A 57,671-nucleotide genomic window follows, 5' to 3' on the forward strand; every position below is an offset into this window, starting at 1 on the left:
TCCGGCGAGTTCGGATCCATCCCCCAGGACGCGGCGGAGCGCTTGACGGGCCAGGGCACGCACCGGCTCTGACATCTCGGGGAGTGGTCTCTCTGGCCCGCCCTCGGAGTTCGTGGGCAGATCGCTGTCCTGGGCATGGCCGAGAACATAGGCAGCGGCAGCCACTACCTCCGCTCCGTCCTCGCCACCGACAACCGAGCCGGAATCGACCACTCGCTGGAGCGCTTCCTTGATGGCAGCGGCGGCCTCCTGCGACGGCAGACCATCGAGCCAGTCCCTGAAGTCGTCGGCGAGATCGCTTTGGAACGGCCCTGTTCCTCGCGTTCCCATTTGTGTCTCCTGGTATTCGCTGACCGAGCCGCGTCAGCATCTCAGCAACCACTGACACCGTTCACGGCGCGAAGAGCACACACTTGCGGAGCAGAGGAAAGCCGGCATGGCCAGACATCTGGCGAGTTCGCTGAGGGCAAAGTACGGAGCCAAAGAACTGCGGCCCACGCATTCAAGGGCTCTCGCGCTGGCGGCTTCGGCCGGCGTGTAGCCACTGGCGAGCCTGGAATGCGAACAGTCCCCTCGACCAGCAGGTCGAGAGGACTGTCGCGTTGGTAGCGGGGACAGGATTTGAACCTGCGACCTCTGGGTTATGAGCCCAGCGAGCTACCGAGCTGCTCCACCCCGCGTCGGTAGGACCAGCCTACGCCACGTGCCGGGCGCTTCCGACCACGTTCGCGCTGAGGGACGTCCCTTCTGTCTCTCCAGCCCTCAGTTTCGGCATTCAGCCCACTGTTCTGTCTCGGGGCTCCTATAGGAGTGAGGCGTCACGTCGGCCCCCAGGGTGAAAGAGGTCATGGCGAACGAGACGACAAAGCTCGACGGATACCACGGCGATCGTGGTGAGCCGGGCGCAGCGGCCGGGAACGGAGGCCCCGGGCGCGGACGGGGTGGACTGCAGCGGCGCCGGGCGGCGGTGTGTGCGGCCGTGGTGGACGGGCCGGCCGCCATCCGGAGGTGGTGTGGTACGCGGGGCTAGCCCCGGCCGTGATCACCCGTCTCGGTGTGGGCTGGGCGGGCTGCCTGGGCTGATGGCGACCGCACAGGTGGGGGCCGCGTACGACCTGCCACCACACGCGTCCGCGGTGGTCGCGTTTATGGAGCCGGGGCGATGACCAGCGTGCACTCCATCGCGTTCAAAGCGCTGGCACACGAAAGGTCGCCATGACCAAGGACAACAAGCCCCGCCCCGCAGTCGACCTCCGCTTCGGAGGGCTGCGCTCAACCGCGCAGCGCATCCCCGCGTGGCTCATCGCGGCAGCTGCGACCGCTGATACCACCGGGGCCTGGTGGTGGCAGAGGTGGCTGTGGATCACGTGCCTCGCCTGCGACCGGCCCCTGTGCCCCGCCGCCCACAGCACGTCGGTGAGCTGCTCGGACAGGAAGCCTTAGCCGAGAGCAACGGCGGTAACCCTGGCCCCGGACCTTTGTGGAGCGGCCCGGGGGCAGGCTTGCCTCGGCGAGCACCCGGGCAACGGACCACGCCCCTGACGATGGGGCTGAGGTTGGGCTGGCCGCCCCTCGGGCTCAGAATGGGAGCATGGCTCGCCCTTCCATCGCCCCGCGCCCGTTGAACTCCGACGAACGCACGGTGCTTGAACACATCCTGTCGGCGGACTTCGCCGGCGCATCACAGCTTCGGAGCCAGTTGGACCGTACGGAGGTGATCGCCACCTGGGGAACCGGCTCCGTGAGCGTCGACCTCCAGGTCCGGGAACCTTGCGAGCACGCCGCACTGTCGCAAGCGCTCGTGCCCGTAGATGCTCACGTCCTCGGCCCTTCCGGCGCCTATGTCGGTGAGATCCTCGTGTGGACGGAGCGAGGCGCCACCCTCGCAGCCCTCGAGTTCGCCTGGGTCACCGACGAGCCGCCCACCTCACTCCCGGCCGTCACCGACGGCCGACTCGCATGGCAATCGTGACAACCCCTTCGGTCAGCAGGGCCAACCAGAACACCGCGCTCAAACCCTGCTCCGCCTCGCGAGACGACGTGCTGTTCGCGATGCTCCGCGCCGACACCTTCTTTGAAGCCCGGTCGACCACGGCAAGATCAGGTACCTGCGGGTCCTCGCCCATCACTCACCACTGGGTGAGACCAACCGCGACGTTCACGATCGAAACGGTGGCCAGAACACCACAGGTGAACCTGACCATCGACGGTGTCAGGAGCCGGTTGATCCCCACTGTGGTCGCCATGAAGCCATGGATCCGCCACGCAACATCGCGGAAGTTGAACGCCACCAGCAATCCGGCGGCCCCAACGGTCAGACTCCATGCAAGCCCTGGCCACGCACTCATCGATTCTCCCCAGAGACAGTCGATGCCCAGTATGGATCCTGGCGCTGGACCAAACCCATGGGGGCACCTCCGAGTGTGAAGAGCCGGATGGTCCCCGCTGGGGACCCAGGGTCCCGCCGGAATCCCGAGTGTGGCGGTGGCCAACGTGATCAGCATTCCTTGATCACCAGCGGCTGGGAGAAGCCGGGGGCAGAGCACTGTCCATACGGCGAGTAGGGCGCGAGAGGTCGGCGTACACGTGAACGTGCCCAGTCGAATGCGGCCGAAGGCTAGGCAGGGTCCTTTGCAGGGGGTGCGGGGTGAGGTCCGCCGTGTTCCTCGTCGACGGGACCTTCTCCGCCGTGCCCGTGGGGCGGTTCGGAGTCCGTCGAATGTCCGTCATCTACTGGGCCCCAGCAGTGGCTCCGTCACAGTGACGTGCTCGGCATAAACGGACGTATCTCCTGTCCCGTGGGGCGGCCGGGGGGATCGTCCTGGCGACTCTGGCTACGCCAGCGGGTCGGTGAGGCTTCCCGCGCGGATCGCGTCGAGCAGTGCGTCCTTGACCTGGGGCGGCATCAGATTCGACGACTCGATGGCTTCAGCAGTGAGTGGGACCTCCTGGAGCAGGTACTCGCCGCGGTCGTCGCGCGTGAGCTCCGAGCCGGTGCGGTCGTCGAAGTTCCAGACGGCGATCCGAGCGAGGTAGAAGTGCTCGGTCTCACCCTTGTCGTTCTCCAGCCGGCAGAACGGGTGCAGATCGAAGGCCTCGCCGGCGATCTCCTCGCGAACCTCCCGCAGCAGCGCGGCCTCCAGACTGGTGTCCTCAGGCTCGACGCCGCCGCCGACGAGGACCTGGTAGGGAGGGACGCCGGGGCGGATGCGGCTGATGACGAGCATGGTGCGGAGGTGGTGCGCAGGATGGCGCGGACGCGCTCCTTCATGGGCTTCTCCCTGGTGGTCATGGTGGGTCAGTGGAGCATCCAGCCGCCGTCTATGGGCAAGGTCATTCTCGGCCCCGGGAGGACAGTGTTCACTGTGATGCCGTACAGGCCAAGCTCTCTGGCCAGCGACGGGGTGAGGCCGAGGATTCCCGCCTTGGCCGGAGTGCAAGCGGTAGGTCTTGGGCGGCCGAGGTGTGCGTTGACGGAGGAGACGTTGTCAAGGGCAGCCCCTCCGGCATCAAGGCCGGTACCAAGGTGCGCGACGTTCGGCTCGTCGACGGCGTCGACGGGCACGACATCGACTGCAAGGTCGACTGCTTCGGTCCGATGCAGCTCAAGTCCGGTGTGGTCAAGAAGGCCTGGCCGGCGCCGAGGGCGCCACGTACAAGCATCTCTATGAATTGCAAACTTTGGCAATTCAATACATGATGGGTTTGCTGTGCCCGCAGGTAGCCGCGGGCACAGCACCCCGACGCCCCCACGCTCACGTGGGGTGATGAGGAGAGGGCGCGACCGTGTCGGTTCCGCTGTACCAGGCGAAGGCCGAGTTCTTCCGGATGCTGGGGCACCCGGTGCGCATCCGTGTCCTCGAGCTCCTCCAGGACGGGCCTCAGGCGGTGCGGGATCTGCTCGCGGCGATCGAGGTGGAGCCGTCGGCTCTTTCGCAGCAGCTGGCGGTGCTCCGGCGGTCGGGGATCGTGACCTCGACCCGGGAGGGCTCCACGGTGGTCTACCGGCTCGCCGGGGGTGACGTCGCCGATCTCATGCAGGCGGCGCGGCGCATCCTCACCGAGATGCTGGTGGGGCAGAACGAACTTCTGGAGGAGCTGCGCGAGGCCGAGGTCGCGGCGCGGTGAACAAGGTGGTGAACCGGGTGCGCTCCCTCCTGCCCGTGCGTGCCGACTTCGCCTCCATGACCCGCAGCCCTCGGCGTGATCTGCTGGCGGGGCTGACGGTCGCGATCGTGGCGCTGCCGCTCGCGCTCGGTTTCGGTGTCTCCTCCGGCCTGGGGGCCGAGGCCGGGCTCGCGACGGCCGTGGTGGCCGGGGCGCTCGCCGCGCTGTTCGGCGGTTCGAACCTGCAGGTCTCCGGGCCGACCGGGGCGATGACCGTGGTCCTCGTTCCGATCGTGGCGCAGTACGGCCCCAAGGGCGTTCTCACCGTCGGACTGATCGCCGGCGTGATCGTGATCGGGCTGGCCCTCGCCCGGGCCGGCCGGTACATGGCTTATATCCCCGCCTCGGTGGTGGAGGGTTTCACCCTGGGGATCGCGCTCGTCATCGGACTCCAGCAGGTTCCCGGTGCCCTCGGTGTCCCCAAGCCCGAGGGTGACCGGGTCCTGGAGGTGACGTGGCGCGCCGTCGAGGAGTTCGTCCAGGCCCCGAACTGGACGGCCCTCGGGCTCGCGCTGGGCGTCGCCGCCGTCATGCTCGGCGGCGCTCGGTGGCGGCCCGCCATCCCGTTCTCCATCGTCGCGGTGATCGCCGCCACGGGCGTCGCGCAAGTCTTCCGCCTGGACGCGGCGGCGCCGATCGGCGACCTGCCCGCCGGGCTGCCCGCCCCTTCGCTCGGCTTCGTCGACGTCTCCGCGCTTGGCTCCCTGCTCGCCCCGGCCGTGGCTGTCGCGGCGCTCGCCGCTCTGGAGTCGCTGCTGTCCGCGCGGGTCGCCGACGCGATGACGGTGGGCCAGAAGCACGATCCGGACCGGGAGCTGTTCGGCCAGGGCCTGGCGAACCTGGCGGCGCCACTGTTCGGGGGCGTTCCCGCGACCGGCGCCATCGCCCGTACCGCGGTGAACGTCCGGACCGGCGCCTCGTCACGGCTCGCGGCCCTGACCCACGCCGCCGTCCTCGCGGTCATCGTCTTCGCTGCCTCCCCTCTGGTGTCGAAGATCCCGCTCGCGGCGCTCGCCGGTGTCCTGCTCGCCACCGCGGTCCGCATGGTCGAGGTCGGCTCGCTGCGCGCGATGGCGAAGGCCACCCGCTCCGATGCCCTCGTCCTGGTCCTGACCGCCGTCGCCACGCTCGCGCTCGACCTCGTGTACGCGGTGATCATCGGATTCGTCGTGGCCGGCGCTCTCGCACTGCGGGCCGTGGCCCAGCAGGCCCGCCTCGCCGAGGTCGACTTCCACGGCGACCTGCCCGGCGAGCACAGCGAGGAGGAGCACGCGCTGCTCGCCGAGCACATCGTGGCGTACCGGATCGACGGACCGCTCTTCTTCGCCGCCGCCCACCGCTTCCTGCTCGAACTGACCGAGGTGGCGGACGTCCGGGTCGTGATCCTGCGCATGTCCCGCGTCACCACCATCGACGCGACCGGAGCTCTCGTGCTCAAGGACGCCGTCGAGAAGCTGAACCGGCGCGGGATCGTGGTGATGACCTCCGGGATACGTCCGGACCAGCGGCAGGCCCTCGCGTCCATGGGAGCGCTGGACGTACTGCGTCTGGAGGGGCGGGAGTTCGCTACGACGCCCGAGGCGATCGCAGGGGCCCGTGCCCATCTGAAGGGAATCGGGGTGCTTTCCGCAGCGCTGCGGCAGCACGCTCCCACGGCCGCCGAGGAGGCCGCTCGATGACGATGCCGACCACGCGTCGCATGGTCGAGGTCTCCGGGGCCGAAGCCCTGTGGCTCCTCGAAGGAGCCGCCCAGGGGCGCCTCGTCCACATCCGGCGGGAGCAGGCCGTCGTCCGGCCCGCCGTGCACGTACTCGAGTACGGCAGGCTGGTCGTCCGCACCCCCGTGCAGGCTGAGGTGGCCGCCGGCCGCCCCCTTCTCACCTACCAGGCGGACGACATCCGGCTGCCCGCGGGTACGGGCTGGAGCGTGACCGTGACGGGCCCGGCCGAACCGGTCGACGACCCGGTCGAGGCCGCCCACTATCTGCGCACCCTTCCCGGCTGGGCGTACGGGCCGCACGACACCTTGCTGCGCATCACCCCGCAGACGGTGGCCGGGTACCGCCTGGGCACCGTGGAGACGAGGTGAGTGCGGGCGTGGAGGTGCTTCCGCTTCGGCAGGTGCTGACGGCGCCCGCCGTGCCTGCGTCGGTGCGTCTGGTGCGCGAGACGGCGGAGAGGACGTTCGACGAGTGGGGCATCGCGCCCACGCATCCGACGATGGGGCCGGCCTTGCTGATCCTGAGCGAGCTGGTCACCAACAGCGTCCGGCACGCGGCCGTCTCCTCCCCCCGTCTGACCGTGACGTTCGCCGCCGGCGAGTACACGCTCGCTTTCGCCGTGCACGACCGCCACCCCTACCACCCCGGGGTGTTCGCCGCCGCCGGCGGGACGGGCGGGCTGGCCACCATCGCCGAGGTGATGGTGGAGTCCGGCGGAACCTGCGTCGTACGACGGGACGCCGATGGCGGCGGCAAAGCCGTTTGGATCACTCTCCCCCTGTGAAGACGAAGGCAACGACATGACCATCGAATGGCGCTACACCACCCACCCCGGCCTGGGCGTGCTGGCTCTGGCCGGATTTCTGGGTGCGGACGCGGTCGGGCGGTTCGACGGGGCCGTGGGGTGGGTCCTCGCCCGGGGCACCGGTCCGGTCATCCTGGACCTGACCGCGCTGCGCGGCTGGTCGACCGGCGGGCAGTTGGCGGTCGCGGAGGCCGCCCGGCGCCTCGAAGCCGAGGGCCGCGGCCTCGAACTCGCCGCGATCCCCGCCGACGGCTCCCTCGTTCCGAGCGGCGACCACCCCGCGATCCCGGTCCACTGCGACCTGGAGGCAGCCTTGACCGCCCACCACAGCGCAGGCCAGGGCCAGCGGGAGTGGTGCAGCGACGAATGGCCCGGTACGCAGAGCGTGCCGGCTCCCCAAGCGAGGTGACCACCCGTCACGAACCGTGGACCCCTGGGCCCCATCCCTCGCCTGTGCGGCAGGAGGTGGGGGCCCCGTGTGCGGCGAGAGGTGGGCCCAGGCTTTCCCGCGGCGTCAGCCTCTCGGCCGCGTCACGGCGCGCAAGGCGGTCTCGACGTCCCCGTTCACGCCCGCCTCGTCCAGGATCACCGCACGCTGCTCCGGGACGACACCCACGCCAGGCCGTCGGAGAACCGCGCGACGGCACTGGGAACGAGGAACCCACTCACGGCGACGACGGGCGCTTGAGCAGGGCGCCGCTGCCACTCAGACGTGGGATCCTCACGAATCCTCCTCTCTGTACATTCGTAATTGCTAAGATTGGCAATTACCGAGATCATCAGGTACGTGCGAAGGCGCGAAGATGGTCCCCATGGCGAAGAGTTCTGGGTGGAAGCGATGTACGGAGCAGGCACGGCGGCGGCCCCAAGGCGCCTCGGCGGCCTGCCCCGGGGGCGGGCGGTGCGGACAGTGAGTACGCCGCTCTATCAACTGAAGGCGGAGTTCTTCAAAACGCTCGGGCATCCCGTACGCATCCGCGTCCTGGAGCTGCTCAGCGTACGGGAGCACGGCGTCTCCGAGATGCTGGCCGAGGTCGGGGTCGAGCCCGCGCACCTCTCCCAGCAGCTCGCGGTGCTGCGCCGGTCGAACCTGGTGGTGGCGCGCCGGGAAGGCTCGGGCGTCTTCTACTCGCTGACCGACCCTCGGGTGGCCGAGTTGCTCGCGGTGGCACGCTCGATCCTCTCCGGCGTGCTCACAGGCCAGGCCGAGCTGCTGGCCGACCTGCGCGCCACAGCGCCCGCAGCCCCGACGCCCGACTGACACCGGCTACGAGACCGGCGGTCACCCCCGTCGCACATGGACAGCGCTCTGCGCGTCAGGGGTGACCGCCTCCCATCCAAGGGACTCGCCCGCGGGGCGGCAACCGCGGGCGGGCGGGACGCGGTCACCACCCCGCGGGCGAGCCACGCACGAACCCCGAGAAGCGACGCGAAGCGCAGGAAGAATGCCTTAACTCCGGCTGCGGAAGGTCCCGTTGGTCGCGCCGGAACGCTGTGCGCGCCCGCCCCCCCTCCCCCTCTCACCGCTACCATTTGCAAAGTTCTTTAATTCGATAGTTAACGAGTCTCACAATTGAGGCCGGATAGGAGTGTGGCGTGAGTACGTTCTCCGAGGCGGTGCTCGAGCGCGTCGGTGCGGCGCGGAAACGGCTGGCAGCAGCGCAAGAGGCGGGGGATGCCTTCGAGGTCGCTCTTGCCGCCGACGAGTTGGACGACGCTCTGCGTCTTGCGCGCAAGCACCACATCGACACGGGTGAGGCGGCGGGTGAAGGGTGATGGAGCCATCGAGCCTCTCCCGGCAGCTCACCTTCCTGCGCCGCTCGGGCATCGTCGCATCGTCACTGTGCCTCAGGACCGCTCCCCCGTGGTGAGCGCGCCGGCGCGGACATCGCCGAGCGTTCGGTGCGCGCCCCGCCGGCACCTTTCCGTCCAGATCACGGGAGCGCACACGCTGTTGGTCACGCCGACCGTGGCGAACGGGGCAGCCGCCCGATGAGGACCGGGCGGTGGTTCGGACCGTGGCGCCGACGCGTGCGTGTACCCGTCGTGAGGAACGCCCCGCCTCGTATCGAGAGCCTCGTCACCAGCACCGACGCAGGCCCCGGGGCCGTACGGAAGGCCACGGAGGCCGCTGCCGGGATCCTGGCGAAGGTCGGCATCCCGCGGCGAAGCGCCTTCGCCGACGCCGTGCTTCTCGTCGTCGGCGAGCTGGTCGCCAACGTGGTCCGTCACGCGCGGGAGACGCCCGTTGTCGATGTGGGAATCACGGTCGGCGGAGGCGGCCTGGTGGTCTCGGTCGCGGACGGCGACCCTCGTATGCCGGAGCTCGACCCAACAAGGACGAGGTCCGGATTGTGGAGCGTGACGGAGGTGGCCGCCGTGTACGACGGCGAGATGAGCGTGGAGCCGGCTCTGCAGCACGCAGGCAAGGTCGTCCTGGTGACCTTCCGTATCCCCGCCCAGCAGGGCGGCACGACCGAGAACGACCAGCGGTGGACGAGCGGTGAGGACATGCCGAGAACATGACCCAGAAGAACACACGCGACGAAGGAGACACGGAGAGGTGGAAGGAGCGCGGCGTGATGCTGCGCGTCTTCGTCTACGTCTTCGCGACCCATCTGTTCGCCGGATTCGTCTGGCTGCTGTTCTACGTGGGACAACACGCGCCGAAGTAGCCAGGCCGGTCGCGCTGCGGACCGTCGCGGAGGCCGATTGGACCGGTGCTGGTACGCGTATCGGCCGATGCGAGCGGCTCGCTGGCGTCATGGCGCCACGCCTGCGGCCGTGCACAACTTGTCGCCATGGCCTACCAGTCCGGTCTGACTCGCGGCCCTCGACCGTCGGATGGAGAGCACTCCGGCCAGAACGGCAGAGACGGTCCGTGTACCGAAGCCGAACCTGTCCTTCGTGTCGCTGCACAGCCCATCGGTCACCCCAGAAAAGGGGGCCACGGAGTGATTGAAGAGCTGAGTGGGTGATGTCCCCTCTCCGGGCCTGAGTGAGCGCCAGGCGAGCGCTCGACCGGACCGGCCGTTGTCGTGGCCTGATCCCTCAGACCGGAAACAGGCTGTTACGGGTCGCGGACACACCGTAGAAACGGGCTGTCTTTTTCGTTGATCGCTTTCCGGTCCAAGGAGTCCATCATGACCCGTTTCCGCACCACCACCCTGGCCCTCGCCGCCGCCGCGATGGTCGCCCTCGCCGCCGCGCCCGCCCAGGCGGCCCCCGGTGACGTGACGACCACCTGCGCGAGCACCGCCACCCCGCAGGGCTACGTCGACGTCAGCTGGGGCTACAGCGCCAGCTGCGGCACCCAGAACTTCGACCCGAACATCAAGCAGATCAAGCAGCTCACCGGCCTGCCCATAGGCACTGTCGTCCAGGCATGCGGTTCCGCGTACTACCCCGTCGGCTGGGTCCAGACCAGCTCCTACTACTCCAGCTCCTGCGTCGCCTTCCCGAACTCCGGCTTCAACAACAACGCCTGGACCCTCAAGCGCGTCTCCTGATCGCATATTCCGAAGGTGGCCCCGCCTCGCGAGCGGATCGAGCGAGGCGGGCGAACGTGGCGGTTCCTGGATCCGACACCGGCCGCACGTGCGCGTCCGTCAAGGCGACGGGCAGCACCCCCTCCGAGCGCTGACCTCGGGCCTTCGTGACCGTGCCGACTCCTGTGGAGCCGGCCGGGATCGCGGAGTGGATGTGGTCGACCCCGCCTGGGTTGTGGGCGGGGCGGGCGAGGGCGGCGCCTCCCGGAGATTGGAGGCGTCGCTCTCTCGTGGCCCCGGTGGTGAGGGCGGACGTCGAGGGCTTCGCGGCGGCGGCCCGGTCCACCAGCCGACGGTCGCTCGGTGTTCGGCCCCCTGTCTCAGGTGTCCGCCGAGGTCAGCGCCAGACGACGGCCTGCCTGCCGTAGTCCCAGGTGGCGGCCCATCCGAGGACCTGCCCTGAGTTGTTGATCCTCAAGCCGTAGCTGTAGTCGACCCTTGGTCCCGTCGGCAGGGGGGTCGGCGTCCCGCTCGCGTCCCACACCGTGGCGAAATCGCCGGACTTGCCCACTGACATGCCGGAGTCGTTGAGCTCGTACGCCTCCAGCGACCGGGTGTCGGGCAGGGGGCGCAGCGCGGTCATGCCGCCGTTCCTCCACAGCACGCGCTGCGCGTTCACGGCCCCCAGGACGTCGCCGTGGTTGTTCACGGCGATGGCCGTGCTGTCGTGGACACCCCCCGGCAGCTGCTGGTAGGTGCCGGACGGCGGGGCGACGGCGGCCCAGGATTCGTAGCCGGGCGCGCCGGCGGAGCCGACGGCGGTGCCCTGGTCGTTGACGTCGCGGACTTCGGACCACTGACCGCCGAAGGTGCCCAGGTTCGTCACGTTGCCCGAGGTGTCCCAGCGCACGGCCTGCTTGTTGGCGCCCGAGCTGTGGCTGGCCCAGCCGTAGGCCACGCCCCGCTCGTCGACGTACAGGGCCTCGCTGTAGCGGGTGAGGGGCGGCAGCGGCAGCAGGGTGGCCCTTCCGTCAGGTCCCCAGCGGACGGCGCGGGCTGCCCTGTTGTCCGACACCACGCCGACGACGACGTGGCCGCCGTTGATGTCATTGGCGGTGCTGTTCACGTAGCCCGCCGGTTCTTCGAGGCGCTTCGGCGTACCCGACGCGTCCCAGGTGACGGCGTGGTCCACCCGGTCGCCGGTGTCGGCGGCCCCCGCGACGGTGCCATCGGGGGCCAGCGCCTTGGTGATGATCAACGTACCGGTGGCGTTCAGTGCTTTGAGCGGCGTGATGGACAGGTCCGCTTCCCATCGCGTGGCCGTGTAGGTCCCGCGTCCGTCGGTCGTCGAACCGACGATCTGCCCCGCGTCGTTCATCAGCTCCGCGTTGGCCGCGGCGTGCCCCTCGGGGTACGGCAGCAGGTGCATCACGGCGCCTGACTTCGCCGCTCCGGGCGAGATCTCCGCGGCCTGGGCCGCGCCCAGCGAGGTGGCGGCCAGCGCGGCGACGAGCGTCGCGGTCACCAGACTTCGTAACACGGTTCTTCCTTCCCCATGTTTCTTCTCCGACTTTTGTGTCTCTTGTGTCTCTTCCCACCGCCCGGCCGGCCGGCCCACGGGCACCACCCGGTCAGGAGTCTCTTACGCAGGGGGTGCGGTGCTCGTACGCCTCCCGCAGGTGGGCTTGGGCGCAGTGCATCAGTTTCGCGAGGTAGGCCTGCCACTGGGGCGTTGTGTCGACTTGTGCCTGGGCGTCCAGTGCGCCGATGAGGGCACGCCATGCGGTGTGGCTGGTGAAGCCGGGACGGTGTGAGGTCGGCCAGGGCAGGCCGGAGGAACCTGGGACGGGGCACCACCATCGGGTCACGGTCAGGCGGTGGCCGTCGAACACCAGCTTCGATCCGAGACACCGCAGTGCCACCTGATCCCCCGGCCCACCCAACTGCAGCTCCCGCCTTCAGTGTTGCCTAGGACAGCAGTTTCTCACGAACGTGGCACACGGACCCGGTCGATGGCGGACGCGGACACGACGGGCACCCGTCTCCGACCAGGATCACAGAGCGTACGCAACTCCGCGATCCGTGGAAGACTGCCCGCCGTGTCCGTGCCGACACTTCGATGGTGCGTTGACGGTCTACCGGTGAACGCTCCTGGTCTCCTGTTTCAGTAGTACATGAACGTCGGGATCAGGCCGCCGCCGCTGGCGTTCGGTATGGTTACCAGCCCGCCGGGGCCGACACCTCTGCTGTTCGCGACGTTGACCACGTCGTAGACCGAGCCGTAGTTGCCCATCCAGTGCCATGAGGGGTTGTCCCTCTTGGCCTTGCAGGCGCTCACTAGCTCGATGCCTTCCTGGGCCGTGAGAACCTGGTCAGCTCCCGGCCTGTAGCAGCTGGCGGCCGGTACCGCCGGGGCCTGCGGCCCGGCTGCGGCGGAAGCCGGTGACGCCAGGCCGATCAGCAGCGCCGCGGGCACAGCCGCGACGGCGAGGGTGCGAAGTCGGTTCATGATTGACCTTCCTTGCCGGCCCCCCGTCTCGGAACCGAGATCTCAACCGACCGTAGAGCCGCCCGGCCCGGAACCACCATTCGGATGCACCCATTCGAGTGACCACCCTGATCTCCCAAGGCGGCATTCGCGGCACGGACCGTGACCGGTCAGTACAGCGGTGCGTGTGGCATCTGATTGTCGGGCCAGAAGGGGTCGTGCGGCGGGTGGAGTGGCTGAGGGTTCCTGCGGGCCTCGACCACGGCCGACACCAGGCGGACCGGCCATTCCGCGACCCACATCAGGGCAGCCGTCCCGGCCAGCGGCCAGAAGCCCGCGATGTCCACCAGTCCGGTGAGCCAGGCGATCAGCCCGAGCACCAGGGCGTTGACGGTGACGAGGACGAGCGAGGCGATCCCTGGGACCGGCAGCGTCAACGTCAGAACCGGGCGAATTTGGAAGACGGCGGTGACGACGGTGAGGGTCAGCCAGTACGGGGCGTCGGCGGTCACGTCGTCCAGCCAGAGCACGGCGAGGGCCAGGCCGCCCAGGCAGGCGAGGTAGCCGGCCAGGGTGCACAGCGCCGCGACCGTGCGGCGCTTCACCGGCACGACCAGCACGAGCAGCAGCACCCGCTGCACCGCTGCGACCACGAGCGCCGCAGCCACGAACTCCCGTGCGCCTCCGCCGAGTTCGACGTCGAGCCCCAGCCCGGACGCCACCTTGATCCCGGCCCACAGTCCGACCGGCCCCACCACGGCGATCACGAACACGGACAGGAGCAGGTCGAGCCCGACGAAGGCGAACTGCCTGGCCATCCACGCCATGAACCGCATGTCGGAGCCGTTGTCGACCGCCTTGGCCAGCCTTCGCTGGTCGGCCTCGACCGCCCGCCCGAGCCGCCGCCGCAGCGGCATCGGGACGAGCACGGCGACGGCCGTGAGCACGGCCGCGACCACCGCCATCGCCATTGCCCTGTCGACGTCCGCCGCGTCCGGGGCGACCCGTAATCGGTCCACCACCTCGGCCGCCACCCAGACCCCGACTCCCGCGCACACCCACCGACCGATGACCCGCCCCGTCGTCTTCATACAGCCAGAGTCCCGCCGCTTCCCGCACAGCGGAACCCCTCGGGGGACGGCGCGCAGGCCGGATGGGCGACTTCGGGTCGGCAACCGTGAAGGGTCCTCCTGCATCGAAGGCCGGTGACCCGCACCTCAGGGGTCCCGTTTGGTTGAATGCTCGAGTGATCGAACTAGTGATTGGCGTGGCCGTCGCGGCCCTCGCTGGATGGCTGATACCCCGGAAGCGGCAGCAGAGGTCAACCGCCGGGGCAGCCGGACGACGAGCCGGGGTGCCCTGCATGCTCAAGCGTGCCGCGCAGGGACCTCGTTGGAGGGCGGGACGTCTGCTGACCGGAGCCGGCCCCCTCGTCTGGAAGCCTTCCTTCGGAAAGCAGGAGACCGTTCTGCCGGCCGATCTCCATCAGGCCGCGCCGCGCTCGCCCTCACTGCGCGAGGCGATGTCGATCAACCCGGCATCCCGGATCGTGGAATGCGATTCGCCCGACGGAAAGATCTTGATCGCGGTCATGCCGCCGGAACTCGATCACGTGGTCAGCGCTCTGAAGGGCGCCTAGGCTGCGACCGGTGTCGCCCGCTCACTCCTTGCGGCGTTCGTGGTCAGCCGCAAGGAGTGTGGTGGGCTGGGTCAGAAGAGCAGCTCGGTGGGGTCGAAGCCCCAGCCGCTGCGGTCGGAGTTCTGGTGGGGCCAGGGCGGGTTGACGAAGGGAGCGGCCGCGTTCCCGGTGCTGGCGTAGAAGAAGATGTCGCCGTTCGGCTTGCGGCCGAGGAGGTCCGGGCGGCCGTTGCTGTCGCCGTCGAAGTTCCCCGGGGCCACGATGGTGTTGTAGATGTTCCAGCCGGTTCCGATCCGGGTGCGGGCCGCCAGGGTGCCGTCGGTTTGGCCGGCGTAGAGGAAGAGGTCGCCTGCCGGGGTACGGGCGAGGATGTCGGGCCGGCTGTCGCCGTCGATGTCGCCCGGTGCCAGGATCGTGTCGTAGGTCCCCGTCCCCCAGCCTTCGGCGTTCGCGAGGTTCACCGGGGCGCCGACGGTGCCGTCCTGCTGGGTCGGGACGCGCCACAGGGTTCCGTTGTCGCGCCGGATGATCAGCTCGGGGTTGCCGTCGCCGTCGGAGTCGGGACTGACGGCCATGGTGCGGACGTCGCCCCAGCCGCCACCGAGGGTGCGGGGTGCCCGGAAGTACAGCTCGGTGGGGTCACCGGGGTAGAAGCGCAGGTTGCCGGTGCCGTCGATGGCGTAGAGGTTCTCGACGCCCCCCGTGCCCGCGGATCCTGTGCGGGCGATGTGCTGCATGCCGGTCCATCCGACACCGATCTTGCACGGGTCGGCCGCGATCTTGCCGTCCGCGCGGCCGAAGTGCCTCCACAGGTCGCCCGCCGCGTCGCGGCGCAGCATGTCGGCCTTGCCGTCGGCGGGGTTGTTGCAGTGCGAGAACGTCGCGGCTCCGAGGTACGGATAGTGGTCGGAGACGCGGGGGTCGCGCTCCTTGGCGTCGGCTGCCACGTTCTTGAAGTGGGCCTCGTCGACGAAGACGTAGTCCAGCTTGGCCTGCGTGCCGCGGCTGGCGTCGTAGTTCGTGAACTCACCCGACCTGCAGTTGCCCGGGAGCGGTGCCGCGCAGTCGAAGTAGTCGGCGTCCGTCTCGTCGGTCTCGATGAAGCGTCCCGTCCCGCCCAGGGCGGGGCGGTAGAACGGGTCGAGGTCCGCGGACCGCGGGGCGTTCGCCCTGCTACCGCCCGTGTTGCGGTTGACCGGGTTGAAGTCGCCGCCCAGCACCACGGGGGTTCCCGCGTTCAGCCAGGGGTTCGCGGCGAGGTTCTTCGCCTGCGTGGCGTTGATGTCCGGAGGGATGACCGGGTGCTCGTTGGTCTTCGAGTACTGGGGGTAGAGGTGGACGGAGCAGGCGCGTGTCCTGATGGACTGGATCTTCGCCTCGACGCATGCCGCGTACCACTCCTCCGGGCCGGAGTACGTGTTGGTGTAGGCGTTGTCCGGGTCGAGCCGCACGCCCGTGTCACCGGTGAGGGGCCCCTTGGCCAGGACGGCGATCCCGTACGCACCGTTGGTGACGGTACCGTTCAGGCCCTTCACGTTGCACACGTCGGAGCGGGTGAGCGTGGGGACGAAATAGCCGTCGTACCCCTCCGGCTTCAGGGAACCGAGGATCCCGTCGTACTGCTGCCTGCAGACCTCCTGCAGGAAGATCAGGTCCGCCTTCCAGGCGTGGGCCTCCTGCACCACCTTGTCACGCCGCTGCTCGACCTCACGGGTCAGAGAGCAGGCGTCCTTGTTGTCACTGTTTCCGCAGATGTTGTAGCTCAGGAACCGGACGACCGGTGCGGTACTCGGTGACGGCGCGTCGGCGACGGCCGGCTGCACCATCCCCAGTGCGACCAGCAACGCCAGCAATAGGGTGAACGCCTTGCGTCTCCGCATGGAGTGGTCCCCTCCTTGTGTCTAGCCGCTCGGAAGCGGAGCCGGCGGCGTGCGCCGGCGGGCCCGAGCGGAGAAGATCAAAATCACTCGACGATACCTTTCGGCCAAGCGGGCCGAGGACCCGGCGGTCCGCTGGTCCGCTGGCCGCGGGGGCCCGCGAGAAACGGCAGCGTCGGGCAGCCCCTGGCGGGTGGTGGGTACCGTGGCGGGCATGACGGATGACACCCCGGTGGACAAGTGGGGCCACTACGAACTGCTGCTGCTCTTCCCGCCGTTCACCCGTGACGCGGGTACGGAGGCGCCGCCGAACGATGCGGCGCGGGCGCGGCGGGTGGTCGAGTCGCTCGGTACGGTCGCCGAGGTGCTGGAGGAGCTGCCCTCGCGGGCGCTCGACCGGTTGCCGGTGCCCGAGACCCGGGCGGGTCTCGATGTCGTCGCCGTCGGGTGCTGGGGCGGGACGGTGCTCGTCGTCGATCCGGCGCTCGCCGGGGACGCGGTGGTGGCGGCGATGGCCGAGGAGGTGGACGGGCAGCGGGCGCTGCATCCGGAGGCGCGGATCGCCGGGTCGGTGCGGCTCGACGCCGGGCAGGAGTACCGCGAGTTCCTGCTCGATCTGCCGGGCGGGCCGGCGCTGCGGGTGGGCGGCTGGGGTGACGACGAGGAGTGGACCGTGACCGGTGACCCGGCCGAGCAGTTGCGCGCCCTCGATGTCGACCCGGACGGTCACGGCGACGCCGACGTCGACCTGGAGGAGGAGCCCCGGTACGTCGACTGGGACGCGTACGGACTGCTGGCGCTCGGGCGGCAGGTCACCGACGGCGACCGGTCGCGGTTGCGACCTTCGCTGTTCCGGGTCCGGCGCACGCAGCGGGCCGCGGCGGACCTGAACGACGTGTGGTTCGGCTGATCTTCGCGGCCAACTTCCCACAGAAACTTCACAGTTGCAGCGCGGTAATGCTCGCGTCAATGGCGCGTCGGCGGCCTAGGGTGGGGCGCTCCGGGGTGGTGACAGCAACGGGGGCCGTGCACCGCCCGCGACACGACGACTTCGCTGCCCCCATGAGGGATCAGGAACCGTGAGTTCACACATAGCAACCCCACCGGGGCGCCTCCGCGTGCGCCTCGCGGCGGTCGTGCTCGGCACCTCCTTGCTCGCCGTCGGCCTGCCGGTGGGGCTCTCCGGCGCCCAGCCGGAGGCCCAGGCGGCTCCGGTCAAGCGCTGCCAGGACAAGTTCGGCACCAGCCCGACGGAGCCGCCGCGCAGCACGCTGCCCGGCTACAAGCCGGCGGGCCCGAACCAGTGGCAGACGCCCGACGCGGAGAAGCTCTTCTACGACTTCGAGCAGCCGACGCTCAACGTCACCGACCTCAAGGTGCCGGCCGACGTCACCAAGTACGGCACGGACACCGGCAAGTACACGATCGGCACCCCTGAGCACGCGTTCGCGTCCTGGAACAACCGCCAGGCGAGCCGGAATCCGTACAAGGGCGACTTCGCGTTCTGGCTGCAGGACGTCTACATCGAGAACAACGCCCGCAACCGGCGCGGCGGCGGCTACGAGCGCGAGGTGGTGCGCCACTTCAAGCTCGGCGGCGTCAACTGGCTGTGCGAGACGTATCTGCGGGACATCGACCCGCGGCTCGACAAGGAGCTGCGGCAGGTGCTCGGCGACAAGGTCGTCGGACCGAACGGGCGCCGTTTCGACGCGGTCGACCCTCGGACCAAGACCGTCTACGAGTTCAAGTCGGGCATCGACCCCAAGCCCGGTCAGCTGAAGGTCGACGCGGAACTCGTGCGGCGCGGCTGGCGCGTGGTCTACATCCACGGCCAGGACCCCACGGACAAGATCAAGGCCATGTACCGGGCGGCCGGCATCGACTACTACCGGCACGGCGCCACCCCCGCCCCGTACGCCCCGGGCAACCAGTACAAGTCCCGGTTCCCGGGCCTGTTCTCCGCGAACCCGGCCAAGCCGTCGACCGGTGCCGGGAACGACCTGATCAGCCGCTCCATGCCGACGCCCGAGGACGTCCGGCGGCGCCAGGAGGCGGCGCGCCCGTTCCAGCAGAACGGCAAGAACGCCCTGCGCGGCCCGGGGGGCGTCGACTTCACCAGCCTGGAGCTGCGTTACGTCGGTCAGAACGAGACCGGCAGCCTCAACTACTCCTTCTCCGCGAAGAACACCGACGAGGACGAGAACCCCGGCTTCGGCGGCAAGGAGAAGGCGCAGATGGCGTCGGACGCCTTCTTCACCTGGCTGGCGCTGAAGCCGGAGAAGTTCTGGGTGAACCTCAACCCGGACGAGCCGGACCGGATCATGGACCGCGCCTTCGGCAAGACCGACGCGGGGCGGGTGCTGCTCGACGCGGACCTGGAGATGAAGCACGACTTCTCGCGGGCCATGGACCCCAAGACCCCGGCGGGCGCCGAGTTCTGGAAGAACCTGACGCACAAGAACAACCGGATCTGCCTGCACGGGATCCGCAACTGGATCACCCCGCAGCCGGCCAAGGTGCGCGAGCAGGACGGCGGCATCTTCATCCTGGACGCGCCGCTCAAGGTCAACTCGGTACCGCAGGAGACCAGGACCCAGCCGCCGGGCGAGCAGTGCACCCTCACCGAGGCGGAGATCCAGCACAACCAGCGGCTCGTCGAGCGGCTGCTCGTCCCGATCGTGGAGAAGAAGATCGCCGAGGGCCCGGCCTACGCCGATCTGCGACGCGTGTACGCCTCCCGGGTGGCGGCCGAGTGGATCAAGCAGCAGGACGCGAAGAAGCCCGGCGAGTTCCACCGGATCATCGGCAGCGACGACGCGAGCCGCTGGCCGATCCGGGGTGCCAAGTGGGACTCGTACGAGGTCTGGAAGAACTACCGCAAGTCGTTCATGGAGGGCGACTACAAGTACGAGTACAAGGAGGGCGAGTACGTCTACACGCTGACCGTCGGCGGCGTCGACTTCTCCAAGTCGCCCAAGAAGAACATCACCCGTACCCAGTTCACCACGGAGAAGCCGAACCTGTCGGACGTCACCAAGGGCTCCCGGGCCGAGGTGCTCGGCTACAAGGAGTCCGGCACCAGCTTGCTCGGCGGTGACACGGCCGTACGCAGGACGGGGCCCAAGCCGACCCCGACCGGCCCGACGCCGACCCCGTCGAAGCCGGGCGACCACCCGTCCACCACGCCGCCCGCCACCACGCCCGCCCCGAACAGGCCGGGCGAGCACGGGTCGAACGGTGGCGGCTCGGGCGGCGGCAACCTCGCCGACACCGGTTCCAGCACGCCGGTCGGCCTGATCACCGGACTCGCCGCACTCCTCGCGGCGGCGGGCGCGGCCCTGCTGTGGCGGAAGCGCGGCCGGAACGCCTCCCGGCATTAGGGCGTTTCCGAACGGGGGGCGGTGGCGGGGTCACCGGCAGGTGATCGACGCGATCGCGTTCAGATACCGCGCTCGGTGGCCGGAGGGTGGCATGTGTCATGCCACCCTCCGGGCGCGCCCCGTCAGGGGTGGGGAGGGCGCGCACGCGTCCAGCGCGCTCGGATACGGCACGCGGGCCGGTCGCGACCTCGCGGAGGCCGCCCGCACCACCTGCTCTTGAAATCCTTGCGGTCTTGAGGTGTCAGCTGGTGGATGGGGGGTTCTGCGTCACGGTGACCAGGCCTGTCTCGTAGGCGATGACGACCAGCTGGGCCCGGTCATGGGCGTGGAGTTTGGCCAGGAGCCGTCGCACATGTGTCTTGACGGTCGCGATGCTCAGCCCCAGGTGGTCGGCGATCGCTGGGTTGGGCAGGCCACGGGCCACCAAGCGGAGGACTTCGCGTTCCCGTGGGGTCACGCCCGGCAGGTCCCGGGCGAGGCTCGGGCGCGGCTCGTGGCGTTGGGCGAACTCGCGGATCAGGCGGCGAGTGACCGTGGGGGCCAGCAGGGCATCGCCGGAGGCGACCACACGCAGGGCGGTCAGGAGATCGGCGGGGAGGATGTCTTTCAGGAGGAACCCGCTGGCGCCGCCACGGAGGGCCGCGTACACGTATTCGTCCAGGTCGAACGTGGTGAGGACCAGCACACGGGTGTCGACGGCGTCGGGGTGCGCGCAGATGCGGCGGGTGGCCTCCAGGCCGTCCGTGCCCGGCATCCGGATGTCCATCAGCACGATGTCGGGCCGTAGCCGCAGCGCGAGTTCGACGGCCTGCTCGCCGCTGACGGCCTCGCCCGCGACGGTGAGGTCCGGCACGCTTTCGATGAGCAGGCGGAAGCCCGTCCGCAACAGGGCCTGGTCATCGGCGATGAGAACGCGGACCGGCCGGTTCACCGTGGTGTCCCCGATCCGCAGGGCAGTCGGGCGTGTACCCGGAAGCCGCCGGTCGCCAGGGGGCCGGCGGAGAGGGTCCCGCCGCACATGGCCGCCCGTTCCCTCATCCCGATGAGTCCGTGGCCGCCGGGGCGCCGGGGCGGGAGACGGGGTGGGAGCCGGGGCGGTGTGTCGTTGACTATCTCCAGCTCGATCGTTTCGGGATCCGTCCGGGACAGGTTCACCCGGCAGTCCGCCGATCCCGCGTGTCTGACGACGTTGGTGAGGGCTTCCTGAACGATGCGGTAGACCGCCAGTTCCACACCCGCAGGGAGCGGTGGGTCCGGGTCGACGGACAGTTCCACGCGTGGGCCCGCGCCGTCCGCGAGCGCGGGCAGGTCCGCCAGGCCGGGGGCGGACTTCAGCTCGGCTCCGTCACCGGGTGATCGCAGGACGCCGAGCATGCGGCGCATCTCGGTGAGCGCCGTCCGGCCCGCCGTCCCGACCAGTGCGAGGGTCTGTTCGGCCTCCTGCGGGTTGGTGGCGGCCACCGCACGGGCCACCTCGGCGCGTACCGCGATGACGGTCAGATGGTGGGCCACCACGTCGTGGAGCTCCCGGGCGATCCGCAGGCGTTCGTCCGTCACCGCCTGCCGGGCGGCGAGTTCCGCGTACGCCCGCTGCTCTTTCAGGGCGGTGCCCACCAGCCAGGGCAGGGTCATCATCAAGGACGCGAAGACGACGCCCCACGCGATCTCGGAGGCGGGGACCGGTCGGGGGACGAGGGCCATGGCCGCCGCGACGGCGGCCAGCGAGCAGCCGAGCGCCGTCGCGGACCGGCGCCGTGGCTCCCGCGCCGCCACCGTGTACAGGGCGGTCCCGACGGGGACCCAGGACTCCTCCCATCCGGTGAACGCCATGGCGAAGACCGCTCCGGCCAGGACCGTGTACAGCACCGGGACGGGCCGTCTGCGCCGTACCGCTACCGGCAGCCAGACCACCGCCGCCACGGCTCCCGCGGCCCAGCCGCCGCTCCGCGTCTGGCTCGCGCCGAACGCCAGGGCGAGGAGCACGGCCGCGACCGTGTCCACGCCGTGCCACTGTCCGTCCCGCAGACGTCTGGCCACCAGCGGCCGTGACTCCCCGTCACCCATGCCGGCCACGCTATCCGAGCGGGGGCCCGGGGCCCGTCAGCCCGGAGGACGTCATCTCGCGGGCGGAGTCATCCGCCCGGCCGATGCCCGTCGTACCCTCCTGGGCTGACGCCGGGTTCCTCCCCGGGGGCGAAGCCGCCGGGCTCATCGGGCGGAACAGTGGAACGCATGAATCGCAGAACACTGCTGTCCTCGTGCGCCGGACTGGCCGCCGCCATGATCTCGGGTCCGCTCGCGCCGGTTGCCGCCGCGCGACCTCGGCAACCGGAACCCGTGCGGTTCCGGCTGCCCGCCCCGAACGGACCGTACCCGCTGGGTACGATCGCGCTGCACCTGGTCGACACCGCGCGGCCCGACCCCTGGGTGCCCTCCCGCCCCTGCCGTGAGCTGATGATCAGCATCTGGTACCCGGCCCGCGGCCGCACCGCCGGCCCCACCCGCCCCGCCGTTCCCTGGATGCCCCAGGCGGCGGCCGACCGGTACCTGAGCCTCCTCGGCCTGCCTCCCGGCCTGGTACGACTGGGAGGCACCCACGGCCACGAGGGCGCGCCCGTCGGCGGCCCACCGGGCCCCCTGCCCGTCGTGCTCTACTCTCCCGGCGCCGACGCGTCACGGTCGTTCGGCACCGGCATCGTGGAAGACCTCGCCAGTCACGGCTTCGTGGTGGTCACCGTCGACCACACCTACGACGCGGCGGCGGTCGCCTTCCCCGGTGGACGCGTCGAGACGAATCCGCTGGGCGGGATCAGCGACTACGCCAAGGCCCTCGCGGTCCGTACCGACGACATCCGCTTCGTCCTGGACCGGCTCGCCGTCCTGCGTTCGGGCGGCCACCCCGGCGTCTGCCGCACCCCGCTGCCCACGGGCCTGCGCGGGGCGCTCGACCTGCGGCGCGTCGGGATGCTCGGCCACTCCCTGGGCGGCGCCACCACCGCCGCGACGATGCTCACCGACGGGCGGATCACGGCGGGAGCGAGCCTGGACGGAGGCGCGGCGGGCCCGGTGGTGGACGCCGGGCTCGACCGTCCGTTCCTGGTCGTGGACACCCCGGGCAAGGGCGGCATGGAGAGCAACCCCGCCCTGCGCGCGTTCTGGTCGCATCTGCGCGGCTGGCGCCTGCATCTGACCGTACGGGGAGCGGCGCACCAGTCGTTCGGCGACGATGTGCTGATCCTGCCGCTGATCGCCCCTCTCCTGGGCATTTCACCGCCCGAACTGGAGGAAGAGGTCGGGACCATTCCCGGGCACCGGGCACAGGCGTTCCAACGCGCCTACCCGCGAGCCTTCTTCGACCTCCACCTCCGCGACCGGGGGCGGCTGCTCGACGGTCCCTCCCCCGGCTTCCCCGAGGTCGACTACGCCCGGTGAACGCCCCCCGGCGCCGAACCTGCCGAGCCGTCGGTCAGCCGGTGCGGCGGTGCGGCGGTGCGTCGGTGCGTCGGTGCGTCGGTCACCGTGGACACGCGCACCCCTACGTTGGAGCCCCGCCGGTGCGGTCCGACCCGGCGGGGCTCCGGTCAGGAACATCGCGCTGTTCATGCCGGCGTGGGCGGTCCGTACACGCCGGCCAGCTCCACCGCCAGGCGTGCGAGCCGCTCCCTCGCCGCCGGCGGGTCCAGCACCTCGACGCGTGCCCCCAGCCCGGACAGCTGGGTCGCGACGACCTCCGGTGTCGGTCCGTCGACCCGTATCTCCGTCCACCCGTCGGGGAGCTTCGGGCCGACGTGCAGGCGACCGTCGAACAGCCTCTCCAGGATCGCCATGGCGTCCGGGTCGGCCCGGGCCCGGACCGTCGCCGCGTACAGCCGTTCCTCCAAGCGCGCGGCGAACGAGCGCCAGAACGTGGGGAGGTCGAAGCCGGGCGGCCGTACGACGGGCTCGCCGGTCACCTCCACCGAGGTGACCCGGCTGAGGCGGAAGGTCCGCAGGCCCCGTTCCGTCTCGGCGACGAGGTAGTCGTGGCCCGCCTTGGTCACGAGCCCGAGCGGATGGACGGTTCGCACGCCGACGGGCTTGCCGGGGCCGGCGTACCCGAGCCGTACCTGGACGCCGTCCACGACGACCCGCCGGAGCGCGTCGAGGTGCGGCCCCAAGGTGGTGACGTCGGTGCGCGACCAGTGCGTGCCGTCCGTGTGGCCGGCCCGGGACGCGGCCTCGGCGCCCGCGCGCAGGGGTGCGGGCAGAGCGCGTACCAACTTGCGTAGTGCCGTACGGAGTTCAGGGGTGGTGGACGAGGGGCCCGCGAGCAGGAACAGGGCCTGGATCTCCTTGGCGGTCAGCCCGGTGAGGTCCGTACGGGCGCCGCCGACCAGCGACCAGCCGCCGCCTCGGCCACGCTGCGAGTAGACGGGGACGCCCGCGGTGGACAGCGCCTCCAGATCGCGGCGTGCGGTCCGCGGCGACACCTCGAGTTCGGCGGCGACCTCGGCGACGGTCACGCGGGTGCGCGTTTGGAGGAACAGCAGGGTTGCCACCAGGCGATCGGCTCTCATACGGGCGATTCTCTTCGGGAAACAGGTCAGGAGATGACCTGTTCGGCTTCCAGGATGAGGGCATGACGAACACCGAGAACACCGCACCGTCCACCGCCACCCCTCACACCGGCGACGACCCCCGCCAAAGCCTGCTGAAGGCCGTCGCACTGGCCGGACGTACCGTCGCCGCCGTCCGGCCCGAGCAGCTCGACGCACCCACGCCCTGCACCGAGTTCACCGTCCGGCGGCTCGCCGGACACCTCGTCGCCGTCCTGCGCCGGATCGCCCTCGCCGGGCGCGGCGGCGACGTGACGAGTCTCCCGACGGTCGCCGACGAGCTCACGGACGCCGGATGGCAGGAGGCGTGGGATGCCGCGGTGCGTGAGGTCGAGGCCGCGTGGGCGGATCCCGCGATCCTGGGCCGGACGCTGACCCTGCCGTTCGGCAGCCTCCCGGGTGCTGCCGCCGCGGCCGTCTGGACCTCGGAATTCACCGTGCACACCTGGGACGTGGCCACCGCGACCGGGCAACTCCCCGACTGGGACCCCGAGCTCGTCGCGATCTCGTACGCCGCCATGACGCGCGGGCTGCCCGCCGGGCCGCGTGACGGTGCGCCGTTCGAGGCCGCGGTGGACGTCGACGCGGACGCGCCCGCTATCGACCGCCTCGTGGCGTGGTGCGGACGCAAGCCGTAATCGGCGTGCGGGGCAGCGTTCTCGGGCGGGTCACGGCCTTGGCGTCGGGTAGGCCCCGGAGCGGCGCGGGGTGCGCCGGGGACTCCGCACCAGGCGTGTCGACGGCGTGCCGCACGTCCCCGCGGGCGGGACGGCTCCGCGCGTACCCGCCTCGGCGATTGGCTGGTTCTGGTGGGTCCCGGATTCGGTTCCTCCGGTGGATTCTGAAGCTCCGTGCCATTCCGGCGAATCTCAGGAGGAATCCATGCCCGTCATGTCCACGACGCGTACGGACGACATCGTCACCGCCTGGCTCCAGGGGGCCGAAACGGCCTTCGGCGCCGACAACCCGGCCGGCCCGCTCTACGTCGGCGGCGCCGCCGGTGAGGCCGCTCTCACCGACGGTACGGAGGCCCTGCTGACGGGGTGCAGCAGCTGTACCGGTTCCTTGCACAGCTACTGCTGCTGACGAGGCGCCCCACCACGACGAACGTCCCACCGGGGAGCCCGCGGCGGGTTCCCCGGTCCGGGCCGGCCGGGCCTCGGTGGCCGGTCGGCCCGGTGCGCGGCAAGCGGCACCCGTCGTCCGGAGAGGACTCAGCATGGTGGAATCCGTGGCAGCGGCCCGCACGGCCGGAGGGCCGCCCCCCGAAGGGTGGTTCGCGGGTCCGGTGGACACGTTCGCCGAGCCGCTGTTCGAGGAGTTGGAGCGCCGGGTGCCGCAGCTCACCGGGCTGGGCTCCGAGGAGCGCGAGGCGCTGCGCGGGGCGGCGCGCGAGGCCCTGCGCCGTACCCTTCAGCTCCGTCTCAACCGTGTACTGCTGCTGGAGCTGCGCGCCGCCTCCCTGGCCGGCGAGCTGCCGGGCGCCGACCCGGCCGCGCGCTGGGACGCCTTCCTCACCCGCGCCTGCTCCCCCGGCTTCGCCGAGGCCCTGCGCCGGCGGTATCCGGCGCTGCACCCGCGGGCCCTCGCCTCCGGGCGGCTGCTGATCGACGGAGCCGTGGAGCTGGGGGGCCGGTTCGGCGAGGACCGGCAGGCCGTCGCCGGGCTGCTCGGCGCCGATCCGGGACCGCTGCGCGGCCTGGAGCTCGCCCGCGGGGACACCCACCACGGCGGACGGGCCGTGGCCCGGCTGACCTTCGAGGACGCCGCCGTCATGTACAAGCCGCGGCCCGTGGCGGTGGACGCCGCGCTCCGCGCCTTCGTCGAGGCCGTGCCCGGTGCCGAGGACCTGGGCGTGCCGAGGGTGGTGGTCCGGGGCGGTTACGGCTGGGCCGAGTACGTCGAGCACCGTTTCTGCCGGGATGAGGCGGAGCTCGGGCGCTTCTACCGCGGCCTGGGTGGCTGGCTGGCGGTGATGCGGCTGCTCGGCGGGACGGATCTCCACGCCGAGAACCTGGTCGCCCACGGCCCGGTGCCCTTCGTGGTCGACGCGGAGGCCCTGTTCACCCCGGACGTCGACGTCGCGCCGAGCGGGCGCGGGGACGCCGTCGACCGGGCCGCCCGGACGATACGCACCACCGTGCTGCGGACCGGCATCCTCCCCCTGCGCACCGACGGCTACGCCCTGGCCGGGGTGGACCTCTCGGCCGCCGGTGGCCTGCCCGGGCAGCAGCCGCGCATCCGCGTCCCGGTCATCACGGACGGAGGGCGGGACACCGCGCGGCTGGAGGTCGAGGAGGTGGACCTGCCGCCGGCCCGTAACCACCCCAGTGCCGAGCCCGTGCTGATCCGTCACTGGGACCGGGTCCTCGACGGCTTCGACGCGGTCACCCGAGCCCTGACCGAGCTCGACGCGAGCGGTGGACTCGGGCCGCTCGTCGCCGGGTTCACGGGCTGCCGGGTGCGCCGGATCCGCCGGCCCACCCAGACGTACACCGATATCGGCCGGATGCTGTGGCACCCCGCCTCCCTGCACGACCCCGAGGCCGCCCGGGCGCGGGCCCGGGACATCCTCCACCGCAACGCCCTCGCCGCCCCGGGCGCGCCCCGCGAACCGGCGGTGATCGACCTCGAGACGGCGGACCTCCTGGTCGGAGACGTCCCCGTGTTCGACACGCGGGTGGACGCGGAGCTGGCGTCCACCTTCCTGGCGGGGTGGCGGCACGCGGACCTCGCGCGCGAGCGGGACACCATCCGCAGCGCGCTCGTCGGCGCCTACCTCAACGAACGCCGCCTTCCCGGACGGATACGGACACCCGCCCGCTCCCCGCACGCCGACGACCTGGACCAGCGCCGGCGCGCGCTGGCGGCCGAGGCCGTACGGACGGTCTGCGCGGCCGCCGTGCGCGGCACCGACGCCACCGCGACCTGGATCAGCCCGGTGCTCACCGACTACGGCTGGGCGATCCGCCCGCTCGGCGCGGACCTCTACACCGGTCAGGGCGGTGTCGCCCTCGCCCTCGCCGCGTACCTGCGGGAGCAGCGCGCCGGGCGGGCCGACCCGGTGCCCGGCGTCGAGTCCGTCCTGGCGGGCACCCTGGACGTGCTCGCCGCCACCGAGGACACCACGCCGACCCGACAGGTCGGCGGGTTCACCGGCATCGCCTCCCAGGTGTGGACGTGGGCCGCGCTGCACCGCCTCCTCGGGACGCCCGGGCTACTGGACCGGGCCCGAGCCCGAGCCGCGCTGCTGACCCCGGCGGTGCTGGCCGAGGACCGGGCGCTGGACGTGCTCAGCGGTGCGGCCGGCGTACCGGCCCCGCTTCTCGACCTCGCCGAACTCACCGGCGAGGCCCAGTGGTTGGACGTTGCCGCAGAGGCCGGGCGGCAGCTGGAACGGACGGCCGTCGTGAACGGTCGCGGAGCGCGATGGTCCACGGTCATGTTCCCGGAAGGCATCGGCGGCTTCGCCCATGGAGCCACCGGGGCCGGGTGGGCGCTCTCCCGGCTCGGCCTCTCCGCGGCCGGGAGTCCGGACGACCGGGCCCGTTGGCGCGAACTCGGCTCCCTGGCCCACGACTTCGAGGAGTCGCTGTACGTGCCGGAGGTGTCCGCCTGGGCCGACGCGCGGATCGGAGGGGACGTGGATCACCCCACCGCCTGGTGCCACGGGAGCACGGGCATCGGGCTGGCCGCGGTCGACCTCCACGCGCGCACGGGCGATCCCCGCCACCTGCGCACGGCACTGCGTTCGGGCCCGGCCGGCCTGCGGGAGGGCTTCGGCTGGAGTCACACGCTCTGCCACGGCGACCTCGGCCTGTCGGAACTGCTGCGCCGCCTCCGTGCCCTGGACGGGTACGAGGGTCCGACGGCCGCGCAGGCGGACGGTGAACTGCTCACCGGCATCGAACAGCGGGGCCCGGTCGGCGGTCTCGCCAAGGAGGCGTTCACACCCGGACTGCTCCCCGGCCTGTCCGGGGTGGTGCACCACCTGCTCGGCATGCACCCGGACGCCCGGCTGGGCACGCCCCTCCTCCTCGCCCTTCCCGAGGAGGCGGACGACACGGTCTGATCCGGGCCCCGGGGTCGAACCCACGTGTGCTTGACGTCTGTTCTCGCGGGGGCGGGGAGCCGCTCCCGCCTCCACGTCGCTTCATCCGTCCGGGCGGTCACGCCCTCCCGGAGAGCCGTGCGCGGCGCGGGGAACGGGCCGATCGCTCTTGACGCTGTGATCGCCGGCCGTTAACTTGCGGTCATCATCGACCCATGACGACCGCGAGGAGGCGACCCACGGATGAACACCTGCTCCGATCTCCATCGCCTCGCCCACACCGCGGCCTGGGTCAACGGGCGTATCGCCCACGGCTGCTGACGGCGCCCTTCACCGCGCCCTTGCCCGGGGCCTCCTCGGGTTGTCGCCTTCACCCTTTTCCCCTTCCCGGCACGCCCTGGCCGCGTGCCCTTCCGCGCCCTCTTCCGTCTGTGGCGCGTCCGAGCACAGAAAGCTGCCCGACATTGGCGAACACGATCCATCGACGCGTCGCGCTCCTCATCGAGGGCCCGGCATGGTAGCGGCGCGTATCACTGTCAACGGGGAAGGGACGCCCCTCGCACCGGCGCCGCCGCACACCACCGTGCTGGACTTCCTGCGCGAGCGTGGCCTGACCGGCACCAAGGAGGGCTGTGCCGAGGGCGAGTGCGGTGCCTGTTCGGTGCTGGTGGCCCGACCCGGCGTGACCAAGCCCACCGACTGGGTGGCGGTCAACGCCTGCCTGGTTCCGGTCGCGGCGCTCGACGGCCAGGAGGTCGTCACCTCCGAGGGCCTCGCCACTCCCGGGGCCCCCGGCACCCCGCCCACCCTGCACCCCGTGCAGGAGGAGATGGCGGTCCGCGGCGGATCCCAGTGCGGCTACTGCACCCCGGGGTTCATCTGCAGCATGGCCGCCGAGTACTACCGGCCCGACCGGCGCGCCGGTGCCGGCGGCGACGGCCACGCCGGCTCCGGCTCCGGCTCTGGCTCTGGCTCTGGCTCCGACGGCAGCGGCAGCAGCGCCGGCAGCGTGTGCGACGCCGAGCACGGCCCGAACGGTTTCGACCTGCACGCGCTGAGCGGCAACCTGTGCCGCTGCACGGGCTACCGGCCGATCCGCGACGCCGCGTTCGCCGTCGGTACGCCCACGGACGGGGATCCCCTCGCGCGCCGCCGCGAGCAGGCCCCGCCCGCGCCGGTGGCCACCTCCTACGCCCAGGGCGACGGCTTGTTCGTCCGGAAGAAGAGCCTTGCGGAGACGCTGCGGCTGCTGCGCGAGCGGCCCGACGCGGTGGTGGTCGCCGGATCGACGGACTGGGGTGTGGAGGTGAACATCCGCTCCCGGCGCGCCGGTTGCGTGGTCGCCGTCGACCGCCTTCCCGAGCTGCGCGAGCTGCGTGTCGGGTCCGACGTCCTGGAGATCGGGGCGGCGCTGACCCTCACCGAGATCGAGCGGCGTCTGGACGGCCGCGTGCCGCTGCTCGCCGAGCTGTTCCCGCAGTTCGCCTCTCGCCTCATCCGCAACGGAGCCACCTTCGGCGGCAACCTGGGCACCGGCTCCCCCATCGGTGACAGCGCGCCGGTCCTGCTCGCGCTCGACGCCTCCCTGGTGCTCGCGGACGCCGACGCGGAGCGCGAGGTGCCCCTCGCCGAGTACTTCACCGGCTACCGGCAGAGCGTGCGCCGTCCCGGCGAGCTGATCCGTGCCGTCCGCGTACCGCTCCCGCTGTCGCCGGTCACCGCCTTCCACAAGATCGCCAAGCGGCGCTTCGACGACATCTCCAGCGTGGCGGTCGCCTTCGCGCTCGACGTCGAGGACGGGGTCGTTCGCAAGGCGCGGATCGGGCTGGGCGGTGTCGCCGCCACCCCGATCCGCGCCCTGGCCACCGAGGCCGCCCTCGAGGGGCGGCCGTGGACCGTGGAGACCGTCGAGGGCGTCGCACCGGTGCTGCGGGAGGAGGGCACGCCGATGGACGACCACCGGGCCAGTGCCGCCTACCGCTCCGCGATGCTCGGCCAGAGTCTCCTGAAGCTGTACGCGCGAACCACCGAGGCGGTGCCGTCATGAGCCAGTTGTCCGAACGCCCCGACAAGTCCGTCGTCGGCCTGTCGATGCCGCACGAGAGCGCGAGCCAGCACGTCACCGGCACCGCGCTCTACACCGACGATCTGATCCACCGCACCAAGGACGTCCTGCACGCGTACCCGGTGCAGGTCATGAAGGCCCACGGCCGGATCACCGCGCTGCGCACCGGGCCCGCGCTCACCGTCCCCGGGGTGGTGCGCGTGCTGACCGGTGCCGACGTGCCCGGCGTCAACGACGCCGGGATGAAACACGACGAGCCCCTCTTCCCCGACCAGGTCATGTTCCACGGGCACGCGGTCGCCTGGGTGCTGGGCGAGACGCTGGAGGCGGCCCGGCTCGGCGCCGCGGCCGTCGAGGTGGAACTCGACGAACAGCCCTCCGTGATCAGCCTGGAGGAGGCGATCGCGGCGGAGAGCTTCCACGGCGCCCGGCCCGTGATGGAGACCGGCGACGTGGACGTCGGATTCGCCGACTCGGCGCACGTGTTCACCGGCGAGCTGCGGTTCTCCGACCAGGAGCACTTCTACCTGGAGACGCACGCGGCGCTCGCCCACATCGACGAGGCCGGCCAGGTCTTCGTCCAGAGCAGCACCCAACACCCCTCCGAGACGCAGGAGATCGTCGCCCACGTCCTCGGCCTGCACAGTCACGAGGTGACCGTCCAGTGCCTGCGGATGGGCGGCGGATTCGGCGGCAAGGAGATGCAGCCGCACGGCTTCGCGGCCGTCGCCGCGCTCGGCGCCCGGCTGACCGGCCGGCCCGTCCGGGTCCGGCTCAACCGCACCCAGGACCTGACGATGTCGGGCAAGCGGCACGGCTTCCACGCCTCCTGGAGGATCGGCTTCGACGCCGAGGGCCACATCCAGGCCCTCGACGCGACGCTCACCGCCGACGGCGGCTGGAGCCTGGACCTGTCCGAACCGGTCGTGGCCCGCGCCCTGTGCCACATCGACAACACGTACTGGCTCCCCAACGCCCGCGTCACGGGCCGGATCGCCCGGACCAACAAGGTGTCCAACACGGCCTTCCGCGGCTTCGGCGGACCCCAGGGCATGCTGGTGATCGAGGACATCATGGGCCGGTGCGCGCCGCTGCTCGGCCTGGACCCGACGGAGCTGCGGGAGCGCAACTTCTACCGGCCGGGCCAGTCCACTCCGTACGGGCAGCCGGTCGTCCAGCCCGAACGCATCACCGCCGTCTGGGAGCAGGTCAAGCAGAACGGCGGCATCGCGGAGCGGCGGCGGGAGATCGCCGCGTTCAACGCCGCGCACCCGCACACGAAGCGGGCCCTCGCGCTCACCGCCCTCAAGTTCGGCATCTCCTTCAACCTCACCGCGTTCAACCAGGGCGGCGCGCTGGTGCTGATCTACAAGGACGGCTCCGTCCTGATCAACCACGGCGGCACCGAGATGGGCCAGGGCCTGCACACCAAGATGCTCCAGGTGGCGGCCACCACGCTCGGCATCCCGCTGCACAAGGTGCGCCTCGCCCCGACGCGTACCGACAAAGTGCCCAACACCTCCGCGACCGCCGCCAGCGCGGGGACCGACCTCAACGGCGCCGCCGTGAAGGACGCCTGCGAGCAGTTGCGCGAGCGTCTGCTGCGGGTGGCCGCGACCCGGCTCGGCACGAACGCCGCCGATGTCCGCATCGTCGAGGGCGTCGCGCGCGGCCTGGGCAGCGACGCGGAGCTCGGCTGGGACGAGCTGGTGCGGACCGCGTACTTCCAGCGCGTCCAGCTGTCGGCGGCCGGCTTCTACCGCACCGAGGGGCTGCACTGGGACGCGAAGTCGTTCCAGGGCTCCCCGTTCAAGTACTTCGCCCACGGCGCCGCCGCGGCCGAGGTCGAGGTGGACGGTTTCACCGGCGCGTACCGGATCCGGCGGGTGGACATCGTGCACGACGTCGGCGACAGCCTCTCCCCGATGATCGACATCGGCCAGATCGAGGGCGGCTTCGTGCAGGGTGCGGGCTGGCTGACGCTGGAGGACCTGCGCTGGGACACCGGCGACGGGCCGAACCGCGGGCGGCTGCTCACCCAGGCGGCCAGTACGTACAAGCTGCCGAGCTTCTCCGAGATGCCCGAGGAGTTCCACGTCACGCTGCTGCGGAACGCCACGGAGGAAGGTGCGGTCTACGGCTCCAAGGCGGTGGGCGAGCCCCCGCTGATGCTGGCCTTCTCCGTCCGGGAGGCCCTGCGACAGGCCGCGGCGGCGTTCGGGCCGGCCGGGATCGGCGTCGAGCTGGCCTCGCCCGCGACGCCGGAGGCGGTGTACTGGGCGCTCCAGACCGTCCGGGGCGGCGCGGCGCGCGGCGCCGGGGCCGGGGCCGGGGCCGGGGCCGGGGCCGGAGATGGTGGCGAGTCCGGTGCCGGAAACGGTGGCGAACCCAGTGCCGGGGATGGTGTCGAACCCGGGGCCGGACAGGGGCCGAGGGCCGGCGCGGGAGCCCTCAGCGGTGCCTGACATGACGTGGTTCGCCGCGGTCGCGCGGTTGCGGGCACGCCGGGAGGCCGGCGTGCTCGTGACCGTCGCGACCGTGCGCGGCCACGCCCCGCGCAACGCCGGCGCGAAGCTGGTGGTCGGAGAGAGCGAGACCTGGGGCTCGATCGGCGGAGGCAACGTGGAGGCCGTCACGATCGACCGGGCCCGGGAGATGATCGCCGCGGCCGCGCCGGAACCGGAGCTCATCGACTTCGCCCTCAACGACAAGGTGACCAACCGCCACGGGGTGCAGTGCTGCGGCGGCACGGTGTCGGTGCTGCTCGAACCCCTCCCGGTGGTACGGGCGGTCGCGATCTTCGGGGTCGGGCACGTGGGACTCGAACTGGCCCGGATCCTGGCCCGCCACGACCTGGACCTCCATCTGATCGACAGCCGGGCCGACACCCTCACCCCGCAGCGGCTCGCCGTGCTCGCTGATGCCGTGGCGCAGGTACGGGTGCACCACACGCCGCTGCTGCCCGAGGAGGTCCTGGAGGCGTTGCCGCCCGGCACCCACGTCCTGATCATGACCCACGACCACGCCGAGGACGCCGCCTTGTGCGACGCCGCCCTGCGTACGAGCCACCTCGGCTCGATCGGGCTGATCGGGTCGGCGGCCAAGTGGTCACGGTTCCGCAAGCGCCTCGCCACCGAGGGCGGTCACGACGACGCCCTCATCGACCGCATCAAGAGCCCGATCGGCCTGCCGGACATCACCGGCAAGGAGCCCGCGACGATCGCGGTCGGCGTCGCGGCCGATCTGCTGCGCACGTTCGAGGGTGGCTGAGGGAGGGCGGGGCCCGGAGGGCATCCTGGGCGATAAGCGGCCGTTCGTAGTCACGGCCGGGGTACGCGTCACGACCCCTTGGCCTCCCCCTAACCGCGACTCAGCGCGCGCGGGCAGCCGGCGGACGGACCAGCGACTCCGGGCCTCCGGACCTCCGGGTGGAAGCGGGGTGAGGGAAGAGGAACTGGCACGCATCCCTCTATACGTGGCGTGGCGTGGCGTGGCGTCGTGTCTGAGGGTCGCTTCCCACCCACCCTCACGAAAGCTTAGGTTAGGCTTACCTAAGTTCAGTGTCGCCACTTCCTCACGGAGACCCCATGAGCCCGCGCACCACGCCTCCCGCTCTCCCGACCCCCGCCGAGCGGATGCGGTCGATCGTGATGGCCGCCCACTCCATGACCGTGGTGTCCGACGGCCTCGAACACGAGGTCCGCGACCTCGACGGGGCCGGCGCACTGGGCCGCATCCATCTCCACGAGCCCGGCAACGAGTTCGGCCCCGACCACGACGGGCCCCGCCTGCCAGTACGCCTGGAGCTCACCGATGTCGCGCCGGCGCCCGTACGTGACCGGGTACGCGCCCGGGTGACGCTCACGGGCCTCGTGGCCGCGCCGTACCGGGCCGACTCCACCGAGAGCGTCTGCATGCAGCTCGGCCAGGCCGTCCTGGAGGACGCGAGGGGGCGCAGCTACGTCACCTTCCACGAGCTGGAGGCGGCGGAGACTGACCCGATGGCGGTGTCCGAGGCGTCGATCCTCCACCATCTCGGCACGGCCCACCCGGAGCTGGTCACGCTCCTGCTCCGACTCGTCGAACCCTCCGTCACCCGAAGCCTCGTGCGGGCGCTGCCGCTCGCACTCGACCGGTACGGCATCACGCTGCGGCTGGAACTGCCGTCCGGGCACCGGGACGTGCGGCTGGCGTTCCCGACACCCGTCACCGACGCCGACCAGGTCGGCCTACAGACCCACGCCCTCCTGGCCGCCGCCCGCCGGGCGTCCCACTCCCGGCTGCCCGCGGCCTGAGCGGGGTGAGGCGCCGGGCGACTCGGGACAACCCGAGTCGCACACTTCCGAGCCGCTGACCCGACCGGCGCGGCCGGCCGTCACCCTGGTCGTCACATGCTCTGCTCGGGGGCTGCTGGTCACGCTGTTTCCGCGCATTCGTCGACGAACGCGCGGAGTCTCCGCATCAGGCTCAGGTGGTGGACGGGATCGGTGTTGCTCTGTATATGGGGTGCGTCGTGGACCCACCGCTCCCACAGACCGTCCGGTTTGAGGAAGCGGGCCGTGTCGTCGCTGCCCAGGTTCAGGGCGGTGAATGCGAGGGCGCTCATGACGATGGGCTGGTCATAGCCGAGATCGGGGCGGCGAAGGTAGCGATCGAGATAGTCGGCGAGCAGTTCGGCATCGCGTGGCGTGCCGAAGCTCGCGAGGGCTACGCAGTACGCCAGCCCGGTGCAACAGACCTGACTGGCCAGGAGCAGCTCGCCGAGTCGTTCGCGGAAGTCCGTGCGATGTCCGACGGCGATGAGCCACGCGGCCGTTCTCCGCTCGCGCCACCCGCCTTCGAGAAGGACGCCGATGTCGCCCTGGGTGATGAGCCGCGCGTCGTCGCCGAGCGATCGCACGAACTGGCCGTACTCGGGCTCCGGCATGCGCAGCACGCCGCCGCCGAGCTTGAGGTAGCGGCGCCCGGGCCGGACGTAGCGTTCGACCAAGGCCCGCAGTTCGGCATCGTTGCTGGGCGACCGCATGGGGCGGCTGGGTATCGGAGGGGTGGCGGCGGGTTCCATGTACGGGGACCCTACGCGGATGCACCCGGCGACCCGGAAGGATTTCCGGTGCCACCGCGACCGTGTGACCGCCCACCGGTGCGGGTTGGGGTCCGGGCTCCGCGCGCCGATTCTCGCAGCGGCTCGTTCGGGCGAATGTGTAGGGTGCGCGTGCCTGCGCAGAACAATCCGCCGCAGGTCACGAGGGGGAAGAATGAGAAGACTGTGGGCCTGTGGGGGCCTGGTACTCGGCGTCATGGGTCTCGTCGGTTGCTCTGGCACGGCGAACGACGCGAAGGGCTCGGCTCCGAGCGCCGCACCTTCCGCGGTGGCTCTCGCCATCAATGGGCGGGTCGCCGTGGAACTGTCCACGGACGGCAAGGGCCCCGCGACCGGCAAGCCGTGCACGGTCCCGCCGAACTCCAAGGTCAGGGCGGGGGCGGAGGTCCGCGTGACGGACGGCACGGGCAAGGTCCTGGGGAGCGACGTGCTCATGCCCGGTGAGGCGCAAGGTAGCACCCTCAAGTCCTGCGAGTTCGCCTTCTCGTTCAAGGTGTCCGGCGCGTCCGAGAAGTACGTGCTGACCGTTGCCGGTTTCCCGCCCCTGCCGTACGGCCGGGAGGACATTCGCCGCGGACTCTCCTTCTGGGAGACCGATGAAGGCACGCTGAGCCCGCGGTAGTCCTCGCGGCCCGCTCGACGAGGGCTGAGGGCCATCGCGCAACCGCCCGTATCGCGGGGGGGGCGAGCGAGTGCTTCCCTCTTCGGTCGGCGACCCGGAGCCTGATCCCGGCGACGTCCGCCGGCCGGCGGCGGGGTCCCCACCTGGGTGGGGGCCCCGCCGGTCTCGGTCAGGGTTGGGCGACGGCCTGCTCGGTGCCCGTGGCGGGCGCGGTGGATCAGCCGGTGGCCGACTCGACCTGTGGTGCCTTCGCGTTCTTCATCGCGGAGATGGTGTCGAGCATGCCCTGGTGGAACTCCTCCCTCGTCATGTCCGTGCCGTACTTCTTGAACATCTCGACGCCCTGGCGGACGCTCGTGATGTCACCGATGTCGGTCTTGCCGACGAAGAACTCGGAGCCCGGGATCGCCGCTTGGGCTCCGTCCTCCAGGTAGCCCTGCTCGAAGCCCTCCGCCATGCCCACGAAGCCGTAGTGCACGTTCGACCAGACGTCGTAGTACGCCTCGTCCTCGCCGCCGGGGACCGTGAAGTAGTAGTCCGACGTCGTGAACAGGTTCATCAGACTCTTGAGCTTGGGCTTGTGGTCCCAGTCGGCACCCGCGTGGACCTTGTACGCCCACATGGTCGTCGCCTTGGCCAGCGAGAACGGCAGCCAGCTGCCGTTCGCGTCCTTGATGCGCTCGAAGTCCTTGGACCGGAGGTTCCGCATGATCTCGTCGTACATGTAGTCCTCGGCGATCTTCCAGCGCGCCGGGCCCAGGGGCCGGGAGGCGGCCTTCTCCTTCGCCACGCGCGCGGCCTTGTGGGCCGCGTTCCACGCCTTCTTCGCGTCCGACATGTGGTTCGGGCCCGAGCCCTCACGGCGGGGGGTGCGGTTCCACATGCCCGCCGCGTCCGCGGCCTCCTCCATCTGCTGCGCGTGTCCGGCGCAGTAGTCCCACACGCAGTTGTTGGAGCCGTCGCCGATGACGCCGTCGGTGTCACCGCCGACGCCCGCGCACACGCCGTCCCGGCCGCCTCCGGGCGAGCCGTGCAGGCACTGGCGCCCGTCCGGGTCGGAGTTGGTGACCGGACTGTTGTCCGCGTACGCGTAGCCGTTCCAGCTCTGCGGGTCGGCGGCGTCGAACAGCGGGTCGGTGCTGATGAAGCGGCCCGCCGCGGGCAGGTACTGGCGGGCGCCGAGATTGGTCAGGCCGGTGGCGGTGTCCTTGGTCCCGCCCACGAAGCCCTTGCCGCCGGCCCAGGCCGACGGCTGGGCGCCGCGCGCGTTGCCGAAGGGGTCGGTGGCGCGTCGGGTCGCGGTCAGTGTCGACAGGTCGACGGCGAGCCCGTTGGTCCCGTGGTGGTCGGCGACCTGGACGGCGAACGCTCCGGCGGCGGTCCCCGCGCCGGTGCGGACGATCGTCATGCCGCCGGGGACGGGGTAGTAGCGGGTGCCGGTCTGCGTCTTGCCGGGGGAAGCGGTGTCCACCGTCAGTTCGTCCGTGCCGAGGCTGATGGTGGTCCTGCCCGGGTTGCGGCGGATCAGCTGGTTGCCGTCCGCGTCGTACACGTAGGTCGTGCGGGTGTCGGGGACGGTCCACTTCTGGCCGTCGGGAACCGTGGTCCCACAGGTACCGAGGACGAGATCGGTGCCGGGGGTCGTCAGGTCACCGGGGACGGCGAGGCAGCGGCCGGAAACGGGGTTGTAGAAGGTCGTGTCGGCACGTGCCTTCCACGTCTGCGCGGCGGTGCCGTCGCAGGGCTGGAGCTGGACCGGTGAACCGGTGGCGGTGCCCATGGCCTGCAGGCACTTGCCGGAGACGGAGAGCCGGTCGGCGGCGGTGGCGAAGCGCTGGCCCGCGCCGGTGGCGCAGGTGGAGATCTGCGCCGGGGTGCCGTCGGCCGAGCTGCCGCCCTGCAGCTCCATGCACGTGCCGCCGATGCCCTTGATCTGCGTGGCGGTGGTCAGAGAGGTCAGCTTGCCCTCGCTGTTCCAGTTCAGGCTGCTGGTGCCGGCCGCTCCGGCGCCGAAGGACGTGGTGTTGCCGGCCGCGTCGTACTGGTAGGTGTCGGTGCCGGTGGTCGTCGACGTCTTCGCGGTCGAGGTGAGCGGGGCGTGCGGACCGCCGGTGCCGCCGCCCGCGGTGGGCGCGCCGGTCGGGGTGTCTACGGTGCCGGGCGCGTTGAACGTCTGGGTGGTCGTCACGTCCTTGGTGGTGTCACCGGACGGGTCGTGGCTGACCTGCCGCGTGCGGTTGCCCGTGAGGTCGTAGCCGTAGTCCTGCCAGTACGGTGCGGGGCCGCCGATGTTCGCCGCGGTGGGCGTGGTCGTGACGCAGCCGCCCTGGTCCTTGGTCTGCCCGGCTTCGGGGGCGGTGAGGCCGCCGTTGTCGGTCCAGGCGGTGGTGAGCCGGCCGAGCGCGTCGTAGGCGAAGCACTGGCGGTCGGTGCGGGAGGGGGTGTTGTCGGCGACGTCCGTGATCGAGGTGACCTGTCCGACGTCGTTGTAGGTGTAGCCGACCTGCTGGACGGCGCCCGTCGTGGACGTCTGCTTGTCGACGAACTGCTGCTTGACGCGTCCGGTGGCCTGGTCGAAGTCCGTGGTGGTGACGACCTGGGTGGCCCAGGGGTTGACGGTCGAGCGGATGGGACGTCCGAAGGCGTCGTACTCCGTCTGGGTGTCGTACGTCGTCGCGCCCGCGTACTTGAACATCTGGCCGTAGTCGTTGTACGAGTACACGACGTCGTCCAGCGGGAGGCCGCCGAGGGCCGGGAGCACCGTCTCCTTGGGGTTTCCGGTGATCTTGTCGTAGACGGTGCTGGTCGTGTACGAGAAGGTGCCCGAGGCGAGTCCGGCGTCCGTGCCGGGCAGGGTCACCGTGGATCCGGTGACGCGGTAGCCGTCGTCGTACCCCTTGGCCGTCGTGGTGTACGCCTGGCCGCCGGTGCCGCCGACGTAGCGCGTCGACGAGGCGGGCTTGCCCTTGCCGGCGGTCGCGGTGTCGAAGGTCCACGCCGTGAGCTGCTTGGCGCCGGTGGCCGTCGGGCCGTCGAACATGCCGGTCTTCCGCCCGATCAGGTCGTACGTGTACGTGACCTGCTGACCCTTGCCGTCGGTGGTGCTGCCGAGCCGTCCGGCGGTGTCCCACGTCTGCGTGGTCACGCCGGTGTCGGGGTCGGTCGCGCTGATCTGGCGCCCGCGCTGGTCGTAGGAGTACGACCAGGTGTTCCCCAGCGTGTCCTTGCGCGTGAGCGGCTTGCCGTCGACCGTGTGGGTGGTGCGGGTGACGGCGGCGTCGGCCGCCTGGCCGGTCACGGTGGGCGTGGTGTACTGCCACAGCTCCGTGGTGCGGCCGCGCGCGTCGGTCAGGGTCGTGGTCGGCGCGGCGCCCTTGGGCGGGACGACGTCCGTGCGGTCGACGCCCTTGAAGTCGGTCGTGGTGCGGGACTGCTCCACGCCCAGCGACCAGGACGCGGTGGCCACGGCGCGGCCCAGGCCGTCGTAGGTGGTGCGGGTCTGCGACGGGATGGAGCTCTCCGCCGAGGGCAGCAGGGTGCCGGTCGGACCCGACACGTCGTTGTACCAGGGCGCGTTGGCGGTCCGGGTACGGCCCTGCGAGTCGAGGAGGGTGTCGGAGACCAGCCGGCCGGTGTAGGCGGGGTTGGCCGGTGAGGTCTGCGTCTGCCGGGTTCGGGCGAAGCCGTCGAGGATCTCGACGCTCTTGACGTAGACCGGCGTCTCGCCGTCCTTGGTGAGCTTGTTCGTGGTCGTGACGGACGGGACGCCCGCCTTGTCGGACACCGCGTACCCGAAGGTCATGTTGGCGTTCGGGTTGCCCGCCGGGGTGCGGCCGGGCAGCCAGACGGCGGTGAGCCGACCGAGGGCGTCGTACGTCTCCGTGGTCGTCTTGAGGTTCTGGTCCTTGACGGTCAGGGGCAGACCGCGCCGGACGTCGACGGTGGTGACGCTGTCCCAGGTGCCGGTCGACCCGGGCACGGGGGTGGAGACCGTCATCGTGGAAGGCAGCTCGCCGGCGGCCGCGGGCGTGTAGGCCGTGGTGGTGACGGCGCCGTCCGGGTGCTGGTTGTCCTTGCCGTTCGGGTCCTTCACCGAGGTGGCCCGGCCGTAGGCGTCGTAGGCCGTGATGGCGGTCGGGACGAAGAAGGGCGTCCCGTCCGGCTCGTAGCGGTCCAGGACCTCCGCCTTCGTCGCGTCGCCGGTGGCGGCGGCCTGCAGGTGGGGCAGGTTGTCGTAGGAGGTGCGGGTCCTGCTGACCGTGTTGGCCGCGGCGGCGGTGACGGTGCAGGCGTCCGTGCCGGAGACGACGGTCTGTTCGGCCGCCAGGGCGGTGACCTGCGGATCGGGGCCGACGGCGTAGCCCGTGCGGGTGCACAGGTCGGGGAGGCCGTCGGCCTGTTCCAGGGTGGAGACGACCCGGTTGCCGTGCGCCGGGTCGGTCGTGGTCGTGGTCGTGGTGGACCGCCAGTCTCCGTCGGCCTTGCGGCCCTGGGTCGTCATCACGCCGGTGGTCGCGGTGTAGCGGGCGACGAGGTCCGGGAGGCCGGAGCCGCGCACGTGCGTGGCGGTGGTCGTCTCACCCGAGGCGGCGGACACGCTGCGGCTGACGACGGTGCCGCCGGCCTGGTCGTACGTCTCGGTCTGGAGGGTCTGGCCGCCGAGCCAGTCGCTGTCGGTGACGGACCGTCCGAGCAGGTCGGTCAGCTGGACGCCGCGGGCGGAGCCGTTCTGGCGGACGTCGCCGTTCATGCCCTGCCGGTAGGTGGTGCGGGTCTGCGACTTGGGGCCGTCGTTGCCGCTGCCGGTGGTCGCGGTCACCGTGGCGAAGCCGCGGAACTCGCCCCAGGTACGGGACTTGGGGTCGGTGAACTCGCTGTCGTCACGGTGCCAGCCGGCCGCGCCGTACGTGTAGCTGCTCACCTGCTGCGGGGCGTCGGTCGTGGTGTCGTTCTGGGTGACCGAGGCGACGGTGTAGTGGTTGAACCAGTCGAGGACGGGGTCCGCGCCGGCGACCGAGCCCGGCGGGGACCAGCGGACCGGGTAGCAGGCCATGGTGTTGTCGTCCTCGGCGGACGGCATCACGTGGTTGCGGCGGGAGCAGGCCGGCAGGTTGTAGTCGACGTTGAGGACCCCACCCGTCTCGTTCTTGATCTGCTGGATGCGCGGCCGGTCCATCAGCGGCGGCGCGGGGACGAGATCGGTTCCGTCGACGCGGTTGGCGAGCATCACGGGGACGAAGGTCACCGCGGGCAGCGCGACCTCCGGGGTGCCGGTCCGGCCGGTGCGCTGGACCGAGTCGAGCCACAGGGCCTTCTGGCTGGTGGCGTCCTTCGGGTCGGGGAACGAGTGCTTGAGGACGAAGGAGTCGACGTCCTGCCACGCGTTGTTCGTCCGCACCTGGGTGAGGACGGACGCGAGCCGGCGGGTGGTGAAGAAGGTCGGTGACAGACCGGTGCAGGTACCGGAGCTCTTGCACTCCTGGTCGACCGGGACGTCGGGCCAGTTGTTCTTGTTGGCCACGGTGCGCTGCGCGGGGTCGCAGGCGTTCGTGTCGAGGCAGCGCTCGGCGGTGCCGAGCGTCACCCGGACGGCGGGCTGCAGACCGCCCTTGGCGGTGACCTGGTCGGGAAGACGCTGCCCGTACGCGACGGAGGCCAGGGTGCTGGCGCGGGTGTAGGCCGTTAGCACGCCGGCGCCCGGGTTCTGGCCGCCACCGCGCGCGTAGTAGTTGGTCTCCGGGGCCCAGGTGTACGTCGTCAGGTTGCCGTGGCTGTCGACGACGTAGTCCAGCTGGAGTCGCTGCCACATCGTGCACCAGGAGGCTTTGCCCTTGGCCGCGTCGTAGCAGGGGTCGCCGGACTTCGGGGAGTACACCGGCACGCTGGAGACGGAGTTGGTGGCCGGATCGCTCTTGTCGCCGCCGGGCAGGTGGTTGACGCCGAAGTGGTAGACGGTACCGGCGGCGTCGGTGACCTTCGCGTAGGCGCCGTCCTGGACGCCGTTGGCGGCGCCGGAGCCGAACTCGATCCGGGTGCCGTCGTCGTTCTTCAGACGCCAGACGCCGGTCGCCGCGTCGGTGCCCACCGCGCCGGTCGCGACCCGGACCAGCGGTCCGGAGTGTCCGCCGAGCGAGAGACTCGCGTTGAATCCGGCCCAGCACAGGTCGCCGGAGTTGCTGATGCCCGCCTTGTCGCAGGCTTTGTAGGTGCGCTCGATGAAGCCGGGGTTGAGGTCCCAGCCGTCGCCGACCCAGGACGCCTGGGCGTTGGTCGCGGAGGTGCGGCCGTCGACGGAGGAGGAGTCGTAGCCGAGCGCCAGCGACGGCGCCTGGCCGCCGAGGGACGCCGGGAGCTGGAACGGGTAGCTGTAGGTCAGCGCGCCGGAGGAGCCGCCCGCGGCCCATACCGAGGACGGGTTGAGGGCGGATGCCTTGTAGTCGCCGCCGCCGCCGGCGGTGCCGGTCTCGGCGGCGAGCAGCATCGGGGTGTTCGCGGCCTTCGCCCCGCTCGCCGACGCGAGCAGCGGCGACCGGGCCGCGTCCTGCGGGACGCGGGCGGGGAAGGGGGCGACGGACGGGACGGCGAGTTCGGCGGTCAGCCGCCCGGTGGCCTTCTCGTACCGTGTGACCAGCGGGGTGCGGACCCGGCAGGCGGCCACCTGGGGTGTGGTCGCGGCGCACGTGGGAAGGGCCACCAGACGTCCGCGCGCGGCGAACTGGCCACCGGTGGCGCGCTGGAGCTCCGCCATGTCGAGGCCGAGCCTGACCGGCACGGTGCCGTGCGCGTCGCCGGTGGCGGGCGCCTCGACCGCGGCGACCGTGAACAGCAGGCCGTGCACACCCGCGGCGCGGGCGGAGGCTCCGTCGTTGCGTACGACGGTCACCGGGGGCAGCGCCCGCCGGGGGGCCTTGGTGCCGGGGCCGACCCAGACCGGGAGCCGGCCGGCGCGGGCCGGGGCCGTCGTCGGCAGCGCGGTGCCGCTCAGTGCGGTGGCGTCCGGTACGGCGGGAGCCGCCGCGGACCGCCGGGGCACGGCGTGCGGCGGGGCCACGGGCCCGCGCTTGACGGCCGGAGTGCCGGCGATCGGAGTGGTGTGCGGCAGCGGCGTTCGCGGCGGCTGCCAGATCTTGTCGAAGTCCGGCGTGACCGGTGCGGCCTGGGCCGCCGGTACCGCCAGAAGGGACGCCGTCAGGGCCACGATCAGCGGAACGGTCGCCCGTGTCCGTGAAGATCGCCCGGATCGGCGCATGCCGAAGCTAGGCATCGCTCATCCCCCGTTGAAATGTGAAAGTGGTGTGGCCGCCGGTCCGAGTGATCGACGGCAGAATCGGACGGGAACGTAGCAGTCGCTACAACTTGCCGTATCCCATGAGAAGTTCAAATTCGGACGTGTTCTAGATCACTCCGTGTGCAATTCATGAAGGCTGCGCACAAGATGGACACGAATCGGCGTGGCGCGTTTTGATCGCTGGCCATGCCCCTGCCAAAGTGCCCCCGATCTCTGCGCGCCGCGCAGCGACCACGCACATGCATGGGGGAGTACACGAGCATGTCCACTGCACCAAGAGCCGGGCTGCGAAGGCCCGTAGCGGGCGCCGCCGTCCTGGCGATGTCGGCCGCCCTGCTGGCCGGCGCGCCCTACGCGGCGCACGCCGCGGCGTCGCCCCAGCCCGATCCGTCGGCCTCGGCGACGGCTCCCGCGCCCTCCCGGGGCAGCACCGAGCGCCCGAAGCCCACGGCGGCCCGCGTCGCCGTCGAGAACGCGAGGCAGCGGGCCCGTGAGACCGGGAAGGACGTCCCGGTCCCGGAACTGACCGACGAGTTCAGCACCACCGTCGTGACGGCCGAGGGCAGGCTGCGCACCGAGCGCAGCCTGGAGGCACAGCGCAAGAAGGGCGAGGGCGGCCGCTGGGTCACCCTCGACGACACGCTGGTCACCCGCGCGGACGGCGCCGTGGTTCCCAAGGCCGCCGACTCGGGCCTCGTGCTGTCCGGTGGTGGCGGCGGCCCCCTGGCCACCATGACCACCGAGGACGGACAGCGGCTGTCCGTGTCGTCGCCCTTCCCCGGCCCGCTGCCCAAGCCGGTCCTGAGCGCCAACGGCGCCCTGTTCGAGGATGTGGCGCCCGACACCGACCTCAAGGTCACCGCCACCAAGTGGGGCGGCTACGCCACGGTCGTGATCCTCCGCAGCCCGGCCGCCGCCGCCAACCCCGCGGTACGGAACCTGGTCTTCCCCGCGGAGACCAAGGGCCTCACGCTCGCCAAGGACAAGGACGGCAACCTCACGGCGGCCGACGGACGCGACACCGTCTTCCGCGCGCCCGCCCCGGTCATGTGGTCGGCCAAGGAGGCCCGGAAGCCGACCGCCCGTGGCGGCAAGTACGCCGACATGGACGCCGCGGCCCCCGTCGACAAGGCCAACGGCGCCGTCGACGGACAGAGCAGCCCCGACGGGCCCGGCGCCCGGGCCACCGTCGCCAAGATCCCCGTCACCCAGGCCAGGGCGACCGCCGCCGCGGGCAAGGGCCGCGGCGCCATCGCCCTGGCCCCGACCATGGACCTGCTCGACGGCGCGGACACCAGCTACCCCGTCTACATCGACCCGGACTGGTCGCGCGACTCCCGCGGCAAGCAGCACCACGCCTGGGTGATGTCGGCGTGGACCGGGACCGGCAACTTCGACCGCTCCGGCTCCAACGACCGGGACCACCCCGGTTCGGGCTTCCAGGGCTGGGAGTCCCCGTACGGCATCGAGCGCGCCCTGTTCGAGTTCGACATCAACGGGTACGCGGGCTCGACGATCAACTACGCCAACCTGCGGATCAACCAGTACATCTCCTCCGACTGGTCCTGCACCACGACGTACCCCGTGAACGTCTACCGGGCCCGTGAGTTCGACGGCTCGGTGTCCTGGAACAACCACGAGGTCCGCGAGTGGCTGGACGGCAAGTGGGTGCCGGGCAACGGCACCAACTCCGCCTGCTACAATGACATCCCCGTCGACTTCAACGTCACCGGCGCCATGCGCGACGCGATCCGCGACACCGGCAGGCCGCTCGCGTTCGCCATCCGCGGCAACGAGGGCTCCGGCGACAAGATGGGCTTCAAGCGGTTCAACTACAACGCCACCCTGAGCACCGAGTACGACTTCACGCCCAACACCCCGGACAACCTGCGCGCCAACCCCGTCCCGCGCCGTGTCGTCGCCGGTGACACGCAGGCCTGCGGCGGCGTCCCCGCCTCCTCGTACGGCTGGGTCACCGACACCCACACGGCCCTGGTCTCCCGGGTCAGCAGCCCCAACCAGGGCCAGCTCACCGAATGGGTCGACGTCTGGGACGAGACCGCCGGAGCCACCGCCCACCAGGGCTGGTCCGGCTTCGTGTCGAACTGGTCCGAGGCCACGTACTCGCTCCCGGTCGGCCTCCTGCAGAACGGGCACAACTACGCCTGGGCCACCCACGGCGACGACGGCCTGCTGCGCGGACCGTCGAGCACCACCTGCCACTTCGCCGTCGACATGACCCCGCCGGTCATGGCCTTCGGCCAGTTCACCGACCCCGCCACCCAGTACCCGCCGGCGGGCAACGGGCAGATCACCAAGCTGCGGCTCGGCGACACCGGCTCCATCCCGGTCTCGGCCTCCGACCCGAGCCCCGGCGCCGGACTCCGCTCCTCGGGCGTGGCCTGCGTCCAGTGGAGCTTCGACCCCCAGCTGGCCGGCGCGCAGCAGGCGTGCGGCAGCCCGCTGTCGCCGAGTGCCCTCAGCGTCAAGCCCACCCACTGGGGCACCAACATCGTGTACGCCCGCGTGCTCGACGAGGCGGGCAACGCCTCGCAGACCCTGTCGTACGCCTTCTACGTGCCGTGGAAGGACGGCCCGGTCGCCTTCGGCGACACCACCGGTGACGCCCGGCCCGACATCCTGATCCCGGACAACGCCGGCAACCTGGTCACCCACGGCCGCGCCACCGACGGCAGCAGCGCCAGCGCGCAGCCCAGCGGCACGGCGGCGACCGCCCTCCAGGCGCCCGAGGTGGCCGCGAAGCGGACCTGGAAGGACTACCGGATCGCGCACCGGGGGTCCCTCGACCCGGGCCGCAACGTCGACGACCTGTTCGTCCACCGTGAGCCGGCCACGGTCGGCGCCACGGGCGGCAGCGACCTGTTCGCGTACGACAACACACTGTCCAACCCCGGGGTGTTCACCCTCGGGACCAAGCACACCGTCGACAAGCCGGACTGCGACCCGGCGTACGGCAGCTCCTGCCCCGGCTACCACGACGTCGGCACCTGGCAGTACTCGAGCCAGATCACCCCGACCGGCTCGCCCCGCACCGCGCGCACGCCGAGCCGCAAGGTGTCCGACGCCACCGGTCTGCTCGCCGTGGAGTCCGGCAACCTCTGGTACTACCCGGTCAAGTCCAACCAGACGCTCGCCCCGCCGTCCCTGGTGTCGGGCACCGGCGACTGGGACGACAAGGACCTCATGGTCCCCGGCAACGCCCTGAACCTGTCGACCTCCACCACGGCGGACACCGCGCCGGCGCTCTGGGTCCGCAACCGCGCCAGCGGCGACATCTTCCAGTACCGGCTGGCCACCGCCGCCCGCACCGACGACCTCGGCGTCTCGTACACCGTGTTCACCGGCGTCACGGCGCAGCCGGCCTCGCGCATCGGCTGGGGCATCACCGGCACCGGCTACCCGCGGGTCGGCTCCGACGGCGACGTCACCGACGACGGGGTGCCGGACTTCTGGGCCCTCGACACCTCCGGCACCCTGCACTCCTGGGCGGCCACGGCCGACGCCGGCGCGGTGAACGGCTTCGACGGCTACCACGTGCGCGGCAACACCCAGGCGCCGACCGTTCAGTGGCGGCTGGACGACAGGAAGTCCATCCCCGCCGGCAACGACCTCACCGAGGCGAACATCGCCTACGCGAGCGACACCGTCGACGGCCGGCCGGCCACCGTCGCCGTCTTCAACGACACGCTGAAGTCGGCGCTCACGACGCCGGACAAGGTCGTCGACACCCGGCAGAGCTTCACCGTCAGCACCTGGGCGAAGCTCGACAAGCCCGACGGCGTGATCGTCAGCCAGGACACCGCCCACGCCAGCGCCTTCATGCTGTGGGCCGACGCCGGCAACTGGCGCTTCGCTCTCGCCCGCGGTGACGACGACGGGTGGCCGTACGACTTCAACTCCACCGTCAACCCGGCCAACGCGTTCCAGGCGGGCGTCTGGACCCAGCTGACCGCCACGTACAACGCGACCACGGGCGCCATGAGCCTGTACGTGAACGGGCGCCTGGCCTCCAGCGGTTACCACGCGGCGAGCAGCAGCCCGGCACCCAGCGGCAAGCTGGTCATGGGCCGCTACAAGTACCAGAGCCAGCCCAGCAACTGGCTGGCCGGCCGGGTCGGCAACCTCGCCGTCTACCAGGGCTACACGCCCCAGGCCACCACGGCCGGAGCCCCGGTCCGCTTCGCCGCCGCGCCGGACCTGTGCATGGACGCGCCGAACAACAACAGCGGCAACGGCATGCAGCCGCAGTTGTGGGGCTGCAACGGCTCCGACGCGCAGAAGATGAGCGTCAACGCCAACGGCACCCTGACCCAGCAGGGCCAGTGCGTCGCCGTCAGCGCCAACCAGACCGGGTCGGGCAGCCCCATCCTGTTCTGGCAGTGCGTCGGCGAGGGCGGCCAGCAGTGGCTGCCGCGCGCCGACGGCTCGATCTACAACCCGCAGTCGGGCCGCTGCCTCGACGTGCCCTGGGCCAACCGCAACTGGGGCACCCAGTTCCAGTTGTTCGACTGCAACGGCACCCCGGCCCAGCAGTGGAGCGTCCCCGTGATCTACTCCCCCGCCCTGCCGGTCAATCCGTAGCACCGCGGCCTACAGGAAACGCCCCGTCTCCCGCGAGACGGGGCGTTTCCGCACGTGTCCTACGCCTTGCGGGCGATGCCGCCGGCGATGCTGCGCTGGGCCGCGTTCAGTTCCTTGAGATGCGGCCCGTCCGGCCACCAGTCCGCGCACCGCACCAGGCCCGGGGGGACCATCTCCAGGCCGTCGAACAGTTCCCGCAGCTCGTCGTGGGTGGAGAAGGTGCCGCTGCCCATCATGCTGTGCAGGAACATGGCCTCCATCTTCCGTGCGGTCGCGCTGTACTCGTCCTGCGGGTCCAGGAAGTGGCTGATCGCCACGTAGGAGCCGGCGGGCAGCGCGTCGATGTAGGCCCGCATGATCTCCTTGCGCGTACGGGTCTCCTCGCCGTTGTAGTGGTGCAGCGTGCCCAGTTGCAGCAGCGCGATCGGCCGGCTCCAGTCGAGTGCGGACCGCACGACGGCGTTCTCCAGCAGCCTCTCCGGCTCGAAGATGTCCTCGGCGACGAAGACCGTGTGCGCGTTCTCCTCCAGCAGGGCCCGGCCATGGGCCAGCACCACCGGGTCGTTGTCGACGTAGACGACGCGCGCGTCCGGTGTGGCCCGCTGCACCACCTGATGCACGTTCTCCGCGGTCGGCAGGCCGGACCCGCAGTCCAGGTACTGCGTGACGTCGGTCTGCCCGGCCAGGAACCGGCAGGCCCGGATCAGGAAGTTCCGGTTCTCCACGGCCAGGTCCCGGGCCTCCGGAGCGGCCTTCAGGACGCCGCGGACGACCTCCCGGTCCACCTCGTAGTGGTCCGTGCCGTTGAGGAAGGCGTCGTACACCCTGGCGATACTGGGCGTGGTCGGGTCGACGTAGGACGGAATACCGGACATGAGGCCTCACAGACAGTCGCGACAGGACCGGTCGCCATCCTCCCGTTCCGGGATGCGACTCCCGGCCTGACATGCCGCCCCCAAGGAGTGACGCCGTCCGTGGCCTGCCGGTGTCGGGGCGCGTGGGCGTTGTCGGTCGCCCATCGGCGGCTACCGGTCCGTTGTCGGTGGCCTGTCGGCGAGCTCCGGCAGTGTTCCGGTGACGGCCGGCCGGAACCCACCGGGCGGCCCTGATTCGCGGGAGCCTCCATGCACATGCCCGTCACGATCATCGGCGCCGGACTCGGCGGACTCACGCTGGCCCGGGTCCTGCACGTCCACGGGATCCCCGCCACGGTGTACGAAGCGGAGTCCTCCCCGGCGGCGCGCACGCAGGGCGGACTGCTCGACATCCACGACGACAACGGTCAGCTCGCCCTCGAGGAAGCCGGTCTGACGGACCAGTTCCTGGACATCGTCCTGGAGGGCCACCAGGCGATGCGGGTGCTCGACCGGGACGGGACCGTCCTGTTCGACAAGGCCGACGACGGCACGGGCGGCCGCCCCGAGGTGCACCGCGGCGCGTTACGGCGGATCCTGCTCGACTCGCTCCCGGCCGGCACCGTCCGGTGGGGCCACAAGGTCGGCGGCACCCGCACCGTCGGCCCCGGTCGCCACGAGGTGACGTTCGCCGACGGCGGCACCCTCGTCACCGGTCTGCTGGTCGGCGCGGACGGTGCCTGGTCACGCGTACGGCCCCTGCTCTCCGCCGCCACACCCGAGTACGTCGGCACGTCCTTCGTCGAGACGTACCTGTTCCACGCCGACACGCGTCACCCGGCCACCGCGAAGGCGGTCGGCGGCGGGATGCTGCTGGCGCCCGCGCCGGGCCGGGAGATCTTCGCCCACCGGGAAGGCGGCGACACCCTGCACGCCTACATAGCGCTGAGCAGGCCGCGGGAATGGTTCGCCGCCATCGACTTCAGCGACGCCGCCGCGGCCACCGCGCGGATCGCGGCCGAGTTCGACGGCTGGGCACCGGAACTCACCGCCCTGATCACCGACGGCGACACCGCGCCGGTCCTGCGCCCCCACTACACCCTGCCGACCGGTCACCGGTGGGACCGGGTGCCCGGGGTCACCCTGGTCGGCGACGCCGCCCACCTCGCGCCCCCGAACGGCGAAGGCGCCAACCTGGCCCTGTACGACGGCGCCGAACTCGGCAAGGCCCTCGCCACCCACCCCGACGACGTCGAAGCCGCGCTCGCCGCGTACGAGCTATCCATGTTCTCCCGCAGCTCGGAGCCCGCCACCTTCGAGGGCGGACAGGTCCCCGGGATCGACTCCGAGCGCAACACCGCCCAGGGCCTGATCGACATGATCACCGAGAAGGGCCGCTGAGGTGATCCCGAGGGGGCGGGCGCCCGTTGCGGCGCCCGCCCCGCGTACGTGACGGGGATCGCCCCGCGTACGTCACGGGGTTCAGCCCGGCGTCCCGGCCGGGTTCAGCCCGGCGGCCGGAGCGGGGCTCAGCCCGAAGGCCGGCCCGTGGCCGTCAGCTCGGCCAGGCTGGTCCACGGACCGCGGTTCCCCGCCTCCGACAGCGCCCTCAGGCGCAGATAGCGGCCGGACTTCGCGGTGAACGTCACCCGGGTGGCCGCCGCGGTGTCCGGGAAGGTTCCGGTGGCCACCGGGGTGCCCCAGGAGGTCGTGCTGTCGGACACGTACACCTCGTAGGAGCCGATGCGGCCGTTGACTCCCCCGTCCTGCCGGGGCAGCTGGGTGACGGAGTCGACGTCGTAGCGGGCGCCGAGGTCGATCTGGATCTCGTGCGGGAGTGCCGTGGCGCCGTTGGACCACTTGGTGTGCCACTGGGTGGACGGCTTGCCGTCGATGGCGTTGGCGGCGGCGCCGTTCTCCGAGGCGGTCTCCTGGCTGTCGGCGTAGCGGACGCTCCAGCCGGTCTGGCTGATCGGGCTGCTCGGAGCCGTACCGCCGACGGCGGTCCCGGCCGGGACGGTCAGGCCGGTGGCCGTGACGGTGAAGGCGGCACCGGTGCTGCCCGTCTTCACCCACAGGGTGCCCGAACGGTCGGCGGCGTCGTAGAACCAGCCGGTGGCGGCGGCGTTGTAGGCGGCCCTGCTCGCCTGCGCCGGCAGGGTGGTGGTGCCGACCTTGACGGTGCCCGGCGCGCTCGCGCTGCGGAGGGTGAACTCGTAGCCGCGGGCGGCCGGCTTGCCCGTGTACGAGCCGGTGCTCGCGCCCACCGAGACGGTCACGTCGCCGGTGCCGGACGCGGGCGCGGTGACGTCGACGCGTTGCCGCGCGGAGGCGCCGGTCTTGTAGGCGCGGGTGACCCCGTCGTCCTCGTAGAGGGTGAAGGAGGAGGTGCCGCGCGGCTGGATGTCGTACGTGAGGGTGGAGACGGGCTTCTCGCCCGTGTAGTTCATCTGCGGCCACATCGGCACGATCGCGCCGGCCTTCACGAAGAGCGGCAGCGTGTCGAGCGGGGCGGAGTAGCCGTCGAGCCAGCCGGGTCCGTTGTAGACCTTCCCGGTCCAGTAGTCGGTCCAGCTTCCGGCCGGCAGGTAGATGCCGTCACGGGTGGTGGTGTCGGTGACGACGGGGGCGACGAGGAGGGAGTCGCCCGCCATGAACTGCCCGCTGGTCTGGTTCCCGCGCGCCACCGGGTCGTTCGGGTACTCCAGCACCATGGCCCGCGTGGACGGGACGCCGGTGTCGGTGGCGTTGCGGCTCATGGTGTACAGGTACGGCATCAGGCGCATCTTCAGTTGCAGGTACTTGCGGTTGATCGACAGGTAGGGCTCGGCGAAGCGCCAGGGCTGCTTGTCCTCGTACCCCGCGGAGGGGTTGACGGGACCCCACCCGGACATCGTCATGAACGCCGGGGTGAGGGCCTTCCACTGCAGGTCGCGCACGTACGTCTTCGGGCTGCCGCCGAAGATGCCGTCGATGTCGCCGCTCGCGTAGTTCAGGCCGGACAGCCCCGCGCCCGCGATGGCGGGCACGTGCCAGCGCATGGCGTCCCAGGTGCCGGAGGTGTCGCCGGTCCACACGACGGCGTTGCGCTGGGTGCCGGCCCAGCCGTCGACGGTCCATACGAAACGGCGGGCGTCGGAGTTGGACTCGATGCCGTCCACGGCCTGCTGCACGCCCTTGAAGGCGGTCTTGTAGCCGCCCCCGATCCACGCGACGTCCGTCTTCACGGCCCGCGAGCCGGCCGTGCCCACCTCCCAGCCGATGCCGGAGAGACCGGTGGAGGTCCACAGGCCGGTCTGGAACCCCTTGGCCTTCAGCTGCGTGACCGTCTCGGGGAGGCTGGTGTAGCCGCAGCCGTAGCCGTCGTTGGGGAGGAACCAGCCGGAGGGCATGTCCGCGGCGCGGGCGTCCGTCGCGTACCCGACGACGTCCGGGGTCGTCTGGTGCCGGAGCCGGTCGTGGGCGCCCTGGTAGTCGGGGTTCGAGGCGTTGAAGCAGTCGGCGTTGCCGAGTTCGAGGCCCCAGACCGGGGCGAGGAACGGCTTGCCGGTGACGTCGGTGTACCCGTTCAGGACGTCCTTGAGGGAGCCGCCGGCGAAGTACCAGGCGTCGAAGCGGTTCTCGTTGTGGCGCAGGGAGGTCGGCGCGGTGAAGGAGTACGAGCCCGGGGACCAGGTGTTGCGCATGACGCCGTAGCCGTTGGTGGACATGTAGAACGGCGCGGGGCTGGCGTTGGTGTTCTCGCTCCACTGGTTGGAGACGGCCACGGGCACGGTCTTGTCCCGCAGGGCCCACTCGCCGAGCCGCAGCCCGGTGCCGTAGAACTGCTCGTCGGCGGCCCGGGTGAGGTACTGGGTGGTCTGGGACCCGGTCCAGTTGGTCGGCTGCGCCTCCGACCACAGCAGCGTGGTGTCGTCCGCCCGGTACAGGGCGAAGGTCAGCGGGGACTTGTTGATCCGCAGGCTGACGGCGGAGGTGCCGACCCGGTAGTACGAGCCGGCGTCGGTCAGGGTCGCGCCCACCGCGCCGAAGGCGGTGTCGACGGCGAGGTCGGCGCCGGCCGGGTCGTCGGTGAAGGCCCCGTTGGGCGAGAGCCAGATCCGGAATATGTCCGCCCGCGCCATCACGATCCGGGCGGCGGCGCCGCTGGACGTGGCGACCGTGAACGTGTCACCGGACCTGGTGACACCGGTGGCGTTCCCGGCGGTGGCGGCCTGCGCGGACGGTGCCGGAAGGACGACGGACAGGAGGGCGGCGACGATCACGGCGGCGAGCGCCAGGGCGGTGCGTCTGACGCCCGGTCGCGGGCGTGGCGGGGCGGGCAGGGTTGCGGCTGTCATGCGGCTGGTTCTCCTCACGAGGTCTGCGGCGCCGAGGACGCCGGGCAGTGGTCGTTGGAGCTCCCCCGCGCGTGGGGGCGTGAGACATGGCAGCAGCGAGGCATGGATGACGTCAAGTGCTCAAACAGGCTTGGTTACGCGCAAGTTCAATCATTCGAGGGGAGAGGAGGGGGCGGGTGGAGTGGCGAGGGGCGGGCCGGACGAGCGCGTGTGCTCGTCCGGCCCGCCCCGATGGGCGTCCGCGGCGTGGCGGACCCGACTCCGTCGGATCAGGCCCTACGGGCGCGTGAGGTGCAGGCGCCGTAGCCCTGGTCGGTGTGGCCCTGGTCGCCGTAGCCCTCGTCCCCGTAACCGGTGGGCTCGCAGGGGGTGTTCTCCCGGCTGTTGTCCAGGCGCGCGATCACAGCCGTGTGGTCGGCGCTGACGACGTAGGGGCCCGAGACCGGGTCGGCGGGCAGGACGTAGCCGTTCGGGACGCCGGTCTCGCGGAGGTAGTACGTACCCAGCTCCAGGTGGTCGAAGGAGCACAGACCGCCCGCGTTCGTGGTGCAGGCCGTGCCGACGCGGGTGTCCGGGTCGGGGCCGGTGGCCTGGAGACCGTCGCGCCCGTTGGTCTCCTCCCACAGCTCGAACGTGGCCCCGCGCAGCGGCGCCTTCGTGTCGGCGTCGGTCTTGAAGAGCGTGAGGCTCCCCTTGTCCTGCGGGATCACGGTCTTCTTGTTGGGCGCGGTGACGGAGACTCCGGCGCTCGCGTTCTCCTTCGTGAGGACGAGCGGGCCGAAGACCGCGGGCGACGGCAGGTCGTAGCCGTCAGGGGCGTCCGTCTCCTGCCAGTAGTACGTGCCCGTCTCCACCGTGCGTGCACACACGCCCACCGCGTCCGTCACGCACTCCGCCCCCACCTGGGTGTCGGGCGTCGCACCGCCCGTCTGCAGACCGGTGACACCGTTCGTCTCCTGCCACAGCCGGAACGTCGCCCCGGGCAGCACCGCACCCGTCGCCGCGTCCGTCTTCACCACCTTCACCTCGCCCTTCACCGGCGGCGGGGTGGTGCCGCAGTCGGGCAGGTCGCCGTTGAAGGGGTAGGCGTGGAACTCCTGGCCGCCGCCGCCCGTGGCGGAGCTGGTGTGGGTGACCGATCCGGTGGTGAAGAAGCGGCCGTTGATGCCGGGCAGGGTCACGGTCGTCATCGAGGACTGCTCGCCCATGAGGAAGCTGCCCTGGAACTGTCCGGTGCCGTTCAGGCCGATGGTGCTCGCGTCGGGGAAGTTCCACAGCAGCCGCTCGCGGTAGGCGTTGAGCGGGTCGGTGGCGTCGACGAGTGCGCCGCTGTACGTGTTGATGGTGCGGTTCGCGCCGAGGAGGTTGACCAGGATCGTGGCCCCGGCGGGAATGCCGGCGAAGACGACGCCCTGCTGGCCACCGTTGGAGGAGGCCAGGTCGAAGTCCACGTTGAAGACCTGGAGCGCGGAGGTGCCGTCGCCGGTGAAGAGGGTCTGGAAGTTCTGGTTGACGGCCGTGCCGGTGGCCGGACGGGGCTGTCCGTCGACCCGGGCGTAGCAGCGGCTCGCCGTGGTGAGCTGGTCGCGGAGGCCCGTGTACGGCGCGGCGGCGTTCGCGTCCTGGACGAGGGTCCCGGTGACGTTCCCGGTGACCGTGCCCGCGTGGCGTACGGTCCCCGTCTCGGTGAGCAGGCCGCCCGTCGTCTCCAGGCGCTGGCCCGAGGCGATGGTGACGTCACCGCCGGTGGTGAGGAAGTCCGCGTCCTTGGGCGGGACGACCCGGGAGCCGACACCGACGATGCCCAGGTTGTACAGGCCGCCGGCGGTCGCCTCCTTGTTCTGGTCGAAGTCGTCGAGGACCACGACACGGCCCTCCGCCTCGGCCGCTCGGCCGCGCACGAGGTAGTCGTTCCCCACGAAGATGTTGATGCCGGCGTCACGGCCCGCGATGGCCCCGTTCCCGACCTCGGGGAACGGATCGGGGCAGCTGCCCGGGACGCACGGGCCGAGCCCGCCGGGAAGGGGCGCGGCGACCGCGGCCTGGCTGCCCGGGCCCAGGAGAAGGGCCGGGACGGCGGCGAGAGTGACGGCGCAGGAGAGTCCGGCCGACAAGGCCCTCCTCGGTGGGCGCGAGGAGCGCCGCACGGTGTGATGTCTCATGTCCGGAGTCTTGGTCGGCGGGTCCCGGACCACCATCCGGGCGGATCGAGGTTGGGCCGCTCAGGGCGCGCGCTCACCGAGGGGCGTGAAGTGTGGCCGCCGAAAGGAGTACGGGGAGGGGGCGAGGACGCAGAAGGTGCGGAGGGCGCAGAGGGTGGAGAGGCCGGGGCGAGATCGCGGGCGGCGTCGAAACGGCGGAGAAAAATAGTCCGCTCGGCACCGATGAGTCGAGACCGGACCGGACGTCTACCCCTATGACTGGCACACCACCGAGGAGAACACCATGGCCGAGACCGACACCCGCACCCTGCAGACCGTCGGCGCGACCCTCCACTACGACGTCCGCCCCGGCACCGGACCGGACCCGCGGCCCCTGCTGCTGATCGGCTCCCCCATGGACGCCACCGGCTTCACCACCCTCGCCTCGCACTTCGGCGACCGCACCGTCGTGACGTACGACCCGCGCGGAGCCGGCCGCAGCGAGCGGACCGACGGCGCCCCGGAAAACCTCCCCGAGGAGCACGCCGACGACCTGGCCCGGCTCATCGAGGTGCTCGACGCCGGCCCCGTCGACGTCTTCGCCAGCAGCGGCGGTGCCGTCAACGCCCTGGCGCTCGTCGCCGCCCGCCCCGACCTGGTCCACACCCTCGTCGCGCACGAGCCGCCGAGCGCCCCCGTCCTCCCGGACCACGAGGCCGCCCTGGCGCTCTGCGCGGACATCCACAGCACCTACCTGCGGGAGGGCTTGGGCATGGCGATGGCCAAGTTCATCGCGCTGGTCAGCCGGACGGGACCGATCCCGGCGACCTGGGCCGAGGAGCCCGCGCCCTCCCCCGCCGCCTTCGGCCTGCCCACCGAGGACGACGGCACCCGCGACGACCCGCTGCTCGGCCAGAACATGCGCGCCTGCACCTCGTACGTCCCCGACTTCGCCGCCCTGCGGGCCGCGTCGACCCGGATCGTCATCGCCGCGGGCAAGGAGTCCGAGGGCACCTTCTGCGCGCGGACCGCCGCGGGCGTCGCCGAAGGCATCGGCACTCCGCTCGCCGTCTACCCGAGCAACCACGGCGGCTTCCTCGGCGGCGAGTACGGACAGCATGGCGCCCCGGCGGAGTTCGCGGAGGCACTGCGCGCCTCGCTCGCGGACGCCTGAGGGGGGCGGGGGCCTGCCCTGCCCTGTCCGGGCCTGCTCTGCCCGGGCAGGGCAGGGCCGATTCCGGCGGGTCACTCGTAACGCAGGCGCAGCGACTCCCTTTCGTCCTGTTCGACCTGCTCGACCGTCAGTTCCGGCAGGTCGAGCTGGGCCAGGGTCACCTCGGCGCTGGTCGGCTGCGCGTCGGCGGACAGCCACTTCTCCGGCTGCCACGCATGGGCCCGCATCAGCGACTTGGGGCAGTGCGGGTAGGCCGCTTCGATGTGGACGACCAGCGCGGTGACGGGCGGCTTGCCGACGGGTGTGAGCTGTGCGAGCAGTTCAGGGTCGGCGGAGACGCAGGCGCGGCCGTTGACGCGGAGGGTGGTCGGGCGGCCGGGGGTGAGGAACAGCAGGCCGACGCGTCCGGTCTGGAGCACGTTGTGCAGGGTGTCGAGGCGCTTGTTGCCGGTGGCGTCGGGTATCGCGAGGGTCCGTTCGTCGAGGACGGAGACGAATCCGGCCGGGCCGCCGCGCGGCGTCACGTCCGCTCTGCCGTCGGCGTCGGCGCTGCCGACGAGGACGAGGGAGGAGCAGCCGATCAGCGCGCGGGTCTGTTCGGTGAGGTGGTCGATCTCCTTGCGGAGGGCGTTCGGGTTCGGCTGTGCGTACCGTTCGCGCAGTTGGTCCGGGCTGGTCAGGGCGTCCGCGCGGAGGGCGTCGAAGAGCCGGTTGGGTGTCCCCGTGTCGATCGTCATGGGGACGACCCTAGAAGACGCCCGCGGGCGGGACGGTGGTGGTCGCCTCGGAGCGTCGTGAGGGCGGGCCCCGTGTGCGCGGGAGGCACCCTCCGGGCCCGCTACGGCGCCGCACACGTCATGATGGCAACCGGAAGCACGGATCTTGCCGACCGCGCCGTCATGGCTCATGGCGCCTCGATAAGGAGCATGTCGTGGAGCAGCACTTCGACCTGGTCGTCATCGGCTCGGGTTCCGGGAACTCGATAGTCGACGAGCGATTCGCCGACTGGAAGGTCGCGTTCGTCGAGAAGGGCGTCGGCCCGCTCGACAGTTACGGCGGCACCTGCCTGAACGTCGGCTGCATTCCGACGAAGATGTTCGTGCACACCGCCGACATCGCCCGCGCTCCCGAACACGGCGCGTCCCTCGGTGTCGACCTCGCCCTGCGGGGTGTGGACTGGCCGGCCGTGCGCGACCGGGTCTTCGGCCGTATCGACTCGATCGCGTCGGGCGGCGAGCGTTACCGGGCGACCGGGAGCGACAATGTCACC

43 protein-coding genes, 1 tRNA gene and 2 pseudogenes (2 of these 46 cut by a window edge) are annotated in these 57,671 nt (G+C 71.4%); 28 read left to right on the top strand and 18 right to left on the bottom strand.

What is annotated here, in order from left to right:
- Both AB0Q96_RS17195 and AB0Q96_RS17200 read right to left on the bottom strand, forming a co-directional pair.
- A protein-coding gene (locus AB0Q96_RS17195) for a DUF4259 domain-containing protein (protein WP_365326174.1) crosses the window boundary here: on the bottom strand, positions 1-330 show its 5' portion. It extends 78 nt beyond the left edge of the window; 330 of the gene's 408 nt are visible here — the first part of the coding sequence; it begins with the start codon at positions 328-330; its stop codon lies off the left edge, out of view.
- A 273-nt stretch (positions 331-603) separates the two neighbouring features.
- A tRNA-Met gene (locus AB0Q96_RS17200) sits at positions 604-680 on the bottom strand.
- A gap of 941 nt (positions 681-1,621) precedes the next feature.
- Between AB0Q96_RS17200 and AB0Q96_RS17205 the strand changes: the two genes are divergently transcribed.
- The gene (locus AB0Q96_RS17205; protein WP_365326176.1) at positions 1,622-1,972 is read left to right on the top strand and encodes a hypothetical protein; all 351 of its coding nucleotides are present in this window, start codon (positions 1,622-1,624) and stop codon (positions 1,970-1,972) included.
- A gap of 157 nt (positions 1,973-2,129) precedes the next feature.
- Here the strand turns inward: AB0Q96_RS17205 and AB0Q96_RS17210 are convergent, their stop codons facing one another.
- The 3 genes and pseudogenes from AB0Q96_RS17210 to AB0Q96_RS17220 all read right to left on the bottom strand — a co-directional run.
- Complete coding sequence (locus AB0Q96_RS17210) at positions 2,130-2,291, bottom strand: hypothetical protein (protein ID WP_365326178.1); 162 nt, start codon at positions 2,289-2,291, stop codon at positions 2,130-2,132.
- 543 nt (positions 2,292-2,834) lie between these two features.
- Positions 2,835-3,227 (bottom strand): NUDIX domain-containing protein, encoded by a 393-nt coding sequence (locus AB0Q96_RS17215; protein ID WP_365326180.1) that lies wholly within the window; start codon positions 3,225-3,227, stop codon positions 2,835-2,837.
- 71 nt (positions 3,228-3,298) lie between these two features.
- Positions 3,299-3,475, bottom strand: a pseudogene (locus AB0Q96_RS17220) (SDR family oxidoreductase); the annotation flags it as partial.
- Between the two features lie 12 nt (positions 3,476-3,487).
- Here AB0Q96_RS17220 and AB0Q96_RS17225 point away from each other — a divergent pair.
- The 11 genes and pseudogenes from AB0Q96_RS17225 to AB0Q96_RS17275 form a co-directional block, all read left to right on the top strand.
- Positions 3,488-3,631 (top strand): annotated as a pseudogene (locus AB0Q96_RS17225) (PhnA domain-containing protein); the annotation flags it as partial.
- Positions 3,632-3,786: 155 nt separating this feature from the next.
- Complete coding sequence (locus AB0Q96_RS17230; RefSeq protein WP_365326183.1) at positions 3,787-4,128, top strand: metalloregulator ArsR/SmtB family transcription factor; 342 nt, start codon at positions 3,787-3,789, stop codon at positions 4,126-4,128.
- 56 nt (positions 4,129-4,184) lie between these two features.
- On the top strand, positions 4,185-5,846 hold the full coding sequence (locus AB0Q96_RS17235; RefSeq protein WP_365326685.1) for a SulP family inorganic anion transporter: 1,662 nt from the start codon (positions 4,185-4,187) through the stop codon (positions 5,844-5,846).
- On the top strand, positions 5,843-6,256 hold the full coding sequence (locus tag AB0Q96_RS17240) for a pyridoxamine 5'-phosphate oxidase family protein (protein ID WP_365326186.1): 414 nt from the start codon (positions 5,843-5,845) through the stop codon (positions 6,254-6,256). Before AB0Q96_RS17235 ends, AB0Q96_RS17240 begins: the two co-directional genes overlap by 4 nt.
- The gene (locus AB0Q96_RS17245; protein ID WP_365326188.1) at positions 6,253-6,672 is read left to right on the top strand and encodes an ATP-binding protein; all 420 of its coding nucleotides are present in this window, start codon (positions 6,253-6,255) and stop codon (positions 6,670-6,672) included. The genes AB0Q96_RS17240 and AB0Q96_RS17245 overlap by 4 nt, the downstream gene beginning before the upstream one ends.
- A gap of 16 nt (positions 6,673-6,688) precedes the next feature.
- Positions 6,689-7,102 carry an STAS domain-containing protein gene (locus tag AB0Q96_RS17250; protein WP_365326190.1) on the top strand — a complete coding sequence of 138 codons (414 nt, stop codon included), beginning with the start codon at positions 6,689-6,691 and terminating at the stop codon, positions 7,100-7,102.
- Positions 7,103-7,603: 501 nt separating this feature from the next.
- Entirely contained in the window at positions 7,604-7,954 is a 351-nt protein-coding gene (locus AB0Q96_RS17255) for a metalloregulator ArsR/SmtB family transcription factor (RefSeq protein WP_365326192.1), read from the top strand.
- A 335-nt stretch (positions 7,955-8,289) separates the two neighbouring features.
- Positions 8,290-8,469 (top strand): hypothetical protein, encoded by a 180-nt coding sequence (locus AB0Q96_RS17260; RefSeq protein WP_365326193.1) that lies wholly within the window; start codon positions 8,290-8,292, stop codon positions 8,467-8,469.
- Between the two features lie 255 nt (positions 8,470-8,724).
- Entirely contained in the window at positions 8,725-9,219 is a 495-nt protein-coding gene (locus AB0Q96_RS17265; protein ID WP_365326195.1) for an ATP-binding protein, read from the top strand.
- Positions 9,216-9,368: a DUF6126 family protein gene (locus AB0Q96_RS17270; protein WP_365326197.1), complete on the top strand. Its 153-nt coding sequence runs from the start codon at positions 9,216-9,218 to the stop codon at positions 9,366-9,368. Before AB0Q96_RS17265 ends, AB0Q96_RS17270 begins: the two co-directional genes overlap by 4 nt.
- A gap of 468 nt (positions 9,369-9,836) precedes the next feature.
- Positions 9,837-10,202, top strand: a complete 366-nt coding sequence (locus AB0Q96_RS17275) for a hypothetical protein (RefSeq protein WP_365326199.1) — start codon at positions 9,837-9,839, stop codon at positions 10,200-10,202.
- Positions 10,203-10,578: 376 nt separating this feature from the next.
- Here the strand turns inward: AB0Q96_RS17275 and AB0Q96_RS17280 are convergent, their stop codons facing one another.
- From AB0Q96_RS17280 to AB0Q96_RS17290, 3 genes are all read right to left on the bottom strand, one after another.
- A complete protein-coding gene (locus AB0Q96_RS17280; RefSeq protein ID WP_365326201.1) occupies positions 10,579-11,721 on the bottom strand; it encodes a hypothetical protein in 1,143 nt (380 codons plus the stop codon).
- Between the two features lie 624 nt (positions 11,722-12,345).
- Positions 12,346-12,690, bottom strand: coding sequence for a hypothetical protein (locus AB0Q96_RS17285; protein ID WP_365326203.1), 345 nt, complete (start codon positions 12,688-12,690; stop codon positions 12,346-12,348).
- Positions 12,691-12,839: 149 nt separating this feature from the next.
- The gene (locus AB0Q96_RS17290; protein ID WP_365326205.1) at positions 12,840-13,760 is read right to left on the bottom strand and encodes a hypothetical protein; all 921 of its coding nucleotides are present in this window, start codon (positions 13,758-13,760) and stop codon (positions 12,840-12,842) included.
- 272 nt (positions 13,761-14,032) lie between these two features.
- Between AB0Q96_RS17290 and AB0Q96_RS17295 the strand changes: the two genes are divergently transcribed.
- A complete protein-coding gene (locus tag AB0Q96_RS17295; protein ID WP_365326207.1) occupies positions 14,033-14,308 on the top strand; it encodes a hypothetical protein in 276 nt (91 codons plus the stop codon).
- A gap of 71 nt (positions 14,309-14,379) precedes the next feature.
- Here the strand turns inward: AB0Q96_RS17295 and AB0Q96_RS17300 are convergent, their stop codons facing one another.
- Positions 14,380-16,188 (bottom strand): endonuclease/exonuclease/phosphatase family protein, encoded by a 1,809-nt coding sequence (locus AB0Q96_RS17300; protein WP_365326209.1) that lies wholly within the window; start codon positions 16,186-16,188, stop codon positions 14,380-14,382.
- 211 nt (positions 16,189-16,399) lie between these two features.
- Between AB0Q96_RS17300 and AB0Q96_RS17305 the strand changes: the two genes are divergently transcribed.
- Together AB0Q96_RS17305 and AB0Q96_RS17310 are read left to right on the top strand one after the other, a co-directional pair.
- Entirely contained in the window at positions 16,400-17,095 is a 696-nt protein-coding gene (locus AB0Q96_RS17305) for a DUF6333 family protein (RefSeq protein WP_365326211.1), read from the top strand.
- A 169-nt stretch (positions 17,096-17,264) separates the two neighbouring features.
- Entirely contained in the window at positions 17,265-19,565 is a 2,301-nt protein-coding gene (locus AB0Q96_RS17310) for an LPXTG cell wall anchor domain-containing protein (protein WP_365326214.1), read from the top strand.
- A 241-nt stretch (positions 19,566-19,806) separates the two neighbouring features.
- Here the strand turns inward: AB0Q96_RS17310 and AB0Q96_RS17315 are convergent, their stop codons facing one another.
- Both AB0Q96_RS17315 and AB0Q96_RS17320 read right to left on the bottom strand, forming a co-directional pair.
- On the bottom strand, positions 19,807-20,496 hold the full coding sequence (locus tag AB0Q96_RS17315) for a response regulator transcription factor (protein WP_365326216.1): 690 nt from the start codon (positions 20,494-20,496) through the stop codon (positions 19,807-19,809).
- The gene (locus AB0Q96_RS17320) at positions 20,493-21,629 is read right to left on the bottom strand and encodes a sensor histidine kinase (protein ID WP_365326219.1); all 1,137 of its coding nucleotides are present in this window, start codon (positions 21,627-21,629) and stop codon (positions 20,493-20,495) included. The genes AB0Q96_RS17315 and AB0Q96_RS17320 overlap by 4 nt, the downstream gene beginning before the upstream one ends.
- Positions 21,630-21,797: 168 nt before the next feature.
- On the opposite strand from AB0Q96_RS17320, the gene AB0Q96_RS17325 reads away from it, so the two are divergent.
- A complete protein-coding gene (locus tag AB0Q96_RS17325) occupies positions 21,798-22,997 on the top strand; it encodes a lipase (RefSeq protein ID WP_365326220.1) in 1,200 nt (399 codons plus the stop codon).
- Between the two features lie 167 nt (positions 22,998-23,164).
- Here the strand turns inward: AB0Q96_RS17325 and AB0Q96_RS17330 are convergent, their stop codons facing one another.
- Positions 23,165-24,121, bottom strand: coding sequence for a WYL domain-containing protein (locus tag AB0Q96_RS17330; protein ID WP_365326222.1), 957 nt, complete (start codon positions 24,119-24,121; stop codon positions 23,165-23,167).
- 62 nt (positions 24,122-24,183) lie between these two features.
- Here AB0Q96_RS17330 and AB0Q96_RS17335 point away from each other — a divergent pair, with 62 nt between their 5' ends.
- The 7 genes from AB0Q96_RS17335 (at position 24,184) to AB0Q96_RS17365 (ending at position 34,571) form a co-directional block, all read left to right on the top strand.
- On the top strand, positions 24,184-24,798 hold the full coding sequence (locus AB0Q96_RS17335; protein ID WP_365326224.1) for a TIGR03086 family metal-binding protein: 615 nt from the start codon (positions 24,184-24,186) through the stop codon (positions 24,796-24,798).
- Positions 24,799-25,042: 244 nt separating this feature from the next.
- Positions 25,043-25,246 (top strand): DUF6229 family protein, encoded by a 204-nt coding sequence (locus AB0Q96_RS17340; RefSeq protein WP_351670100.1) that lies wholly within the window; start codon positions 25,043-25,045, stop codon positions 25,244-25,246.
- Positions 25,247-25,379: 133 nt separating this feature from the next.
- Positions 25,380-28,232, top strand: coding sequence for a type 2 lanthipeptide synthetase LanM family protein (locus AB0Q96_RS17345; protein WP_365326226.1), 2,853 nt, complete (start codon positions 25,380-25,382; stop codon positions 28,230-28,232).
- Between the two features lie 493 nt (positions 28,233-28,725).
- Positions 28,726-30,258 (top strand): FAD binding domain-containing protein, encoded by a 1,533-nt coding sequence (locus AB0Q96_RS17350; RefSeq protein WP_365326228.1) that lies wholly within the window; start codon positions 28,726-28,728, stop codon positions 30,256-30,258.
- Entirely contained in the window at positions 30,255-32,741 is a 2,487-nt protein-coding gene (gene xdhB, locus AB0Q96_RS17355) for a xanthine dehydrogenase molybdopterin binding subunit (protein WP_365326230.1), read from the top strand. Before AB0Q96_RS17350 ends, xdhB begins: the two co-directional genes overlap by 4 nt.
- Before the next feature lies 1 nt (position 32,742).
- On the top strand, positions 32,743-33,546 hold the full coding sequence (xdhC, locus tag AB0Q96_RS17360) for a xanthine dehydrogenase accessory protein XdhC (protein ID WP_365326232.1): 804 nt from the start codon (positions 32,743-32,745) through the stop codon (positions 33,544-33,546).
- 317 nt (positions 33,547-33,863) lie between these two features.
- A complete protein-coding gene (locus AB0Q96_RS17365; RefSeq protein ID WP_365326234.1) occupies positions 33,864-34,571 on the top strand; it encodes a DUF2470 domain-containing protein in 708 nt (235 codons plus the stop codon).
- 119 nt (positions 34,572-34,690) lie between these two features.
- Here the strand turns inward: AB0Q96_RS17365 and AB0Q96_RS17370 are convergent, their stop codons facing one another.
- Positions 34,691-35,302, bottom strand: a complete 612-nt coding sequence (locus tag AB0Q96_RS17370) for a DUF6000 family protein (RefSeq protein WP_365326236.1) — start codon at positions 35,300-35,302, stop codon at positions 34,691-34,693.
- A 376-nt stretch (positions 35,303-35,678) separates the two neighbouring features.
- Between AB0Q96_RS17370 and AB0Q96_RS17375 the strand changes: the two genes are divergently transcribed.
- On the top strand, positions 35,679-36,002 hold the full coding sequence (locus tag AB0Q96_RS17375; protein ID WP_365326238.1) for a hypothetical protein: 324 nt from the start codon (positions 35,679-35,681) through the stop codon (positions 36,000-36,002).
- 217 nt (positions 36,003-36,219) lie between these two features.
- On the opposite strand, the gene AB0Q96_RS17380 is transcribed toward AB0Q96_RS17375, so the two are convergent.
- Complete coding sequence (locus AB0Q96_RS17380) at positions 36,220-43,200, bottom strand: ricin-type beta-trefoil lectin domain protein (RefSeq protein ID WP_365326240.1); 6,981 nt, start codon at positions 43,198-43,200, stop codon at positions 36,220-36,222.
- A gap of 351 nt (positions 43,201-43,551) precedes the next feature.
- Between AB0Q96_RS17380 and AB0Q96_RS17385 the strand changes: the two genes are divergently transcribed.
- On the top strand, positions 43,552-47,892 hold the full coding sequence (locus AB0Q96_RS17385) for a ricin-type beta-trefoil lectin domain protein (RefSeq protein WP_365326241.1): 4,341 nt from the start codon (positions 43,552-43,554) through the stop codon (positions 47,890-47,892).
- Positions 47,893-47,951: 59 nt separating this feature from the next.
- On the opposite strand, the gene AB0Q96_RS17390 is transcribed toward AB0Q96_RS17385, so the two are convergent.
- Entirely contained in the window at positions 47,952-48,767 is an 816-nt protein-coding gene (locus AB0Q96_RS17390) for an SAM-dependent methyltransferase (RefSeq protein WP_365326243.1), read from the bottom strand.
- Between the two features lie 249 nt (positions 48,768-49,016).
- Here AB0Q96_RS17390 and AB0Q96_RS17395 point away from each other — a divergent pair, with 249 nt between their 5' ends.
- Positions 49,017-50,147: an NAD(P)/FAD-dependent oxidoreductase gene (locus AB0Q96_RS17395; RefSeq protein ID WP_365326245.1), complete on the top strand. Its 1,131-nt coding sequence runs from the start codon at positions 49,017-49,019 to the stop codon at positions 50,145-50,147.
- 128 nt (positions 50,148-50,275) lie between these two features.
- Here AB0Q96_RS17395 and AB0Q96_RS17400 read toward each other — a convergent pair whose 3' ends face one another.
- Together AB0Q96_RS17400 and AB0Q96_RS17405 are read right to left on the bottom strand one after the other, a co-directional pair.
- Positions 50,276-53,086, bottom strand: a complete 2,811-nt coding sequence (locus AB0Q96_RS17400) for a TIM-barrel domain-containing protein (RefSeq protein WP_365326247.1) — start codon at positions 53,084-53,086, stop codon at positions 50,276-50,278.
- Positions 53,087-53,355: 269 nt separating this feature from the next.
- On the bottom strand, positions 53,356-55,248 hold the full coding sequence (locus tag AB0Q96_RS17405) for a choice-of-anchor A family protein (RefSeq protein WP_365326249.1): 1,893 nt from the start codon (positions 55,246-55,248) through the stop codon (positions 53,356-53,358).
- A 283-nt stretch (positions 55,249-55,531) separates the two neighbouring features.
- Between AB0Q96_RS17405 and AB0Q96_RS17410 the strand changes: the two genes are divergently transcribed.
- Positions 55,532-56,401, top strand: coding sequence for an alpha/beta hydrolase (locus AB0Q96_RS17410; RefSeq protein ID WP_365326251.1), 870 nt, complete (start codon positions 55,532-55,534; stop codon positions 56,399-56,401).
- Between the two features lie 71 nt (positions 56,402-56,472).
- On the opposite strand, the gene AB0Q96_RS17415 is transcribed toward AB0Q96_RS17410, so the two are convergent.
- Complete coding sequence (locus AB0Q96_RS17415; protein WP_365326253.1) at positions 56,473-57,138, bottom strand: MSMEG_1061 family FMN-dependent PPOX-type flavoprotein; 666 nt, start codon at positions 57,136-57,138, stop codon at positions 56,473-56,475.
- Positions 57,139-57,332: 194 nt separating this feature from the next.
- Here AB0Q96_RS17415 and AB0Q96_RS17420 point away from each other — a divergent pair, with 194 nt between their 5' ends.
- Positions 57,333-57,671 carry the beginning of a mycothione reductase gene (locus AB0Q96_RS17420; protein WP_365326255.1) on the top strand. It continues 1,092 nt past the right edge of the window, so 339 of the gene's 1,431 nt are visible here — the first part of the coding sequence; the start codon lies at positions 57,333-57,335; its stop codon lies beyond the right edge, outside the window.

The organism is Streptomyces sp. NPDC093111, from assembly GCF_040683955.1.
Taxonomy (GTDB): domain Bacteria; phylum Actinomycetota; class Actinomycetes; order Streptomycetales; family Streptomycetaceae; genus Streptomyces.

What these genes read in the sequence shown, in the direction of transcription:
- AB0Q96_RS17215 (WP_365326180.1), bottom strand. Translation starts at nt 3,227, where the DNA reads ATGCTCGTCATCAGCCGCATCCGCCCCGGCGTCCCTCCCTACCAGGTC.
- AB0Q96_RS17235 (WP_365326685.1), top strand. Translation starts at nt 4,185, where the DNA reads ATGACCCGCAGCCCTCGGCGTGATCTGCTGGCGGGGCTGACGGTCGCG.
- AB0Q96_RS17240 (WP_365326186.1), top strand. Translation starts at nt 5,843, where the DNA reads ATGACGATGCCGACCACGCGTCGCATGGTCGAGGTCTCCGGGGCCGAA.
- AB0Q96_RS17250 (WP_365326190.1), top strand. Translation starts at nt 6,689, where the DNA reads ATGACCATCGAATGGCGCTACACCACCCACCCCGGCCTGGGCGTGCTG.
- AB0Q96_RS17270 (WP_365326197.1), top strand. Translation starts at nt 9,216, where the DNA reads ATGACCCAGAAGAACACACGCGACGAAGGAGACACGGAGAGGTGGAAG.
- AB0Q96_RS17275 (WP_365326199.1), top strand. Translation starts at nt 9,837, where the DNA reads ATGACCCGTTTCCGCACCACCACCCTGGCCCTCGCCGCCGCCGCGATG.
- AB0Q96_RS17285 (WP_365326203.1), bottom strand. Translation starts at nt 12,690, where the DNA reads ATGAACCGACTTCGCACCCTCGCCGTCGCGGCTGTGCCCGCGGCGCTG.
- AB0Q96_RS17290 (WP_365326205.1), bottom strand. Translation starts at nt 13,760, where the DNA reads ATGAAGACGACGGGGCGGGTCATCGGTCGGTGGGTGTGCGCGGGAGTC.
- AB0Q96_RS17295 (WP_365326207.1), top strand. Translation starts at nt 14,033, where the DNA reads ATGCTCAAGCGTGCCGCGCAGGGACCTCGTTGGAGGGCGGGACGTCTG.
- AB0Q96_RS17300 (WP_365326209.1), bottom strand. Translation starts at nt 16,188, where the DNA reads ATGCGGAGACGCAAGGCGTTCACCCTATTGCTGGCGTTGCTGGTCGCA.
- AB0Q96_RS17305 (WP_365326211.1), top strand. Translation starts at nt 16,400, where the DNA reads ATGACGGATGACACCCCGGTGGACAAGTGGGGCCACTACGAACTGCTG.
- AB0Q96_RS17320 (WP_365326219.1), bottom strand. Translation starts at nt 21,629, where the DNA reads ATGGGTGACGGGGAGTCACGGCCGCTGGTGGCCAGACGTCTGCGGGAC.
- AB0Q96_RS17325 (WP_365326220.1), top strand. Translation starts at nt 21,798, where the DNA reads ATGAATCGCAGAACACTGCTGTCCTCGTGCGCCGGACTGGCCGCCGCC.
- AB0Q96_RS17330 (WP_365326222.1), bottom strand. Translation starts at nt 24,121, where the DNA reads ATGAGAGCCGATCGCCTGGTGGCAACCCTGCTGTTCCTCCAAACGCGC.
- AB0Q96_RS17335 (WP_365326224.1), top strand. Translation starts at nt 24,184, where the DNA reads ATGACGAACACCGAGAACACCGCACCGTCCACCGCCACCCCTCACACC.
- AB0Q96_RS17340 (WP_351670100.1), top strand. Translation starts at nt 25,043, where the DNA reads ATGCCCGTCATGTCCACGACGCGTACGGACGACATCGTCACCGCCTGG.
- AB0Q96_RS17345 (WP_365326226.1), top strand. Translation starts at nt 25,380, where the DNA reads ATGGTGGAATCCGTGGCAGCGGCCCGCACGGCCGGAGGGCCGCCCCCC.
- AB0Q96_RS17350 (WP_365326228.1), top strand. Translation starts at nt 28,726, where the DNA reads ATGGTAGCGGCGCGTATCACTGTCAACGGGGAAGGGACGCCCCTCGCA.
- xdhB (WP_365326230.1), top strand. Translation starts at nt 30,255, where the DNA reads ATGAGCCAGTTGTCCGAACGCCCCGACAAGTCCGTCGTCGGCCTGTCG.
- xdhC (WP_365326232.1), top strand. Translation starts at nt 32,743, where the DNA reads ATGACGTGGTTCGCCGCGGTCGCGCGGTTGCGGGCACGCCGGGAGGCC.
- AB0Q96_RS17365 (WP_365326234.1), top strand. Translation starts at nt 33,864, where the DNA reads ATGAGCCCGCGCACCACGCCTCCCGCTCTCCCGACCCCCGCCGAGCGG.
- AB0Q96_RS17370 (WP_365326236.1), bottom strand. Translation starts at nt 35,302, where the DNA reads ATGCGGTCGCCCAGCAACGATGCCGAACTGCGGGCCTTGGTCGAACGC.
- AB0Q96_RS17385 (WP_365326241.1), top strand. Translation starts at nt 43,552, where the DNA reads ATGTCCACTGCACCAAGAGCCGGGCTGCGAAGGCCCGTAGCGGGCGCC.
- AB0Q96_RS17390 (WP_365326243.1), bottom strand. Translation starts at nt 48,767, where the DNA reads ATGTCCGGTATTCCGTCCTACGTCGACCCGACCACGCCCAGTATCGCC.
- AB0Q96_RS17395 (WP_365326245.1), top strand. Translation starts at nt 49,017, where the DNA reads ATGCACATGCCCGTCACGATCATCGGCGCCGGACTCGGCGGACTCACG.
- AB0Q96_RS17400 (WP_365326247.1), bottom strand. Translation starts at nt 53,086, where the DNA reads ATGACAGCCGCAACCCTGCCCGCCCCGCCACGCCCGCGACCGGGCGTC.
- AB0Q96_RS17405 (WP_365326249.1), bottom strand. Translation starts at nt 55,248, where the DNA reads ATGAGACATCACACCGTGCGGCGCTCCTCGCGCCCACCGAGGAGGGCC.
- AB0Q96_RS17410 (WP_365326251.1), top strand. Translation starts at nt 55,532, where the DNA reads ATGGCCGAGACCGACACCCGCACCCTGCAGACCGTCGGCGCGACCCTC.
- AB0Q96_RS17415 (WP_365326253.1), bottom strand. Translation starts at nt 57,138, where the DNA reads ATGACGATCGACACGGGGACACCCAACCGGCTCTTCGACGCCCTCCGC.